Below are 55,608 nucleotides of genomic sequence, written 5' to 3' on the forward strand. Positions count from 1 at the left end.
CTGGCCATGTCGGCTTCGCTGGGGGGATCGATCTCGAAAGTGCCGGTACCGGTCAGGACGTGGTGGCGATAGATGGCGGTGATGGCCGGGATGTCTTCATCACGGCTGGGTCGGATCAGAGGCAAGGCAGGGCTCCCGTTGTATAATGGTTGGCTTTTCAGTGTGTCACTGGCCGGGTGGCCAGTTGCGTGTCTCAAACGCTGAAGGATACCGGGCATCTGGGCAATTGTTCCCAAGAAGTCCAACCACCCAAGGATAAATCATGGTTGTTATTCGTCTGAACCGCGGCGGCTCTAAAGCACGTCCTTTCTTCAACATCGTCGTCGCCGACAAGCGCGTGCGTCGCGATGGTCGCTTCCTCGAGCGCATCGGTTTCTACAACCCCACAGCCAAAGGCGGCGAAGAAGGTCTGCGCATTGCCCAAGACCGTCTGACTTACTGGAAGAGCGTGGGCGCCCAGGCTTCTCCCACCGTGGAACGCCTGATCCGTCAAGCCGGCAAAGCCGCCGCCTGATCGGTCCGCACGGGTCATGCGTCCACCTTTGGAAACAGCCGCACTGCCGGCTGACGCCATCGAAATCGGGCGCATCACCGATGCCTGGGGCATCAAAGGCTGGTTCAAGGTCTTGCCCCACAGCGCCTCGCCCGAGGCGCTTTTTTCTGCCAAAAGCTGGTTTCTGCTGCCACCCGATCGGCCCATGAAGCCCCAGCGTGGCCAAGAGGCCGCAGCCTCTTCTCAGCAGGTTTGGCGCGAACCTTTGCTGCTCAACATTCTCGAAGTCAAAGACCACTCCGACACCGTGGTGGCGCGTGCCCAAGGCATGGACGACCGCAATGCGGCTGAGTCCTTGCGCGGTGGCCGAATTTTTGTGCCACGCTCGAGCTTCCCAGCAGCTGCCGACGGCGAGTACTACTGGGTGGACCTGATTGGCCTGCAAGTGGTCAACCGCGAAGGTGTGGACCTGGGCCAGGTGCGCGACCTCATGTCCACCGGCCCGCAAACCGTGCTGGTCATCGAGGCCCCTGCCGAGGCAGAGGGCGGTAAACCTGTCGAGCGCATGATCCCGTTTGTTTCGGCATTCGTCGACGGTGTTGACTTGCCCGCCAAGCGCATCACGGTCGACTGGCAGCCCGACTACTGAGCCGCCCCGGCCGTGGAGGGCCATCCCCATGCGCTTTGACATCATCACCCTGTTTCCCGAGTTGTTTGCGCCGCTGTTGACCAGTGGCATCACACGCCGTGCCTACGAAAGCGGCTTGGTCGATGTGCATTTTTGGAACCCCCGCGACCACGCCGAAGGCAATTACCGTCGTGTGGACGACCGATCCTTTGGCGGCGGCCCAGGCATGGTGATGCTGGCTGAGCCCTTGTTCAAGTGCCTGAGCGCCATCCGTGCCGAGCGGCAAGAAGAAACGCCTGCACCCTTGGTGCTGTTTTCGCCGATTGGCCAGACTCTCAACCACAGCGCGGTGGCCCAATGGTCGGCCAGCGCGGGGGCTGTGTTGCTCTGCGGCCGCTACGAAGGCGTGGATCAGCGCTTCATTGACCACTACGTCGACCAGCAAATCAGTCTGGGCGACTTTGTGCTCTCGGGTGGCGAAATCGCGGCCATGGCTTTGCTGGACGCAGTCGCCCGTTTGCAGCCGGGTGTGCTGAACGACGAGGGCAGCCACCAGCTCGACAGCTTCAACCCGGCGCTCGATGGTTTGCTGGACAGTCCACACTACACCCGGCCTGAAGTCTGGCAAGGCCAGGCGGTGCCGCCCGAATTGATGTCGGGCCACCATGCGCACATCGCGCGTTGGCGGCGCGAACAAAGCCTGCGCCTGACGGCCTTGCACCGCCCCGAGTTGCTGGCACAAGCTCGACAGGCTGGGCAACTCAGCCGCCAGGACGAAGCCTTCTTGAGTCAGGCCTGCAGCAGCTTGACCGGTGCAGACCAGATCCCGGCTGCGAAAAAGCTATAATCAAGGGCTTTCGATCCTCTACCCGCCGCGATCTGGCTCAGTCATGCGCATGCATGGCCCTTACAGCACAGAACGCCCCTTGTGTAGCGAGGCATGATCGGACGGAGTTCAACAATGAATTTGATTCAAACTCTTGAGCAGGAAGAAATTGCCCGTTTGGGTAAAACCATTCCTGAATTTGCCCCCGGCGACACCGTGATCGTCAACGTCAACGTGGTGGAAGGTGCGCGCAAGCGTGTCCAGGCCTACGAAGGTGTTGTGATCGCCAAGCGTAACCGTGGTCTGAACAGCGGCTTCACTGTGCGCAAGATCTCCAGTGGCGAGGGTGTGGAGCGTACGTTCCAGACTTACAGCCCCGTGATCGCCAGCATCGAAGTCAAGCGCCGTGGTGATGTTCGCCGCGCCAAGCTGTACTACCTGCGTGACCGCAGCGGCAAGTCGGCACGTATCAAGGAAAAGTTGCCTCAGCGCAAAGCAGCGCCTGCTGCCAAAGCGTAAAGCCTTTCCGCACATACGAAAAAACCGCCCGGGTTTGCGCCCAGGGCGGTTTTTTTATGGCCGCCTCAATGGTTGATGCCATCCGTCAAGCTATGAAAAAAGGCCTTGCCGGTGAGGGCAAGGCCTTCCTGAGGCGCTTGAAGTCCTGGGTCGAGTCCAGGACAACAATCAGGCGCGCGTGATTTTCAGCACGCGTGTGCCGCCGCGCTTGCCTGCAGGGCCTTCGCCAGCGGCGTGGGGCTTGAAGTTGTTGGCACCAAACTGCTTGGGGCCGCGGGCGAACTTGTCACCGGCTGCGCCGCGAGGGGCAGGGCGGGCAGCGTTGCGGTTGTCACCGCCACGGTCTTCCCAGCGGCCGCCTTGACGTGGACCGTCCTGACGGGCGTCTTGGCGTGGGGCAGGGCGGCTGTCGCCACGGTCCCAAGGGTGTGCAGGTGCGCCGCGCTGCTCAAAGCGGTCACCGCCGCCACGGTGCTCACCGCGGGGACCGTCAAAACGGCCACCGTCTTTGCGTGCATCGAAGCGGGGTTCGCTGCGCTGCTCAAAGCGGGGCTGCTCGTCGCGAAAGTGGCCACGCGGGGCGCGGTTGTCGAACCCGCCGCCATCGCGATCGCGGTTGCCACCAAAGTCGCGTCCACCTGCCGGGCGGCCGCCACGGAAGCCACCACCTGCGTTGGCGTAGTTGCGTTCGCCACCAAAGCGGTCACCGCCACGGCCCATGGGCTTGCGGGCTTCGGGCATGCGCATTTTGGGCTCCAGGCCCGGAATCACTTCGGCCTTGAAGGGCTGGCGTGTGTAGGCTTCGATGTCACCGATCTTGCGGCGGTCACGCATTTCGGCAAAGGTCACGGCCAGGCCATCGCGGCCAGCGCGGCCTGTGCGGCCAATGCGGTGGGTGTAGTCCTCGGCCTTCATCGGCAAGCCGAAGTTGAAGACGTGGGTGATGGTGGGCACGTCAATGCCGCGGGCGGCCACGTCGGTGGCGACCAGAATCTGGACTTGGCCATTGCGCAGCGCCATCAGGCGGCGGTTGCGCATGCCCTGGCTCAAGGCACCGTGCAGGGCCACAGCCGAGAAGCCGTCTTGCTGCAGGTCCGCGGCCAGGCCGTCGCACTCGATCTGGGTGCTGGAGAACACAATGGCCTGATCGATCGTGGCGTCACGCAACCAGTGGTCGAGCATCTGGCGCTTGTGCTGGGCGTTGTCGGCCCAGAACAGCACTTGCTTGATGTTGTTGTGCTTTTCTTGCGGGTTGTCGATCTGGATTTTCTGGACCGAAGAGCCGCCATCGTGCATCACGCGCATGGCGAGCTGCTGAATGCGCGGCGCAAAGGTGGCGCTGAACATCATGGTCTGGCGGCGCTGGCTGGTCATGTCGTTGATGTCGGCCAGATCGTCCGAGAAGCCCAGGTCGAGCATGCGGTCGGCTTCGTCCACCACCAAAAACTGCACCTGGTCCAACTTGATTTGCATGGAGCGTTGCAGGTCGAGCAAACGGCCAGGGGTGGCCACGACCAGGTTGGCGTTTTGCAGCTTGGCAATTTGCAGCTGGTAAGGAATGCCGCCGACCACGTTGGCCACGCGCAAGCCACGTGTGTGCTTGACCAGCTCGATGGCGTCTTGCGCCACCTGTTGGGCCAGTTCACGCGTGGGGCACAGGATCAGGGCGCCGGGTGTTGGGGCCTTGAAGTTGCGTGGGTTGGTGGGGTCTTTGCGCTTGGCACGCTTGGGGGCTGGCTCGCCCTTGGCGGCCGCGTCGGCGCAGGCTTTTTCAAATTCGGCACGATCGGCGGCTTCCTGCTCAGCCATTTGCTGGATCAGGGTGTGCAGCACGGGCAGCAAGAAGGCGGCGGTTTTGCCGCTGCCGGTCTGGCTGGAGACCATCAGGTCGGTGTAGCCGTTGGACTTGCCGTCTTTGGAGCCGCCCGCCGTGGGCAGCGCCAAAGGAATGGCGCGCAATTGCACGGCGGTGGGCTGTGTGTAGCCCAGGTCGGCCACGGCCTGCACCAGCTCGGGGGCCAGGCCCAGTTCGATGAAGCCGTTGGGCACATCGGCAACGGCTTCTTCCGTGGCGGTTTCTGCAGTGGCTTCGGGTGTGATCTCGGCCGCAGCCGCGAGCATGATGTCAGTGGCCAGCTTGCTTGGGGCCATTTGTGCCGCGGTCTCGGTGGCGATGGATGTGTTTTCGGCAGACGACAAGTCGTTCTGCACTGTGTTCAAAGTGTCAGTCATGTGTATAAAAAACTCGCACGGAACAACGGCCGTCAACAGAAAAGCTGTTGCATGGGGGCCGCAGGCACCGCAAGGTTGAAAAGACATCAACCATCAAACGGTGCTCGCGAGGGGCGCTGGGCGTAGAGCCTGGCCGCTGTGAGTGACCCTATCGTTGGGTCAAGGCGTGAAGGGAGATGTATGAAACGCTGCACTCTTGTGCAGCGAGCCCACGATTATGGCACAGATCAGAAAAAATCGCTAGGGTTTTCCCTGAAAAATCACAAACGGATGAAATGCTCGCGGTAATGCGCCAGTTCATCGATGGATTCGTGCACATCGGCCAGCGCGGTGTGCTTTTGCTGCTTCTTGAAGTTGGCATACACCTCGGGCTTCCAGCGGCGAGACAGCTCCTTGAGGGTGCTCACATCCAGATTGCGGTAGTGGAAAAACGCTTCCAGCTGGGGCATGAACTTGACCAGAAAACGCCTGTCCTGGCTGATGGTGTTGCCGCACAGGGGTGAGCTGTTTTTGGGCACGTACTTTTTCAGAAAGGCCAGGATTTGCGCTTCGGCATCGGCTTCGCTGGTGGTGGAGGCCTTGACCTTGTCGATCAGCCCACTCTTGCCGTGGGTGCCCTTGTTCCACTTGTCCATCTGGTTCAGCAATTCGTCGCTTTGGTGAATCACCAGTACCGGCCCTTCGATGCGGGGTGTGAGGTGCGGGCCGGTCACGATCACGGCAATCTCCAGCAAGCGTTCTTTTTCCGGGTCCAGGCCCGTCATTTCACAATCGATCCAGACCAGGTTTTGGTCGGATTTGGGCAGCTCGTTCGATTCTGGGGCGGGGGAGGGGTTCACTTCAGACATTCGGCCATTGTCGCCGATGATGCCCCCTGCATCGGGCGCAACCTTACCGACCACAGGCGCTCAGGTGCATGCGAACCCGCTGGCATGCCCTTGCACAAGCCGTGCAGACCGGGCGGCTTCTACAATCGGTGCATGAATCCCTCTTTGACTTTGACCCTGACGCTGGTGGTGGCCCTGCTGGCGCATGTGGCGCTCAAGTTCTGGCTGAACGCCCGCCAGGTGCGGCATGTGGCCCACCACCGCGATGCGGTGCCGCCGGCTTATGCCGAAACCATGGCCTTGGCCGACCACCAAAAAGCCGCCGATTACACCCTGGCCAAAGCCCGCCTGTCGCAAATTGACATCGCACTCGATGCGGCGGTACTGCTGGGCTGGACACTGCTGGGTGGGCTGGATGCGCTCAACCAGTTGCTGCTGGGCTGGATGGGCCCGGGCATGGCGCAGCAAATCGCGCTGGTGCTGGGCTTCATGCTGGTCGGCGGTCTGATCGGATTGCCCTTGTCGCTCATGCAGACCTTTGGCGTGGAGCAGCGCTTTGGCTTCAACAAGATCACGCCTGCCTTGTGGTTGGCCGACATGGCCAAGGGGCTGGTGCTGGGTTTGGTGTTGGGCTTGCCGCTGCTTTGGGTGGTGCTGTGGCTCATGCAAGCCGGGGGCGCCTGGTGGTGGCTGTGGGCCTGGGGCGTGTTGGTGGGCTGGCAGTTGTTTTTGATGGCGATTGCGCCCAACGTGATCATGCCGCTGTTCAACAAATTCACGCCCCTGGAAGACGAATCGCTCAAGGCCCGCGTGCAGGACCTGATGCAGCGTGCAGGCTTCACGGCCAAAGGCTTTTTTGTGATGGACGGCAGCCGCCGCTCGGCACATTCCAATGCGTTTTTCACAGGCTTTGGGGCCAGCAAGCGCGTGGTGTTTTTTGACACCTTGCTCAAGCAGCTGAGCCCGGCCGAAATGGAAGCGGTGCTGGCCCATGAGCTGGGCCACTTCAAGCACAAGCACATCGTCAAGATGATGGTGATCAACTTTGTCATGACGCTGGCGGGCTTGGCGCTGCTCGGCTGGCTGGCGCAGCAGGTCTGGTTTTACACGGGCCTGGGCGTGATGCCCAATTTGTCGGGCAGCAACGATGCGTTGGCGCTGGTCTTGTTCATGCTGGTCACGCCCGTGTTTACCTTGTTCTTTGCGCCTGTGTCTTCATGGCGCTCGCGCCAGCAAGAGTTCGAGGCCGATGCTTATGCGGTGTCGCAAACACCGGGCAAGGACTTGTCTTCGGCCTTGCTCAAGCTCTACCAGGACAACGCTTCGACCTTGACGCCCGACCCTTGGTACGTGAAGTTTTATTACTCGCACCCCCCAGCCAGCGAGCGTTTGCTGAGGATGAAAACCGCATGAGCACGCAAGAAGTTCGCGCCCTCCAACCCACCGAGGTGATCATGGCGCTGGGCCAGATTTCGGGCTGGCGTTTGTCGGGCGATGGCGACCAGGTGGCCATCGAAAAGACCTTTGAATTTGCCCAGCACACGCATGCGCTGCTCTTCGTCAACAGCGTGGGCTGGTTGTCTGAAAAGCTCAATCACCACCCCGAACTGGTGCTGACCTACAAACGTTGTGTGGTGCGCTGGAACACGCACGATGTGCGCGGCCTGAGCCGAATCGACTTCGAGGCCGCCACCCAGACCGATGCCTTGTTACCGGCATGAGCCTGCATGCATAAAGCCAAAGCGCGCACCTCGCCCCCAGTCCATGATCTGGAGCCAGGGTTGGTCGTGGCCACCTATGGCCGCCACTGCCTGGTGGAGACACCCGAAGGCCGTCGCCTGATTTGTCACCCCCGGGGCAAGAAAAACCAGGTGGTGGTGGGCGACCACGTGCTCTGGCAAATCGCGGGCGACGAGGGCAGCATCGAAAAACTGCAAGAGCGCCGCAACCTGTTTTACCGGCAAGACGAAATTCGCACCAAATCCTTTGCCGCCAACCTGGACCGCGTGCTGATCCTGATCGCGGCCGATCCCGAGTATTCCGAAAGCCAGCTGTCTCGCGCCCTGGTGGCGGCCGAGGCCGAACGCATCACGCCCATCATCGCACTCAACAAAAGCGACCTGGCCCAGCCCTTCGCCCAAGCCTGGGAGCGCCTGGCCCCTTACCGTGCCATGGGCTACAGCGTCATGCCCATCAGCCTAAGCCCCCGCAGCCCGGTGGCCGACGATGGCGTGGCCGCCTTGTGCAAGCATTTGCAGGGCCTGACCACCTTGGTGCTGGGCCCATCGGGCAGTGGCAAAAGCACGCTGATCAACCGCCTGGTGCCCGATGCGCAGGTGGAAACGGGCGAAATTTCGCTGGCCCTGAACTCGGGCAAACACACCACGACCAGCACACGTTGGTATTGGGTGCCTGCGCTCGATTCGTCAACTGAAGTGGGCGCTGAAACGGGCGCTGTACGCACCGCCTTGATCGATTCACCCGGTTTTCAGGAGTTTGGCCTGCACCACATCGAGCCCACGCGCCTGGCCGACTGCATGCCCGATTTGCGCAAGCACCTCGGCGGCTGCAAGTTCTACAACTGCACGCACTTGCACGAGCCCGGTTGCGCCGTGTTGGCGCAGGTCGAAACCACCGAGCACCCCGGCACCATCAGCGCGCGGCGGCACCGCATCTACGCGCAGCTGTTTGAGGAATTGGGCCAGCAACGCTGGTGAGCGCATGGGCCCTCTCAGCCCACCAGATTGGCCATGGTCAGCAGGGCCACCAGCACCAACCACATGATCACCGTGCGCCAGACCAGGCCCACCACTTGGGCAAAGTGGACCACTTCGGGAATGCGTCCTGGCGTGCTGCTGCCGCCTGTCATCTCTTGGTTGTCGTCGTCCGCGTTGTCCTGCTGCAGGGCAGCACCGCCCAGGCGGATGTTGATGGCGCCCGCTGTGGCAGCGAGGATCACCCCATCGTTGTCTTCCGGGAAGTTCTGTGCATGGTTGCGCCAGCCATCCATGGCGTCTTCAAAACTGCCCACAATCGCAAAGCCCAAAGCGGTCATGCGCGAGGGCAGCCAATCCATGGCCTGCCAGGCTCTGGAAGCCACAGAGCGCAAGGCTTCGCTCACCACCGAGCCGTCGGTGGTGGGCTCCTGCCAAAGGCGTTGCGCCAGTTCGGTCAGGCGGTAAACCACCGCGCCCACAGGTCCCAAGCCAATGATGGACAGGGCCGCATACCAAAAGAACACGCCGAACACATGGCGGTGGGCTGCGATCATGGAAAACTCGATCACATGCCGAACGATCTCGCTGCGCGGTAACTGACCGACCTGCACCTGTTGCCACTCGGCCAGCAGTTCACGGGCTTGGTTTTCGTCGCCGTTTTCCAAGGCTTCGCGAATCGCCGTGAAGTGGTGGCTGAATTGGCGAAAGCCCAAGGTGACATAGAGCAGGGCCACGTTCCAGACCACGGCCAAGAGCCAGCCCAAACTCCATTCGAGGGCCCAGTGCACCAGCATGGCCAACAGCGCCGGTCCCATGACCGTGATGCCCCAAGTGATCCAGGCTTGATGCCGCACGCCCGCGTCAAACGTGCGGGCGACCCAGGCGACCCAACGCTTGACTGCGGTGTAGATCGCATTCACGGGGTTGAGTGGATGGGCCTGCTCCAGCACCAGCGCCAACAGGATTGCAAAAAAACTCATGGCGTCCTCATGGGGCGGGGTTGACGACCAAAAAACGGTAGAAGTTACGAAGCATAGCGGCTGTCGCCCCCCAGATAAACCGCTCGACCGGATCGCATTGACCGTCGGGCGTCATACGCGGTTCTTGGTAAGGCATGGAAAACCATTGCCGCCGGGCACCTTGCCACTCGAACGCATGACGACGGTGGTGCGCCGGGTTCATCAAAAATTCAAGTGGCACCTCGAACACATCCTGGACTTCGTCCGCGTTCGGGCTCAGCTTGAACTCGGGTGACACCAGGCCAACGACGGGCGTGACCCAAAAAGAAGTGCCCGTGACGTACACCGGCAATTCGCCAATCACCTGCACGTGATGGGGGGCCAGGCCCACCTCCTCCTGAGCTTCACGCAGTGCCGTCGCTTGTCGGCTGGCATCGCTGGGGTCGACCTTGCCACCTGGAAAGGCGATTTGCCCGGAATGTGTGGCCATGTGGTTGGCACGCTGGGTGAGCAACACGGTTGACTGAGACACATCGGGGCCGCGCATGACGATCGGCACCAACACCGCTGCCGGGGCCGGCTCCCGTGTGGAAAAAGAGGTTTCCCGCTCGACTTCGGGTTGCCAGATGGGAGGCTTTGCAAACCGGGCGCGAAGGGCATCGGGCAACAAATGGGCCGACGGCACCGCGGGCATATCGTGGTCGATGCGCCAAACCGGAACATTGCGGGGATCAAAAGACAAAGGACTGGACACAGAGGGTATTTATAACCGAGACAGAGGCCGTCGCCTTTAGAATGAGCGCCGCTGCACCTTTTAGCAGCGCTATTTTTATCCATATAGGTTGACACCATGAAGCGTGATTATTTTTCTCACAACACCCCGTCCGACCGCCGTTTTGGCGAACACCGATCCGGCACCTGCATGGCGCTGATCGATGGCCGTTTCCTGATCTGGATGGCCCAGCAAGGTGCGGTGGGGACCACGGGCGAGTCGGTCAATCGACAGGGCCTGCTCAATTTGTTGTCTCAAGCGCTGGCGCACGCCGGGCTGGATGTCGACCTGCGCCGCATTTACTGGTACAGCGACCGCTCGGACGGGCTGATTATTGACGACCAGATCGTGCGTCTGGTGCAAACGCACGATGCCGATGGCGGCGCGTCCTTGCTGCGCTCCTTGGGGCATGACCTCAAACAACTGGCCGAGCACCATGCCTGCGACCACGTGCTGGTGGCCAGTGACGACGAACGTTTTTTGGCCACCATCGACGAGGCCCAGTTGAGTGGCCTGAGCGTGCACCTGCTGGCCGACGAGTCGGCCCGCAACATGCCCCAAATGGTGCGCACCGATCCAGGCTGGGCCCGCCTGCTGGCCCAGGCCGATCGCCGCGTGGTGGTCAACTCCCAGGCCTTGGCCGACATGCTGCAAGGCAAACTGCCCACGGGCATGGGCCTGGCGGTGGAAGACGTGGAAGAGTTGCGCAAGTCGATGCACGAAGTCATCACCGCGTGGTGGGCCGATGAACCCGAAGACCTGCGCGAAGACCTGCGCGATGCCTTGCAGATCAGCCGGGGCATCCCCCAAGAGGTGGACCGTCAGCTGCTGCTGCGCATGCGCCAGCGCCTGGCCCGTGCTTTGAGCCTGCCAGAGAAGAAAATGTTGCGCGAAACCCTGCGTGCCGTGGTGGCGGAGCCTGCGGCTTTGCCCGCACCGGCACTGGAAGGCTTGCCCCCCGATACCGACGAATAAAACCCTGGCACGGCTTGTCCGTGCGGGATGAAGTAAAAAGCCCCGTTGCTCGCGCACCGGGGCTTTTGTTTGGGTGATCGGTTGGGCGCAGCCGGGCGCTGACCTGCCCATGCTTTGCGCGATGGGCTGCAGGGCTGCTGCCCATGACCGGGCATCAAGCTTGGGCGTGGTATTGGGTGATGCGTTCGACTTCGTTTCTGGAGCCCAGCACCACGCTCACGCGCTCGTGCAGCTGGCTCGGTTGCAAATCGAGGATGCGTGTCTTGCCGTTGGTGGCGGCACCCCCGGCCTGCTCGATCAGCCAGCTCATGGGGTTGGCCTCGTACAACAGGCGCAGCTTGCCGGGTTTGTGCGGCTCGCGCTTGTCCCAGGGGTACATGAAGACGCCGCCACGGGTCAGGATGCGGTGCACGTCGGCCACCATGGAGGCAATCCAGCGCATGTTGAAGTCCTTGCCGCGTGGGCCCTCCTGGCCTTGCAGGCATTCGTCGATGTAGCGGCGCACGGGCTCGTCCCAGTGGCGCATGTTGCTCATGTTGATGGCGAACTCCTTGGTGTCGGCAGGCACTTGCACGTTTTCTTGTGTCAGCACAAAAGAGCCTTGTTCGCGGTCCAGCGTGAACATGGCAACGCCATCGCCCACGGTGAGCACCAAGGTGGTTTGCGGGCCGTAGACGCAATAGCCGGCCGCGACCTGGTTTTTGCCGGGCTGCAGAAAGTCTTTTTCAGTCACGCCCTGGTTGTCATCGGCCTTTTTGAGCACGCTGAAAATGGTGCCGATGCTGACGTTGACATCGATGTTGGACGAGCCGTCCAGCGGGTCAAACATGAGCAGGTATTCGCCTTGCGGGTAGCGGTTGGGCACCAGGTAGATGCTGTCCATCTCTTCGGAGGCCATGGCCGCGAGGTGCCCGCCCCATTCATTGGCCTCGATCAGCACTTCGTTGGCGATGATGTCCAGTTTCTTTTGCACTTCGCCTTGCACGTTCTCGCTGTCGGCACTGCCCAACACACCGCCCAAAGCGCCTTTGTTGACGGCGTGGCTGATGCTTTTGCAGGCGCGGGCCACCACTTCGAGCAGCAGACGCAGCTCGGCCGGGATGTGGCCTTTGTCGCGTTGCTGCTCCACCAGGTAGCGGGAGAGGGAAATTTTGCTGCTCATGTTGATTCCTTGGATTTCAGCGGCGCGTTTCAGGCTGCACTCAGGGCGCGGCTGATGACCTCGCGCACGTCGTTCGACAGGTCTGTTTTGGCCGCCACGCGCTCGATGGCGACTTTGGCCGCGCTGCGGTAAGGCTCGGCCAGGCGGCTCCAGCGGTCCATGGCACGGGCCAGGCGTGCGGCCACTTGCGGGTTGATGGCGTCCAGCGCCAGCACCTGCTCGCTCCAATAGACATAGCCTGCGGCGTCCGGGCGGTGGAATCCGGCCGGGTTGGCGCTGCAGTAGCTGAAGATCAGGCTGCGGGCGCGGTTGGGGTTGCGCAGGCTGAAGTCGGGGTGTTGCATGAGCTGACGCACACGCGGCAGCACATCACCTGCGCGGTCGGGGGCCCCGGCCTGCAAGGCAAACCACTTGTCGATGACCAGCGCTTCGTGCTGGAACAGTTTGTGGAACAAGGCCAAGGCGTCTTGTGCGAGTGCATGGCCGCTGACCACCAGGGCCGACAAGGCGTTGAAGCGGTCGGTCATGTTGCCCGCGTCCTTGAACTGCTGGTACACCCGGCCGGGCGTGACGGCATCGCCGTTGCGCACAGCGGCCACGCACAGCATGGTCATGGCCAGACCGGACAGGGCACGTCGGCCAGCCGACTTGGCGTCGGGCGAGTAAGCGCCATTGTTTTTATGCGCGTCCCAGGCCCATTGCCAGTCGGCTTGCAGGGCGGAGGCCAGTTGCAGGCGCATGGTTTCGCGCAGGGCGTGCACGCGCTGCGGATCGACGACATCGAGCTGGTCGGCGATGTAGTTCTCGGATGGCAGCGTCAGCGCCAGGTCCTTGAAGGCCGCATCCAGTGTGGGGTGGCGCAGCACATTGCGCAGGGCTGCCACCAGGGCGTCGGACAGCACGGGCTGGCCCGTCAAGTCCTTGTTTTGCTGGATGGCATCCAGAGCGCTTTGCAGCATCAGGCGCTGGCCAGCTTCCCATTGGTTGAAGGGGTCGCTGTCGTGGGCCAGCAAAATCAGCAGGTCGTCGGCGTTCAGGCCGTCTTCGAGCACCACCGGGGCGCTGAAACCGCGCAAGAGTGAAGGCACGGGTTCGCTGTCGATGTTGACAAAGGAGTAGCTGGCGCTGGCCTCGGTCAGCACCAGGGTGTGCTGAGGCGCGGCTTCGCTGCTGCCAGCCAGCTGCAAGGGCAGGGCAGCGCCGTCGCGGCTGAGCAGACCCAAAGTCACCGGGATCACGAAGGGCGCTTTGCGGTCCTGATCGGGGGTGGCTGGGCAGCTTTGGCTGAGGGTGAGGGTGTAGGTGCGCTCGGCCGCGTTGTAGGCGCCCGTGGCTTGAAGGCGCGGTGTACCGGCCTGGCTGTACCAGTGTTTGAAGGTGTCCAGATGCAGAGCCAGCGCCGAGCCGGGGTTGGCGTCGGCAATCGCTTGCGCAAAGTCGTCGCAGGTCACGGCCTGGCCGTCATGCCGCTCAAAGTAGAGCTTCATGCCTTTGGCAAAACCATCGCGGCCCTGCAGGTCTGAAGGCGTAGCCACCAGCGTTTGCATCATGCGAACGACTTCGGCGCCTTTTTCGTAGATGGTGACGGTGTAGAAGTTGTTGATCTCCACATAGCTGTCCGGGCGCACCGGGTGGGCCATGGGGCCGGCGTCTTCGGCGAACTGCACGGTGCGCAGCACGCGCACGTCTTCGATGCGCTTGACGGCGCGGGCACTGGCCTCGCCGGCCATGTCCTGGCTGAACTCCTGGTCGCGGAAGACCGTGAGGCCTTCCTTGAGCGAGAGCTGGAACCAGTCGCGGCAGGTGATGCGGTTGCCGGTCCAGTTGTGGAAGTATTCATGGCCCACGACGGATTCGATGTTGCCGAAATCCATGTCGGTGGCGGTGTTCGGGTTGGCCAACACGTACTTGGTGTTGAAGATGTTCAGGCCCTTGTTTTCCATCGCGCCCATGTTGAAGTCGCTGGTGGCGACGATCATGAAGCGTTCCAGATCGAGCGGCAGGCCAAAGCGGGCCTCGTCCCAGGCCACGCTGGCCATGAGCGAGTTCATCGCGTGTTCGGTCTTGTCCAGGTCACCCGGGCGCACAAACACTTGCAGCAAGTGTTCAGTGCCACTGCGGCTCGTGATGCGCTGCTCGCGCGCGACCAGTTGGCCCGCGACGAGGGCGAACAGGTAGCAAGGCTTTTTGTGTGGATCGACCCACTTGGCAAAATGTCTCGGACCGTTGGGGCCGTCTTCCAGTGCACCTTGCTCGACCAGGTTGCCATTGCTCAGCAGCACCGGGTATTTGGCCTTGTCGGCACGCAGCGTGACGGTGTAGCTGGCCATCACGTCCGGGCGGTCCAGGAAGTAGGTGATGCGGCGGAAACCCTCGGCCTCGCACTGGGTGAAGAACGAGTCGTTGCTGACGTACAGGCCCATCAACTGGGTGTTCTTCTCGGGGTTGCAGGTGGTGAAGATTTCCAGATCGAAGGCGTCATGGCCTTCGGGCAGGTTTTCCAGCACCAGCTGGTTGCCGTCCATCTTGAACGAGGTGCCACCGCCGTTGACCAGCACGCGGGCCAAATTCAGCTCTTCGCCATCCAGACGCAGGGGCTGGGCCGCCACATCGGGGTTGCGGCGCAGACGCATTTTGTTGAGCACGCGAGTTTTGGCTGGATCCAGATCAAAGGTCAGATCGACCGTGTCGATCCAGAAAGCCGGGGCGGTATAAGCCGCCCGTTGAATCGCGGTGGGTTGTCCTTCACGCATCAGGAACTCCGTTTGGGTTGTGGTCTGAGCAACTCAGAGGCCTTGTTTCAGTGAGGCTTCGATGAACGCATCCAGGTCGCCATCGAGTACCTTTTGGGTGGCCGAAATTTCGACGTTGGTGCGCAAATCCTTGATGCGGCTGTTGTCCAGCACATAGCTGCGGATCTGGTGACCCCAGCCCACATCGGTCTTGGTGTCTTCCAGCTTTTGCTGCTCTTCCATGCGCTTGCGCATCTCGAAGTCGTACAGGCGCGAGCGCAGGCGCTGCCAGGCCACGTCGCGGTTGCTGTGCTGGCTGCGGCCGTCCTGGCACTGCACCACGATGCCCGTGGGGATGTGCGTCAGGCGCACGGCCGAGTCGGTCTTGTTGATGTGCTGACCGCCCGCGCCGCTGGCGCGGAAGGTGTCGGTGCGCACATCGGCCGGGTTGATGTTGATCTCGATCGAGTCGTCGATTTCGGGGTAGACAAACAGCGAGGCGAACGAGGTGTGGCGACCGCCCGACGAGTCAAACGGGCTTTTGCGCACCAGGCGGTGCACCCCCGTTTCGGTGCGCAACAGGCCAAAAGCGTATTCGCCTTCGATCTTGATGGTCGCGCCCTTGATGCCAGCGGTGTCACCAGGGGTTTCGTCTTCCACAGTGGCCTTGAAGCCCTTGCGTTCGGCGTATTTGAGGTATTGGCGCAGCAGCATGCTGGCCCAGTCACAGGCCTCGGTGCCACCGGCGCCCGCCTGGATGTCGATGAAGCAGTTGAGCGGATCGGCCTCGTGGCGGAACATGCGGCGGAACTCGAGGTCTTCCACGAGCTTGGCCAGCTTGGCGGTTTCGGCTTCGATGGTCAGCAGACCGTCGTCATCGCCTTCTGCCTTGCTCATCTCGAAGAGTTCAAGGTTGTCGGCCAGCTCGTTGGTCAAGGTGGTGATGGTGACCACCACGCTGTCGAGCGCTTTTTTCTCTTTGCCCAGTTCCTGGGCTTTTTTGGGGTCGTTCCAGACCGTGGGATCTTCGAGCGATGCGTTGACGGTTCTCAGCCGTTCAGATTTGGCATCGTAGTCAAAGATACCCCCGTAACTCGTGGGTACGAGCGGTCAGGTCTGTGAGGGATGCGCCGATTTGGTTGATGCGTTCTGCGTCCATGATGAAAGTGTCCGGTTCGGTAAACCGGGCATTTTCTCATGACTTGGCTGCGCGCCCGCCTGCCGGGTGGCTTAAAACTGGCGCCCGTAAGAGAACATCAGGGCCGCCGTGCCCAGAAACTTGATCTGCACCGAATCGTGCTGGGTCAGTTTGTAACCCACAGACGGAATGATGGCGGGATTGAAGCCTTTGTAGTTCAGGGGCACTTTGTTCTCATACGGCGCCACATAGCCGTACATGATGCCGCCCGTGACTTTGGCAAACAGCTGAGGCACGCCCCACAAATTGTTGAACTGCTGACCGGCGTAAACGTACACCGAAGGCTGTCCAAACGAGTTGCTGAAAAAACTCACACCGCACAAGCGGTCGCCCGGCAGTTGCTCGTCAATCGCCACCAGGACCACTTTTTTGTGTTCCGGGTTGTTGCTGAAGTGGTGGGTGTACGGCGAAAACGTGAATTCTCCCCGGTGTGCGGGCTCAGGTGCGCCTTGGACGGCCAGAAAGTCAGGGCAATAGCGGCTGTTGGCGTCTGCATGCGCCGAAGCGAACGACACAGACAAGGCCGCAGCCAGGCAGAAACGGGAGAGGGTGGTGAGGGACATGGCCAACAGTCATCAAAACTAAAACGACCTGATTTTAGGGCCTCTCAGGCCATGAACTTCTCGAGCAAGGCCGCCAGGGCATGTGGTTGGTCGTGGTGCAGCATGTGCCCGGCGTCCTGGATCACGGCTTGTTCCAGCTGGGGCACGGAGTTCAAGCGCTCGTGGAACTCGGCCAAGGTGTATTGCCCTTTCCACCACTGGCTGAGCGAGTCGTCCGAGGCTTCCACCACCAGCACCGGGGCGCTGATGCGGCGGTACATGGCCAGCGCTTCTTCGACGTGGAACAGATACGGGTTGATGACCTTGTGCGCCGAGTCGCCCAGGATGCGCCACTGGCCATCGGGGCCTGGCCGGGCCCAATGCTGGGACAGCCAATCGGCTTTGTCCTGGCCCAGGCGGCGGTTGGTTTTCATCAAACGCGCGGCCACGCCCGCAGCGTCGGGGTAGGCTTTGAGGGTGTTGTCGCCCGCGCGTTGGGCTTTGAGCTCATCGAGCCACTTTGCCATGCGGGTGGGCGCTTGGGCAGGCTGCGTGCTGGCCATGCCGAACCCTTCGAGGTTGACCAGGCGGCGGATGCGTTCGGGGCGGGTGCCCGCGTACATCATGACCACGTTGCCGCCCATGCTGTGGCCGACCAGATCGATCGCCTGACCTGGGTAGAGCGCATCAAGCAGGGCGTCCAGATCGGCCAAATAGTCGGGGAACCAGTAGCTGTCGGTGGGTGGTGTCTCGGTCAGGCCATAACCGCGCCAGTCCATCGCGATGATGGGGCGCTGGCTGACAAAAGCCTCGCTGAAGGCATCGACCATGAACTGGTAGGAGGCGGCCACGTCCATCCAGCCGTGGGCCAAAACGAGCGGGGTGGCTCCGGGTGTGGGTGTGCCCCACTGGCGGACGTGGTAGCGGCAGCCGCGCAGCGGCACCCAGTGGCTTTGTGATTCGCGTTGAACTTGGTACATACTTTCGATCATAAGGAGACACACGATGAGCGTCAGTCGCAACCAGGACCGCCAAGCCCGAAAAACAACCCAGGGCACCACTGACCGCTACCCCGCCATCCACCAGGCCTTTGGCTGGAAGGTGCCCAAGCGCTTCAACATGGCGCAGGCTTGTTGCGGACGATGGGCGGCCGATGCCGCCACGTCCCGGTGCGTCGCCATCCGCGAACATGTGGCGGGTCGGGGCCTGGGCCAGAGCTGGACCTTTGGCCAGCTGCAAACCGCAGCCAACAGTTTGAGCCGTGTGCTGCAGGCGCAGGGCGTGCAGCGCGGCGACCGGGTGGCGATTGTGTTGCCCCAGCGTTTTGAAACCGCCGTGGCCTACACGGCGGTGCTCCAAATGGGCGCGGTGGCCATGCCCCTGTCCATGCTGTTTGGGCCCGAGGCGCTGTCTTTTCGCATCAACGACAGCCAGGCATGTGTGGCCGTGTGCGACGAATCCACCGTGCAAGCCTTGCAGCAGGCGCGGTCCGACTGCCCTGGTTTGCAAACCCTGATTGGGGTCGGGCAGGCAGGGGCTTCGGCCGACCTCGACTACGCACAAGCCGTGAGCAGTCAGGCGGCATCGTTCAAAGCCGTGAGCACCCTGGCCGAAGACCCGGCGGTGCTGATTTACACCAGCGGCACCACCGGCAACCCCAAAGGCGCACTCATCCCGCACCGGGCGTTGATCGGTAACCTCACGGGTTTTGTGTGCAGCCAGAACTGGTTTGGCTTTGACCCGTTTGACGCCAGCCGCCCGTCCAAAGCGGTGTTTTGGTCGCCCGCCGACTGGGCCTGGACCGGGGGCTTGATGGATGCCTTGCTGCCAAGCCTCTATTTTGGGCGGCCCATCGTGGCGTTCAACGGGCGCTTTTCACCCGAAGCGGCGTTTGAGATTTTGCAAAGTCACGGCGTGACACACACCTTTTTGTTCCCCACGGCGCTCAAAGCCATGATGAAAGCCGTGCCCGATGTGAAGGCCCGTTACAAGCTCAAGCTGCAAGCCATGATGAGCGCGGGCGAGGCGGTGGGTGACGCGGTGTTTGCGTATGTCCAGCAGCAGATGGGCGTGACGGTGAACGAGATGTTTGGCCAGACCGAGATCAACTATGTGGTGGGCAACTGCACCCGGCTGTGGCCCGCCAAGCCCGGCAGCATGGGCAAGGGCTACCCCGGACACCAGGTTGCGGTGATCGACGAAGCCGGGCAGCTGTGCCCGCCCGGCACGCCGGGTGAGGTGGCTGTGAACCTCTTCGATGTGCACGGCCACCCGGACCCGGTGTTCTTTCTGGGTTACTGGAACAACGCCAAAGCCACGCAGGCCAAGTACACGGGCGACTGGTGCCGCACGGGCGACATGGCGGTGGCGGACGAGGACGGCTACCTCTGGTATCAGGGCCGCACCGACGACATGTTCAAGGCCGCCGGTTACCGCATCGGGCCGGGTGAGATCGAGAACTGCCTGGTCAAGCACCCCGCCGTGCAGAATGCCGCTGTGGTGCCCAAGCCCGACGCCGACCGGGGCGCTGTGGTCAAGGCCTATGTGGTGCTGTCGCCCGATTGGCTGGCCCGCAGGCCCACCGGGTCTGGGCAGGCCAGCTTTGACGACGAGGTACGCCGCGAACTGCAAGCCCATGTGAAGGGTCTGCTGGCCCCCTATGAATACCCTAAAGAAATCGAGTTCATCGACCAGCTGCCCATGACCACCACCGGCAAAGTGCAGCGGCGCGTCTTGCGGCTGCAAGAAGAGGCCAGGGCCACCGCGTTGGCCAAAAGGCCGTGACAAAATAGACTTCTTGCCCATGCTTCCAAGCCCGCAGGGCTTGCGGATTCTGGGGCCGTCCTGAGATGGCCCCCTCTTTTTTTCAAAAAACAACAGGACACACCATGAAACTCGTTCAACTCGGCCAGACCGATTTGCAAGTCACGCCCATCTGTCTGGGCACCATGACCTTTGGCCAGCAGGTCAACGAAGCCGATTCGCACGCCATCCTGGACCGCTCGCTGGAAGCGGGCATCAACTTCATCGACACGGCCGAGATGTACGCCGTGCCCGCTTCGGCCGAGACCTGCGGCGCGACGGAAACCTTCATCGGCAACTGGTTCGCCAAGCACCCCGGTGCCCGCCAAAAGCTGGTGCTGGCGACCAAAGTGGCAGGCCCCTCACGTGGCATGCCCTGGATTCGTGAAGGTTCGGGCATGACGGGGCAAGACATCCTGAACGCCTGCGACGGCAGCCTGCGCCGCCTGCAAACCGATGTGATCGACCTGTACCAGATCCACTGGCCCGAGCGCCATGTGCCCGTGTTTGGCATGACCTATTTCGACCCGTCCAAAGACAAGTCGGTCACCTCCATCCATGAACAGCTCGAAGCCCTGTCCAAACTGGTCAAGGCGGGCAAGGTGCGCCACATCGGTCTGTCCAACGAAACGCCTTACGGCGTGCACGAGTTTGTGCGCCTGGCCGAGCAGCATGGCCTGCCGCGTGTGGCCACGGTGCAAAACCCCTACTGCCTGGTCAGCCGCACCTATGACAACGGGCTGGACGAAACCTGCTACCGCCTGAATGTGTCGATGCTGGCGTATTCGCCGCTGGGCTTTGGCCTGCTGACTGGCAAATACGACAACGACGACCTGAAAGGTCCGCTGGTGCCGGATGGTGGACGCATCGCCCGCTACGACTCCATGCGCAAACAGCGCTGGGGCCGCCCAGAGGCCTTGGCTGCCGCCCGCCGTTACAACCAGCTGGCCCGCGACAACGGCATGACGCCCACCCAGATGGCGTTGGCGTTTTGCTACCACCGCTGGAGCGTGGCCAGCACCATCATCGGTGTGACCTCGCTGGCGCAGCTCAACGAAGACCTGGCCGCCTGGAACACCCAGTTGACGCCCGAAGTGCTCAAGGCGATCGACGACATCCGCTGGGAAATGCGCGACCCGGCTTTGTGACGTGGCTGGGTGATATCGGGCGATGGCCAAGAAAGACAAAGTCAGCGAAACCCCGGCCACGGCGCTTTTGCGTTCGCACGGGGTGAGCTTCACCGAGCACCCCTATGAATATCTGGAACACGGTGGGGCCCAGCACAGCGCTCAGGTGTTGGGCATGGACCCGTTTGCGGTGGTCAAAACCCTGATCATGCAAGACCAGGATGCCAAGCCGCTGGTGGTGCTGATGCACGGCAACCGCAAGGTGTCCACCAAAAATCTGGCGCGGCAGATCGGTTTGAAGTCGGTCGAGCCTTGCGCCCCCGAGGTGGCCAACCGGCACAGCGGTTACCTGGTGGGCGGCACCTCGCCGTTTGCCACGCGCCGTGCCATGCCGGTCTTCATCGAAGAAAGCATCCTGGCTTTGCCGCGCATTTGCATCAACGGTGGTAGGCGCGGTTATCTGGTGGGCATCGACCCGCAGGTGTGTGTGCAGCTGCTGGGCGCCCAGCCCGTGAACTGCGCACTGGCAGAATGACGCCCGTACAAGAACAAGGGAGCTTTTGATGGATGTGGTGATTCCAGTGGCCGTGGTGTTGGCCAGTTATTTGATGGGCTCGCTCAGCTTCGCGGTGATCGTGAGCCGCCTGATGGGGCTGAACGACCCGCGCAGCTATGGCAGCAAAAACCCCGGCGCTACCAATGTGCTGCGCTCGGGCAGCAAAAAAGCGGCCATCCTGACTTTGTTGCTGGACGCCTTCAAGGGCTGGTTACCAGTGGCGTTGGTGCTGACTTACGGGCCAGAACAGGGTTTGGGTGCCAGCACCGCTGCCTTGGCGGGCTTGGCTGCATTTCTGGGGCACCTTTACCCGGTATTTTTTGGTTTTGTCGGCGGCAAAGGCGTGGCCACTGCGGTAGGCGTGCTGGTGGGGGTCAACGGTTCATTGGCCCTGGCCACGGTGCTGAGTTTTGCCATTGTCTTGTACTTCAGCCGCTACGTGTCGCTGGCTTCGATGGTGGCTGCGGTGTTCGCGCCAGTTTTTTACCTGTTTGGCGACGGCGTGGCCTGGCAAGCCACTTCGCCCGAGGTCTTGAGCCTCGCCGTCATGGCCTTGCTGCTGCTCTGGCGTCACCGTGAAAATATCAACCGCCTGCTGGCGGGCACCGAATCCAAACTTGGGCAGAAAAAAGCATGAGCCAAGACATTCAGAGGCTGCACGTGGCAGCCCGTTACAGCGAAGCGGCTGTTTTCAATGGTGTGGTGTACCTGGCGGGCATGGTCCCCGAGTGCGAAGCCACCGACATCCGAAGCCAAACCGCCGATGTGTTGCGGCAGATCGATGTGCGCTTGGCCGAGGCGGGCAGCGACAAAACCCGCATCCTGCGCACCCAGATTTACCTCAAAGACATCGCTGACATCACCGCCATGAACGAGGTATGGGACGCCTGGGTGGTGGCCGGCAGTGCGCCACCGCGTGCCACGGTGCAGGCAGCGCTGGCCAATCCGGCCTATTTGATCGAAGTGGTGGTCACAGCGGCGGTGGCATAAGAGGGTCTTGGGCACAGAGGGTGGTCATACCCGCGAAGGCGGGTATCCATGACAGTCGAAGGCATGGACCCCGGATCAAGTCCGGGGTGACAGAGGGTCGTCATACCCGCGAATGCGGGTATCCATGTCTGCCGAAGGCATGGGCACCCGATCAAGTCGGGTGTGACAAATGGTTGTTCATGCCCACCTTGTACTGTCGTGCCCGTCTTGCTCAGTCATGCCCGCGAAGGCGGGTATCCATGACAGTCGAAGGCATGGACCCCGGATCAAGTCCGGTGTGACAGAGGGTCGTCATACCCGCGAATGCGGGTATCCATGTCTGCCGAAGGCATGGGCACCCGATCAAGTCGGGTGTGACAAAGGCCAGGGCTTCACATGCGCTCAAAAATCGCCGCGATGCCCTGACCGCCCCCGATGCACATGGTGACCAGCGCGTAGCGGCCTTGAATGCGCTGCAGCTCGTACAGGGCTTTCACGGTGATCAGTGCGCCCGTGGCGCCAATGGGGTGGCCCAGCGATATGCCCGAGCCGTTGGGGTTGACCTTGGCGGGGTCCAGGCCCAGCTCGCGCGTCACGGCGCAGGCTTGGGCGGCAAAGGCTTCGTTGGCCTCGATCACGTCCAGGTCGTTCACGCTCAGGCCGGTTTTCTTGAGCACGGCTTGCGTGGCGCTGATGGGGCCCACGCCCATGATCTTGGGGTCCAGGCCCGTGTGGGCGTAGCCCACCAGGCGGGCCAGGGGCTTGGCACCCCGGGCCTTGGCGGCACCGGCTTCCATCAGCACCACAGCGGCAGCGGCGTCGTTGATGCCCGAGGCGTTGCCTGCGGTCACGGTGCCGTTTTCTTTCACGAACACGGGCTTGAGCTTGGCCATGTCTTCGAGCTTGCAGCCGGGGCGGAAGTGCTCGTCGGTGGCCCAGGCCACATCACCTTTTTTGCTCTTTAGCGTGACGGGCACGATCTGGTCCTTGAAGTACCCGGCGGCTGTGGCGCGTTCGGCGCGGTTGTGGCTTTCCAGCGCCAGGGCGTCCTGCATTTCACGGGTGATGCCGTATTTGGCGGCCACGTTTTCGGCGGTCACGCCCATGTGGATGTTGTGGAAGGGGTCGTGCAGGGCGCCGACCATCATGTCGACCATCTTGGTGTCGCCCATGCGCACGCCCCAGCGTGAGCTCAGGCTGGCGTAGGGGGCGCGGCTCATGTTTTCCGCGCCGCCGCCAATGGCGATGTCGCAGTCGCCCAGCAGGATGGACTGGCTGGCACTGACGATGGCCTGCAGGCCCGAGCCGCACAGGCGGTTGACGTTGAAGGCGGGGGTGCTTTCGGCGCAGCCGCCGTTGATGGCCGCTACGCGCGACAAATACATGTCTTTGGGCTCGGTGTTGACCACGTGGCCGAACACCACATGGCCCACGTCCTTGCCCTCGGTGCCCGCGCGGGACAGGGCTTCGCGCACGACTTGCGCGGCTAGCTCGGTGGGCGGGATGTCTTTGAGGCTGCCGCCATAGGTACCAATGGCGGTGCGCACACCGCTGACAACAACAACTTCACGGCTCATGGGAGGTCTCCAGATTTAAAAAAATTGACAAATGGGTATGGGGTACAACGCCGACCAGTGTCCGGCGCAATGGCTACAGCGGCCTGACAAGGGGGTGTTTGGACTCGCTCAGGCTTTTCAGCCCCGCACATCGGCCACGGGTTCGCGCCCGAAGTCGGGCCGGGCCAAAAAGCGCAGCACCTGCTCGGCGGCCTGTGCGGGCGAGCTGAGCTGGCCTTGGGCTTTGAGCTGCAAAAACTTCGACTGGTCCGGAAAAGCCTCGCCCGCCGCACCGCGCAGCTGCACCTGCATGTCGGTGTCGATCACGCCGGGGGCGAGCGAGCAGACTTTGGCACCGTTGGGGTGCAAGGCTTCGTCCAGCGCCAGGCAGCGGGTGAAATGGTCCATGCCCGCTTTGGCGGCGCAGTAACCCGCTTGCGAAGCCATGGGGTAACGGCCCAGGCCCGATGAAATGTTGAGCACTTTGCGGGGAACGGGCCAATCCTGCGTCGCCCCTAAAAACGCTGCACTCAGCGCCATGGGGGCTTCCAGGCCAACGCGCAGGGCCAAGGCCAGGTCTGCGGGCTGGGACTGGCGCAGCGGTGCGATGGGCGGAATGACGCCCGCGTTGTTGATCAGGCTGGCACTGGCGAAATCCGCCGGGTTCTGGCTTTGCAGCCATTCGCGCAGGCGCTCGCTGGCGCCTTGGCCATCGGCCAGGTCGTGGGTCCATTGCGTGAGCGGCACATCCGCCTTTTGGGCGGCTGCGGCCAGATCGGGGTTGGTGTGGCGCGAGATGCACAGCAGGGCTTTGCCGCGCTGCAGCAGTTGCTCGGCCATGGCCAGGCCCATGCCGCGTGAAGCGCCCGTCAGGATGTAGAGGTGTTGTGGCATGGCCAACATGCTAGCGGCATGAACCCGTCCTGTGGGTGCCGCAGATGACAGGCGGGCTGGATGCCAAGCCATTCGGCCGCAGGGGCGGCCTCCCACAGGTACAGCTGGATTCAGGACCTTTGTGGGAGCGCGCCCCTGCGCGCGAATGCATGCAGGCCTGCGGCCTTTGTCATTGATCTGTGGCTGCCCGGATCCGGTTGACCTGCAGGGGCGTGACTTCGCTGGCCTGGTTGCCCCAGCGGGTGCGCAGATGGGTCAGCACGGCCGCGATGTCGCGGTCGTCGAGCTCCAGCACCGCAGGCGGCATGCCAAAGGGGCGGGGGTGGCCTTGGGTGGCAGGGCCGTAGCCACCGTACAGCACCAGCTGCACCAGGTTGGTGGGGTCGTTCAGCAGCACGGCTCGGTTGCCAGCCAGGGCGGGGTAGGCCACCTCGCCCGACGCGGTTTTGACGCCCTCACCGCGCTCACCGTGGCATTGCAGGCATTGGTTTTCGTAGACCTTGGCACCCTGGGTGGCCACTTGCAGGCTGATGCGGGCGGGTGGGGTCTTTGCAGTGGGCTGAGCCGTGCTTTGGGCACGGGACTGCAGGTACACGGCCATGGCCTGCAAGTCGGTCTCGTTCAGGTGCTGCAGGCTGTGCTGTACCACTTCGCCCATGGGGCCGCTGGTTTGGGCGGTGTTGGACGCGCCTGTGCGCAGCAGCCGCACGATCTCCGCCAGGGGTGTGCTGGCCATGCCGCTTTCGGTGTCGCGCGTCAGGTCAGGCGCGTACCAGTTCACCACGGGCATGAGGCCACCTGACAAATCGTTCACCGCGCCGCTGGCCCCCAGCGCATTGCGCGGGCTGTGGCAGGCGGCGCAGTGGCCCAGGCCTTGCACCAGGTAAGCGCCCCGGTTCCATTCGGCGGTTTGTGCTTTGTTGACCTGGAAGGGGCTGGGCTCAAAAAACAGGCTGCGCCACACGGCCAGCGCGGGCTGCGTGCCCACCGGCCAAACCAGGTTGTGCGCTGGCTGGGCCTGCACCACCGGGGGCAGGGTGCGCAGCCAGGCCAAGATCGCATCGCTGTCCTGGCGCGTGATGACGCTGGTGTGGTTGTACGGGAAAGCCGGGGTCAGCAAGCGCCCATCTTTGGAGCGACCCCGGTGCATGGCTTGCCAGAAGTCTTGCGCTGTCCATCGGCCCAGGCCCGTCTCGGGGTCGGGCGTGAGGTTGCTGCTGTACACACCGCCAAAGGGGGTGTCGATGCGGCGTCCACCCGCAAAAGGTGTGCCGCCCCGGGTCGTGTGGCAGGCCATGCAGTTGCCCGCCAGGGCCAGGTAGCGGCCTTGTTCGATCTCGGCTTCGGTGGCTGGGGCCGTGACGGCTGTGTTTGGGGCTTGTGGCCCCAGCAGGTCGCCCCAGTTGTCCCACACCACACCCAGAGCCAGCACCAGCAGGCTGGTCAGCGTGACCCAGCCCAGGCGTTTGACCGGGTGCATTTTGAGCAAAGCGTTGGTCATGGTCGGCCCCCTGACTGAGCAGGGGCTGAGCGTGTGGCCGAAAGTTCAGGCGCACTGCCGCAGCGCAGGGCTTCAGGCAAGGCGGGTCCGGCAGGTGGGCGTTCGGCCGGGCGCGTGTCTGCAGGCAGCGGCTGGCGGGCCAGCCAGCTGGAGACGGCGATCAGGTCCTCAGAGGGCATGCGTTGGACGATCTCGGCCATGCAGTCGGGCGCGTGGGCACGGCGCTGTTTGGTTTGCCAGGCGCCCAGCTGTGCGTTCAGGTAGTCCAGCGGCAAGCCCAAGAGCCCTGGCACGTTGGGTTGCACCCCGGTCAGGCGCACGCCGTGGCATTGGGTGCAAGCGGGCAGGCCGCGTGTGGCGTCACCTTGCGTGACCAGTTGCTGGCCTTTGGCCAGGCGCTCGGGCGTGATGGTGTTGTTGGCCGTGGGGGCGGGGTAGGGCAATTTCAGTTCCGAAAAATATTGCGCCATCTCGCCCAGGTAGGCATCGGTCAAAGGGTCGACCATGCGGGCCATCAGTTCGTAATGGCGGCGGCCTTGGGCAAAATTGCGCAGTTGGTTGTGCAGGTAACCGGCCGGTTTGCCCGCCAGACGGGGGTAATAACCATCGGGCCCTGCGCGGCCTTGCTCGCCGTGGCAGGCGGTGCAGGCGCGGGTGCGTTCGGCCATGTCGTCGGCAAAACGGGCAGGGGTTTGGGCGCTGGCCAGGCCGACCGCGATGAGTCCTGTGGCACACCACAAGCCTTTGAAAAACCAGGCTTTGGCGGTTTGTAAACGGGTGTGGCTGGGGCCTGGCAAATCGGCTGCGGCCCGGGGAGTGGCGAAATTCTGGCGGTTCAAATACGTCCTCATACACTGAAGATAACCGAAGCGGCGACAATGTCGGGTTTTGCGCCGAAAGCCCTGTGGCCCCAGTGCGTTGTTTTTTCTTTTTCTGACCAAGCCATGTCCGATATCCAAGTCCGATTCGCCACCCTCCAAGACGCCCCCGCCGTGGCCGCATTGCATGTGAGCGCCTGCCGCGCCGCCTACGCAGGCCAGGTGCCCGATGCCCATTGGGACGCCACGCCCATGCCCAAACGCGTGTCGTTCTGGAAAGAGGCGATCGAGTACGGCGAGCCGCAAGTCATGGTGGCCGTGGATGGCGGGGAGATCGTGGGTTTTGTGGGCTTTGACCGCTCGCGCGACCCCAAGAGCAAAAACACCACGGGCGAGATCTGGGCCATCTACGCCGCGCCCGACCGCATTGGCCAAGGCATTGGCCTGGCTTTGTGGGACGCGGCCCGTGAAGGCCTGCAAGACGAGGACTGCACCGATGTGACGGTCTGGTTGCCGCTGCTGCACGAGCGCACCTTGCGCTTTCATGACCTGGCGGGCTTCAAACGCGAGATGAACACCGCCCGCACCGTGCCGCTGGGCGGCGTGAAGGTCGAAGAAGTGCGCCTCAAGCGCAAGCTGGGCTGATGCCCCTGATACCTTCTGGGGCGCGCATCCTGCTGGCTCCCATGGAGGGGCTGCTGGACCACACCCTGCGCGACATGCTCACGCGGGTGGGCGGGGTGGATTTGTGCGTGTCCGAATTCATCCGTGTCACCAACACGGTGCTGCCGCGCCGCGCTTTCATTCGGGTCGCGCCAGAACTGCTCAATGGCAGCCGCACCGTGGCGGGCGTGCCTGTGCGGGTGCAGTTATTGGGGTCTGACCCCGATTATTTGGCGGCCAATGCCGAGGCTTTGGCCGAGCTGGCGCCCGCGGGCATTGATTTGAATTTTGGCTGCCCAGCCAAAACCGTGAATCAGCACCGCGGTGGTGCCGTGCTGCTGGACGAGCCCGAGCTGGTGGGCCAGATCGTGGCGGCGGTGCGCCGGGCGGTGCCTGCGCACATCCCGGTCTCGGCCAAGATGCGGCTGGGTTACAACGACGACAGCCGCGCAGAAGAGTGTGCTTTGGCCATCGAAGCCGCCGGGGCCAGCGATTTGGTGGTGCATGCCCGCACCAAGGCCCATGGTTACCGCCCACCCGCCTATTGGGAGCGCATTGCCGATTTGCGTCAGCACGTGCGCATGCCTTTGGTCGCCAATGGCGAAATCTGGACTTTGGCAGATGCCTTGCGTTGCCGCGAGGTGACCGGGTGTGACCGTCTGATGATCGGGCGCGGCATGGTGGCCGATCCGGGCCTGGCTTTGGCGATTGCACAGCACGACGCCATGGCCAGCGGCGCGGCATCAAGTGCCGTGACGTGGGTGCAAATTGTGGGTTTGATGCGGCTGTTCTGGCAGGGCATTGCCCTGCGGGTGGCGCCGCGCCACCGGGCCGGACGGCTCAAGCAATGGCTCAATTATTTGCGCCGGGTGTACCCGGAGGCCCAGGAAGCTTTTGATCAGCTGCGTTTGCTGCACGACCCGGCCAAGATCGACCAGTGGCTGGCCGCTCAGGCTTGAGCGTGCAGGCTCAGGTGAGTGGCCACTTCGCTGCGTAGCTGCTCCAGTTGAGGGGCCAGGCGGCTGTAAGCGGCGCGGATATCGTTTGAGTCGCCATGCTTGCTCAGGTTTTCAACGCTGACCACCAGCTCCACCAGGCTGTCCACGCAAAACACCGGGGTGAAGCCTTTGAGCTGGTGCAACAGGCGGTTGACGCCGTGCATATCGTCTTTGTCCAGCATGGCCTGAATTTTGGGCAGGTCTTCGCCCAGGGTTTGGTGCAAGGTGTTCAGAAGTGACAAAACCCCGTTGGCGTCGCCAATGAATTCCATGGCCCGTTCGACGGACAAATAAACAGGGGCAGCAGCTTGGCTCATACAGGCAGGGGCGTATCCATAAAGGTTACAAATTGTAATAGACCTGATTCTAATCAAGCAAACCCGCCAAACCCGTCTCTGGCTCAAAGCGTTTGTTTTTGAACATCAGGCGGGTCGGGCCAGGAAACGCCGACTGCTGCACCGAGTGCCGGGGGTCACCGGGGTAACAAATGGTCCGGATACCGTCTTGTTCAAAAGGTTCGGGCTCCACCACGGGCGGCTGGCGGCTCTGGGCTTCGGCCAGCGCACTGTGGGTGTCCGTGTGCCTGGCCAACTGCACCAGACCCATGATCTGCGGCGGGGCCAACTCGATTTGGCGGTCCCAATACCGGATCAGTGCCTCGCGCGGGGTGATCCACAGGGTTTCGGTCGCCTCAAAATTGTCGTGTTCGGCGGTTTGGCCTTCGGGCACGCGGGCCATGAAAAAACGGGTGTCAAAGCGTTTGTGGGTCACCGAGGCCTGCCGCGGCGTGATCCAGCGCGTCCAGGGCACCAGCGCGTCGGTGCGCAGGCGCAGCGACAGGCTTTGAAACGCCTCTGACCAGCTTTGGCCACTGGCCAAAGCGCTTTGCAGCGCGGACAGATCTTGCAAGTCCGTGCCGGTCTGTCCCAGCAGGATGCGGCACTCCTCAAAGGCCTCGCGAATGGCCGCTACAAACAGGCCCGCTGCACGCTCTGTGCTCAGTTCGGGCTCGGCCAGCCGCTGGTGCAAGGTGGACGGGTCTTGGCTGAGTTTGGTCAGCAAGGCCGGGCTTTGGTCGGCCAGGTCCAGTTTGCCACCTGGAAACACATGGGCACCGCCGAGCACGTTGGAGGCCTGGTGCCGCCTGAGCAGCAGCACTTGGAGGCCCTGCGCACTGTCGCGCAGCAAGACCACCGATGCGGAGTCCAGCGGCGGGGTGGTGATGATGTCGTGGTTCAGTTCCATGGCGCAGGTGTCAATCGTGCAACACAGCCTCGGGGCTGCTTGTTTTAAAGTCGGGCAAGTTTTCAGACAGCGGCCAGATTATCAGATGGTGTCGTCGTGCCCTGTCACCCATTCACACGCATTCAATCAAGGAAGACCACATGAGCATCGATTTCAAAGGCCGCGTCGCCATCGTCACGGGCGCAGGGGGCGGTTTGGGCAAGCAACACGCGCTGGCGCTGGCCGCACGCGGGGCCAAAGTGCTGGTCAATGACCTGGGCGGGGATGTGCATGGCGTGGGCGGCTCGGTGTCGGCCGCGCAGGCCGTGGTCGACGAAATCCGTGCGGCGGGTGGCGAGGCGATGGCCAACGGCGCATCGGTCACCGACTATGAGGCCGTCAAAGCCATGGTCCAGCAGGCGGTGGACGCCTGGGGCCGGGTGGACATTCTGGTCAACAATGCGGGCATCCTGCGCGACAAGAGTTTCGCCAAGATGGAGCTGGCCGACTTCAAACTGGTGATGGATGTGCACGTCATGGGTGCGGTGCACTGCACCAAGGCGGTGTGGCCCCTCATGCAGGCGCAAAACTACGGGCGCATCGTCATGACCACCTCATCGAGCGGCCTGTACGGCAACTTCGGCCAGGCCAACTACGGTGCTGCCAAGATGGCGCTGGCGGGCTTGATGCAAACCCTGTCGATCGAGGGCGAGAAACACCACATCCGGGTGAACTGCCTGGCCCCCACCGCCGCCACCCGCATGACCGAAGGCCTGATGCCCGAGGCCGTGCTGCAAGCTCTGGACCCCAGCGCCGTGGTGCCCGCCATGCTGGTCATGGCCAGCGAGGACGCGCCCAACCGCACCATCATCTGCGCAGGTGCCGGCAGCTTCGAGGTGGCCCACATCACCCTGACCCAGGGCGTGCACCTGGGCACAGGCCCGGACACCGCCGAGCGCCTGGCTGCAGCCATGGCGCAAGTCACTGACCGTCAAGGCGAGCTGGTGCCACGCTCGGGCTCAGAGCAGGGGGCGCTGGAAGTGGGCAAGGCGATGAAGGCGCATGGGGCTGGGTGAAATCAAACCCATCCCTGCCGCCACACGCTATCGTCTTGCAGTTCACGCCACCGGATCACCTGCGTGGCCTTAGAGAGCACCGCCTCGATTTCTACAGATTCAATCGGCTCAGTGGTCTGCTCGGGTTGGATCACCCGGCTGACCAAAAAGTGCTTTTGCTTGGCCACGGGTTTCACCGCTGTCCATTTGGTCAGCAGCAGTTTTTTGGGGTTCAAGGGGTTGATGGGTGAAGGCCCTCAGGGCTTGTTCATCTCACGCCCCACCGCTTCGGCCAACTCAATCACTGCCATGGCGTAATAGCTGCTCCAGTTGTAGCGTGTGATGACGTAGAAGTTTTCGGTGCCCGCCACGTAACTCGGGGCGTTGGGGCCGTTGCGCAGCTCGATCAGGGCCAGTGGCCCGGTGTGGTTGAGGGCTGCGCCTTCGAGGGCAGCGCCTTTGGCCATAAAACTCGCCACGCTGAAGGTGGGCAGGATGTCGGGGGCCATCAGGGTGTCCATGTCGGTCTGGCCCGGGGTCAAGGTGACGGGGTAATGCGAGGGCATGCCCGTGCGCCATTGGAAGGCCTTGAAGTAATTGGCCACCGAGCCGATGGCGTCTGCAGGGCTGCCGAACAGGTCGATGCGGCCATCGCCATCAAAATCCACCGCAAATTTGGCCCAGCTCGAGGGCATGAACTGCGGCAAACCCAAAGCCCCGGCGTAGCTGCCACGGATGGCCAGTGGGTCTGCGCCGCTGCGCGAAGTCAGCAACAAGAACTGCTCCAGCTCGCTGCGAAAGAAGGCTTGGCGGTCTGCGGCTCGGGGGTGGGCCAGCGGGAAATGAAAGGCCAGTGTGCCCAAGGCGTCCACCACGCGGAAGTTGCCTGTGTTTTGACCGTAAAGCGTTTCCACGCCAATGATGCCGACGATGATGGCCGCAGGCACGCCGTACTCCCGCTCGGCCCGCGCCAAGGTGGCCTGGTGTTGACGCCAGAAACGCTGCCCGGCCTGAATGCGCACGGGCTCGATGAAGCGGGCTCGGTAAGCGCCCCAGTCTTTGGCCACGGGGCTGGTCGGGGGCAAGACCAGTTTTTCCACCACAGGCAAGCGTTGGGCTTGGACCAGGGTTTGCTGAACCCAAGCCGGGTCGAGTTGCAGGCGCGTGGCGGCATCTTGTGCCCAGAGGGCGACCTCGGGGTTTTCAGTCAGGGGCACGCCGACCGTGGCCGCAGTTTTGCGGGCCAGGCGCTGGCGCTGGGTGGCGGATGGGGGCTTGGCCTGGGTGTTTTTCTTTTTGGCTTTGGTGCCCGCTTGACGAGCAGGCTTGTCGGGTGAATTTTTGGCGCTTTGTGCTTGCGCCTCGCCCAGCCATGCCAAAGGCAGCATAAGACAAAACAAGAAGGTCAAAACCGCGTGGAGGCGGTGCTGCGGGGGCGTTTGCGAGGGGTGAGGGAGAAAAATCATGCGGTGCCCAGTTTAATGGAGCCCGCGCAGCCGATTGAGGGATGCGTGGCGTGGGCGTGATAAGCTGAAACCTGCAAATTTGAAGTTCTCAAGAAAACCAACAGCACCAGCCCCTGGCTGGTATGCAGGAAGACAAGCCGTATGGGCGCGACAGGTTATTTCACACACCCCACCTGCTGGAAACACGAGATGGGCGCAGGGCACCCCGAATGCCCGGAGCGCCTCGGCGCCATCGAAGACCGCTTGCTGATCACCGGGCTGGACATGGCCTTGCAACGCCGAGAGCCCACCCCAGCGGCCCTGGCCGACATTGAACTGGCCCATGGTCGCATGCATGTCGCCGCCTTGCGCGGTTTGGGCGATGTGCTGCGCGAAGACATGGCCGCAGGCGGACCCACGCACACCGCCGTAGACCCGGACACCCTGATCAACACCCACACCTGGGACGCGGCTTTGTTGTCGGCAGGCGCAGCCATCGACGCCACCGACGCCGTTCTGGCGGGCGAACTGGAGAACGCGTTTTGCGCTGTGCGCCCCCCGGGGCACCATGCTTGTCGAGACAAGGCCATGGGTTTTTGTTTTTTCAACAACGTGGCCATTGCCGCCAAATACGCGCTGGAGCGCCATGGCCTGCAGCGTGTGGCGATTGTGGACTTCGATGTGCACCACGGCAACGGCACCGAGGACATCGTGGCGGGCGACGAGCGCATCTTGATGGTGAGCTTTTTCCAGCACCCGTTTTACCCGGAAGGCGGCTCGACATCGAATGCGGCCAATCTGGTCAACCTGCCTGTGCCCGCCTACACCAAGGGCATGGACATCCGCGAGTTGATCGACATGATGTGGCTGCCGCGCCTGGAGGCGCACAAGCCCCAGCTGATCTTCATCAGTGCGGGGTTTGATGCCCACCGCGAAGACGACATGGGCCAGATGGGCTTGGTGGAACAGGACTACGCCTGGATCACCCACCGCATCAAGGAAGTGGCGCAGCGCCATGCCAAAGGCCGCATCGTGAGCTGTCTGGAGGGCGGCTACAACCTCAGCGCTTTGGGCCGCAGTGTGGAAGCGCACTTGCGCGTCTTGGCCGACGTTTGACAAGGGCTGGGGGTGAGGGTTTGGCACAATCGAAGCCATGACCGATTCAAACACTCCCAATGCTCACGATTTGCTGCTGCACGAGCACGATGCGCGTGGTGTGCACCGCCTGACGCTGAACAACCCGGGCAGCTTCAACACCTTGAGCGAGGCGATGCTGACGGCTTTGCAAAAAGCCCTGGATGCCATCGCGCAGGACGAGCAGGCCCGTGTGGTGGTGCTGGGGGCTGCAGGCAAGGCTTTTTGTGCCGGGCATAACCTGAAAGAAATGCGGGCGCAGCCCGAGCTGAGCTATTACCAAAAGCTGTTTGCTCAGTGCACGCGCATGATGCTGGGCATTCAGAAGCTGCCTGTGCCAGTGGTCGCCCGCGTGCAAGGGCTGGCCACTGCAGCGGGTTGCCAGCTGGTGGCGCAGTGCGATCTGGCGGTGTCGGTGGACAGTGCCACCTTCGGCGTCAACGGTATCGATGTGGGCCTCTTTTGTGCCACGCCCAGCGTGCCGCTGGTGCGCAACATGCACGCCAAGCAGGCCATGGAAATGCTGCTCACGGGGGGCTTCATTTCGGCGGCCGAGGCGCAAAGCCGGGGCTTGGTGAACCGCGTGTGTGCAGCGGCCGAGCTGGACGCTCAGGTCGATGCGTTGGTGGAGGCCATTTTGGCCAAACCGCGTGAAGCGGTGCGTTTGGGCAAGGCCCTGTTTTACCAACAACGCGAAATGGGCATTGAAGCCGCTTACCAGCTGGCGGGCCAAACCATGGCCTGCAACATGATGAACGATGTGGCACAAGAGGGCGTGTTGGCCTTCATCGAGAAAAGGAATCCCTCATGGCGGGCATGAAATCCCTGCACATTGCCGATCCGCTGGCCTGGCTGGAGACACTGGCCCGAGCCGAGTCGCTTCAGGTGTTGGCCGCTTTCGCGGGCTCAGTGGCCTTGTCCTGGCTGGTGGTCTGGGGGGTACGCAAGGCTTTTGCCGGGCATGAACTGTCAATTTTGCTGGGCAAACGCTTGATTGACGGTGTGTTGTTCCCTGCGGTTTTGCTGGGGCTGATGTTTGCTGCCCGTACTTTGTTGACGACCGACCATCCGGTGGCCTTGTTTGGCATTTTGCTGCCCGTTTGCATCTCTTTGGCCTTGATTCGCTTTGGGGTCAAGGTCTTGCAGGTGGCGTTTGGGTCCGCCCCGTTTGTGCGGGTACTCGAGCGCACGATTTCCTGGATCGCCTGGCTGGCCGTGGTGCTGTGGGTCACGGGCATCCTGCCCTTGATGCTGGAGGAGCTGGACCAGATTCGCTGGAAAGTCGGCGGCTCCATGCTCTCGGTCCGCACCCTGATCGAGGGGGCGCTCACGGCGGGGGCGGTGTTGATCGTCACGCTGTGGATCTCTGCGGCGCTGGAGTCGCGTTTGCTCAAATCGGCCACGGGCAGCGACTTGTCCTTGCGCAAGGTCATCAGCAACACGGTGCGTGCCTTGCTGATGTTTGTCGGCTTGTTGCTGGCGCTGTCTTCGGTGGGCATTGACCTCACGGCGCTGTCGGTGCTGGGTGGCGCGGTGGGGGTGGGCATTGGTTTTGGCCTGCAAAAGCTGGCGGCTAATTACGTCAGCGGTTTTGTGATCCTGGCCGAGCGCAGCATGCGCATTGGCGACATGGTGAAGGTCGACAATTTTGAAGGTCGCATCACCGACATCAAGGCCCGCTACACCGTGATCCGCTCACCCACTGGCCGCGAGTCCATCGTGCCCAACGAAATGCTGATCACCCAGCGGGTGGAAAACCTTTCGCTGGCCGATGCCAAAGTCGCGCAAAGCACCACCGTGTCGGTGGCCTACGATGCCCCGGTCGATCAGGTCATTGAACTCTTGCAGCAAGCCTGCCAGGCCCAACCCCGGGTGTTGGCCGATCCAGCGCCCTTGGTGGCCTTGTCGGCTTTTGGTGCCGATGGGCTGGAATTCACAGTGAACTACTGGTTTGAAGACCCCACCAGTGGGCAACTGAACCTGAAGTCCGATGTCAACCGCGCGATTTTGAGCACCCTGCGCGAACACGGCATTGAAATCCCTTTTCCGCAGCGTGTGGTGCACATGCCAGTCAAGTCGTGAAGACCTGCGTCGATCGAGTGAAAAAAAGGCACACCGCAGGGTGTGCCTTTTTTTGCTCAGACCGAGGCGATCAATCCATCATGGACGGCAACCACAGGCTCAGACCTGGGAAGGCCAGCAAGATGCCCAAAGTGATGATGAGGACCAGCACCAGTGGCCACACCCCACGGAAGATGGTGGCCAACCCCACTTTGGGCAGCAGGGTGTTGAGGACAAACAGGTTCATGCCCACGGGCGGCGAGATCAGACCGATCTGGATGACCATCACGATCAAAACGCCAAACCACACCGGGTCAAAACCCAGCTGGATCACGATGGGGAAGAACAGCGGGATGGTCAACAGCACCATGGTGAGTTCTTCCATCACGGTGCCCAGCAGGATGTAGATCATCATCATGGCGGCCACGATCATGATGGGCGATAAGCCCAGATGCGTGATCCATTCTTTGAGCTCCATCGGCATGCTGGTGAAGTTCACGAAGTTGGCAAAAATCGTGGCGGCAATCAACAAGGTGAACAGCATCGCGGTGGTGCGGGCGGACTCGACCAGCACCTCGAACAAGGTCTTCCAGTTGAGTGCCCGGCGTGCCAATGCAAACAGGAAGGCGCCCATGGCCCCCATGCCAGCGCCTTCGGTGGCGGTGAAAAAGCCGCCATAGATACCGCCCAGAACAACGACCACCAGCAGCAAAACACCCCAGATGCCGCGAAGCGCGGCCCAGCGTTCTGGCCAGGTGAACTTTTCGCCCGCTGGCGCGTGCTCGGGGTCGCGAGAGGTCATGATCACCACGGCCCCCATCATCAGGATCGCTGTCAGAGCACCGGGAATCACACCTGCAGCAAACAGTTTGCCGATGTGGGTTTCGGTGATGATGCCGTAGATGACCATGATGGTGGACGGCGGAATCATGATGCCCAAGGTGCCGCCTGCTGCGATCACGCCAGTCGATAAGGCATCGCTGTAGCCGAGCTTTTTCATGGAGGGGTAAGCCACTTTGCTCATGGTGGCCGCAGTGGCAATCGATGAGCCACAGATGGCGCCAAAGCCTGCACAAGCGGCAATCGTCGCGTGGGCCAAGCCACCTCGGCGGTGGCCGATGAAGGTGTACGCGGCATGAAACAGCTCGTGCGCCAGACCTGCGCGGGCAACAAAGTTGCCCATCAAAATGAACAAGGGGATGACCGACAGCGTGTAGGCAAAACCAGTGTCATAAACCACTTGGGCGGTGCTGGCCATGGCAGGCATCCAGCCCCTCGTCAACCCAATGCCGATCAGGCCAACCAGGCCCATCGAGAAGGCCAAGGGCACCCGCAACAAGGCCAAACCGAAAATGGCGGCAAATCCAATCAGGGCTTCGATCACAGTGCGCCTCCTTCGGTTTCTTCTTGATCCAGGGGCTTGAACATCATGCTCAGGTGGATCAAACCCGTGAAGCCGCACAGCAAACCCATGCCGTAAATGAAGGGGGCTTTGAGGATTTTCAATTGCGCTGTGGTCTCACCGCTGGCCGAAAAGTCAGAGCCTGTTTGCCACATGAGCCAGGCCAGCCCTATCAAGGCGGCAGCGCAGAGCAAATGCACCAGAGCGCGTTGCAATTTTTTCAAGGCGTCGGGCAAGAGCCCGTCCAGCGAGTCAAACACCACATGTTCACCACGCTCGGAGACCAAGGGCAGGGCACCAAAAATCACCACCACCATCAAAAGTTCGGTCAGCTCCAGCGAACCGGTGATGGAGTGGTCCAGCATTTTGCGACCACTCACGTCCAGGAAGGTCAGGACCATGATGGCAAACAAGGCCAATCCGGCCAGGATGCCGCAGGCCGTTTCCAATAGTTTTTTCAAAATTTTTCCTTCATACGAAAAAGCGGTATCTGCCGGTCAGGGCGGATACCGCTGTGGGCTGAATGTTCTCAGCCTACCAGCTCAAGTTGAGGTGCAGCTTACTTTTCGAGTTTGGCGATTTCGGCGCGGAACTCGCTGAGCACCTTGGCGGCGTTCTTCAAGCCCTTGTCCTCTGCCGCCTTGATCCAGCCTTGCTCCAGCGGTGCGGTTTTGGCTTTGATGTCAGCGACGAACTTGGCGTCGGCCTTGGTCACCTGCACACCGTTGGCTTGCATCAACGCAAAAGCGCGGCGATCCACCTTGTCCCAGCCGCGGCCAAAGATGCGTGCGGCGGTTTCACCGGAAATGGCGTCCACGGCTTTTTTGTCTTCGGGCGAGAGCTTCTCGTATTTGGCCTGGTTCATCATGAACACAAAGCTGGTGTTGTACAGGCCGCCCGGGAAGGTGGTGGCGTGCTTGATGATCTTGTCAATGCGGAAGGACTCGGTGGACTCGGCAGGGAAGAGAGTGCCGTCCATCACGCCGCTGGACAGCAGCTCATAGGAGTCCGGTGCAGGCTTGAGGGTCGCGTTCATGCCCAGCGCTTTGGACATGTCGTTGACCATGCCGCCGCCGACGCGGAACTTCAGGCCGCTGAGGTCGTCGGTTTTGGTGATGGCACGCTTGGTGTTGAACACAATGCCGGGGCCATGCGAGAACAGGGTGATGACTTTGACGCCTTGGTGTTCAGCCGCAAACTCAGGGCGCTTGCCGGTCACGCGGCTCAGCGCCACGGAGATGGATTCTGCGCTGTTGCCCAAAAAGGGCAATTCGGTCATCTGTGTCATCACAAAGCGGCCAGGTGTGTAGCCGTGCACGGTGAAAGACAAATCAGCCAAGCCGTTCTTGACCGCATCGTAAGTGCCCGGCGCGGGTGTGACGCCTCGGGGCAGGATGTTGCACTTGATGCGGCCTTTGGTGTTTTCTGTCAGCAGATCGCACCATTCTTTTTGGGCCATGCTGGCCGTGTGTGTCGGTGGCAGCCAACTGGACACGGTCAACACGGTTTGTGCTTGCGTCACGCCCGCAAAGCTTGTCAGGGCCACTGCCGCCATGGAAATCAGGGTTTTCTTCATCGGGATGCTCCATCAAATTGGTTACAAAACATAATCTAATCGGGATTCGCTCAGAACGTACCCCATGCTAACCCTGATTCCCCAACCGGTTGGTCGGTGAATTCCCGGGGGTAGGATGTGCGAATTCCCGAAAAAGTACACGCTAGAATGCGAACGACCGTGCTTTTTTGCTGTCGCATGTGGCTTTTTAAAAGTGTTTTGATGCACAATTGACGTTTACGTCAACGTCAATCGGGCGCCCCCTTCAACGACGTTTGAAACGTCACTGGTTTTCATATCAATGGAGATGCTGTCATGAAAATTCTCGTTCCCGTCAAGCGGGTGGTGGACTACAACGTCAAGGTCCGCGTGAAGTCCGATGGTTCGGGCGTGGACATTGCCAACGTCAAGATGAGCATGAACCCCTTTGACGAGATTGCCGTTGAAGAAGCCGTGCGCCTGAAAGAAAAAGGCCTGGCCACCGAAGTGATCGCCGTCTCTTGCGGCGTGACCCAGTGCCAGGAAACCCTGCGCACCGCCATGGCCATTGGCGCCGACCGTGGCATCCTGGTCGAGACCCCCGCTGACCTGGACCTGCAGCCCCTGGCCGTGGCCAAGCTGCTCAAGGCCCTGGTGGACAAAGAGCAACCCGGACTGATCATTCTGGGCAAGCAAGCCATTGACGACGACTGCAACCAGACTGGCCAGATGTTGGCCGCATTGGCCGACCTGCCCCAAGCCACCTTCGCCTCCAAGGTCGAAATCGTGGATGGCAAAGCCCAAGTGACCCGCGAGATCGACGGCGGCCTGGAAGTGCTGAGCATCAGCCTGCCTGCGGTGATCACCACCGACCTGCGCCTGAACGAGCCGCGTTACGTGACCTTGCCCAACATCATGAAGGCCAAGAAAAAGCAGCTCGACACCTTCAAGCCGGAAGACCTGGGCGTCGATGTGGCCCCCCGCATCAAGACCCTGAAGGTGGCCGAGCCCGCCAAGCGCAGCGCCGGCATCAAGGTGCCTGACGTCGCCACGCTGGTGGACAAGCTGAAAAACGTGGCCAAAGTGATCTGAGGCTCTTTGTGGGAGGCCGCCCCCGCGGCCGAATGGCGATGAACAGCCATTCGCGAGCAGGGGCTCGCTCCCACAGAACAACGAATCAAGGAAAAAACATGACTTCTCTGGTTATTGCAGAACACGACAACGCTTCCATCAAAGGCGCGACCCTGAACACCATCACAGCCGCTGCCGCTTGCGGCGGTGACGTACACGTGCTCGTCGCCGGCCACAACGCCGCTGGTGCCGCACAAGCCGCCGCCCGAATCTTGGGTGTGGCCAAAGTCATCCATGCCGACAGCGAAGCCCTGGCCCATGGCCTGGCCGAAAACGTCGCCGCCCAAGTGCTGGCCATCGCGGGCAACTACAGCCACATCCTCTTCCCCGCGACGGCCGCAGGCAAGAACGTGGCCCCCCGCGTGGCGGCCAAGCTCGATGTGGGCCAAATCAGCGATGTGACACAAGTCATCTCGGCCGACACCTTCGAGCGTCCCATCTACGCGGGCAACGCCATGGCCACGGTGCAGTCCACCGACGCAACCAAGGTGATCACTGTGCGCACCACAGGCTTTGACGCCGCAGCCGCCACAGGTGGCAGCGCTGCCGTCGAATCCGCAGCCGCCCAGGCCGACAGCGGCAAGAGCAGCTTCAAGGGCAGCGAGATCGCCAAGAACGACCGCCCTGAACTCACCGCCGCCAAGATCATCGTCTCGGGTGGCCGGGCATTGGGCAGTGCCGAGAAGTTCAACGAAGTGATGACGCCGCTGGCCGACAAGCTGGGCGCGGCCATTGGCGCGAGCCGCGCAGCGGTCGATGCCGGTTACGCCGCCAACGATCTGCAGGTTGGCCAGACAGGCAAGATCGTGGCGCCGCAGCTGTACATCGCAGCGGGCATCTCGGGTGCGATACAGCACCTGGCGGGCATGAAGGATTCGAAGGTGATCGTGGCGATCAACAAGGACCCCGAAGCGCCGATCTTCTCCGTGGCCGACTTTGGCCTCGAAGCCGATCTGTTTGCTGCAGTGCCTGAACTGACCCAAGCACTGTGATCATTTGATGACTGCAAAAAAGGCCTCCCTGAGAGGTCTTTTTTGTACCCGACCCCAGACTGACAGGAGACTTTCATGAGCTACATCGCACCCCTCAAGGACATGCTTTTCAACATCGAGCACCTGGCCCGCATCGACCAGATCGCACAGATTCCCGGCTTTGAAGATGCCGGTCTGGAAACCGCGCAAGCGGTTTTGGAGGAGTGCGCCAAGCTCAACCAGGACGTGATCTCGCCGCTGAACTGGGAAGGCGACAAGAACCCGTCCTTCCACAACGGCAGCGGCGTCACCACCACGCCCGGCTTCAAGGAGGCTTACCAGCAGTACGCCGAAGGCGGCTGGCAAGGGCTGCAGCACCCGGCCGACTTTGGTGGCCAAGGCCTGCCCAAAACCATTGGCGCGGCTTGCGGCGAAATGCTCAACTCGGCCAACATGGCTTTTGCGCTGTGCCCCTTGCTCACCGATGGCGCGATCGAAGCGCTGCTGACCGCAGGCTCGGACGAGCTCAAAGCCACTTACCTGGAAAAGCTGATCTCAGGCCAGTGGACCGGCACCATGAACCTGACCGAGCCGCAAGCGGGCTCGGACCTGGCCGCCGTGCGCACCCGCGCCGAGCCGCAGCCCGATGGCACTTACAAAATTTTCGGCACCAAGATCTACATCACCTACGGTGAGCACGACATGGCCGAAAACATCGTGCACCTGGTGTTGGCCCGCGTGGTGGGCGCACCCGAAGGCGTCAAGGGCATCAGCCTGTTCGTGGTGCCCAAGTTCCTGGTCAAGGCCGACGGCTCTTTGGGCGATCGCAACGACGTGCATTGCGTGAGCATCGAGCACAAGATGGGCATCAAGGCCAGCCCCACAGCGGTGCTGCAGTTTGGTGACCATGGCGGCGGCGTGGGTTATCTGGTGGGCCAGGAAAACCGTGGCCTCGAATACATGTTCATCATGATGAACGCCGCCCGCTATGCCGTGGGTGTGCAGGGTATCGCGATTGCCGAGCGGGCCTACCAAAAGGCCGTGCAATATGCCCGCGACCGCGTGCAAAGTCGCCCGGTGGATGGCAGCTTGCCTGCAGCGGGTCCCATCATTCACCACCCCGATGTGCGCCGCATGCTGATGACCATGCGGGCTTACACCGAAGGCTGCCGCGCCATGGCCGCCACGGCTGCTGCGGCCTACGACGCCTCGCACCACCACCCCGACGCCGAAGTGCGCAAGCAAAACCAGGCTTTCTATGAATTCATGGTGCCCCTGGTCAAGGGCTACAGCACCGAGATGAGCCTGGAAGTCACCAGCCTGGGCGTGCAGGTGCACGGCGGCATGGGTTTCATCGAGGAAACCGGCGCAGCGCAGTACTACCGCGATGCCAAGATCCTGACGATTTACGAAGGCACGACCGCCATCCAGGCCAATGACCTGGTCGGCCGCAAGACCGCACGCGACGGCGGCCAGACCGCCAAGGCGCTGGCCGCGCAAGTGGCGCAAACCGAAATCGAATTGGCCGCATCTGGCCACGCCGACGCGCAGGCCGTGGCCCGTCGCCTCAAAGCCGCCCGTGAAGCCTTTGTGGACGTGGTCGACTTCGTGGCGGGCAACACCAAGGCTCACCCCAACGACGTGTTTGCAGGCAGCGTGCCTTACCTCATGCTGGCGGGCAACCTGATGGCCGGTTGGCAAATGGGCCGCGCCTTGCTGGTGGCCATCACACCCGAGGCGCAAGCGCAAGACGCCGCCTTCATGGCCGCTAAAGTGACGACAGCGCGTTTTTACGCCGACCACATCCTGTCCAAGGCCCCCGGCATTCGCGACAGCATCGTCGAAGGTGCGGGCAGCGTGACCGCGATGGCGCTGGACGCTTTCTGAAACCGATCACAAAAAATTCCAAGGAGACCCCATGTCCAAGCTGCCCCCTGTGCTCGCGAACCTGCCATTTCCCGTCATCGCATCGCCCCTGTTCATCATCAGCAACCCCAAGCTGGTGATTGAGCAGTGCAAGGCGGGTGTGGTCGGCTCTATGCCGGCGCTCAATGCCCGCCCAGCTGCGCAACTCGAAGACTGGCTGGCCGAGATCACCGAGACGCTGGCAGCCTACAACGCGGCCCACCCCGACAAGCCTGCGGCCCCCTTTGCCATCAACCAGATCGTGCACAAGAGCAATGACCGCCTGGAGCACGACATGGCCATGTGCGTGAAGTACAAGGTGCCAATCATCATCACCTCGCTGGGTGCCCGTGAAGAGATCAACCAGGCTGCGCACAGCTATGGCGGTGTCGTGATGCACGACATCATCAACAACAAGTTCGCGCACAAAGCGATCGAGAAGGGCGCGGACGGCCTGATCGCTGTCGCGGCCGGCGCTGGCGGCCATGCGGGTGTGAAAAGCCCGTTTGCCCTGATTCAGGAAATTCGCCAGTGGTTCGATGGTCCAGTGGCCTTGTCGGGTTCGATTGCATCGGGCGACGCCATTTTGGCCGCGCAAGCCATGGGGGCAGACTTTGCCTACATCGGTTCGGCGTTCATTGCCACGCACGAAGCGCGTGCGGCCGAAGACTACAAACAAGCCATCGTTGATTGCAATTCGGACGACATCGTCTACAGCAACCTGTTCACGGGCGTGCACGGCAATTACCTGGCCCCGTCCATCCGTGCGGCAGGCCTCGATCCCGAGAACCTGCCCGAGTCCGACCCGAGCAAGATGAACTTTGGTGGTGACGCCAAGAAAGCCTGGAAAGACATCTGGGGTTGCGGCCAAGGCATTGGTGCGATCCAGTCGGTGCAAAGCACCGCCGATCTGGTGGCCCAGCTCAAGGCCCAATACCAGGCGGCACGTGCCCGATTGGCACTGTGAGCCACCGCACGCTTTGTTGAGTCCCGTTTTGCAGAGCATCCAGCAGCGCCCTTCGGGGCGCTCTTTTTTGATCGATGCGATCAAGGCCGCGGGGTGCTTGCTGATCGTGTTGCACCACATGGCGTTCTATGGGCCCATGTCGGATGTGGTCGCCATCGCTTGGCCTGCAACGGTCAGCTGGCTCTATGACCATGGTCGTCTGGCGGTCCAGTTTTTCCTGGTGTGCGCGGGTTTTCTCACGGCGGGCAGCCTCGCGCGTTACGCATCCCTCTCGCCGTCCGAGGCCCTGAAGCTGGCGTGGCAGCGTTATTTGCGCCTGGCCATTCCCTTGCTGGCCGCGCTCAGTTTCACGGTGCTGGTCACTGAATGGCTTCGCCCCGATTTTGACCATGCCAGCCTGTCTGCACCGCCTGAGTGGGGTCAGGCGCTGGCGCACATGGTGCTGCTGCAGCACGTGCTGGACCTGGAGGCCTTGTCGGCGGGCATCTGGTACGTGGCCATCGACTTTCAGTTGTATGCGATGGCCCTGCTCAGCCTGATGGTGGTGAAGCTCTGTGGTCATGCGCAGTCGCCGCACTTGGCGCAGGCTTGGCGGTGGGGCCTGTGGCTGGGTTTGACCTGTGCCTCCTTGTGGTGGTGGAACCTGCACCCCGATCTGGACGACCATGGGCTTTATTTCTTTGGTGCTTATGGTCTGGGTTTGCTGGCTTGGGAAGCGCGGCGGCGTGCCAGCTTGCCCCATGGGCCGAGCCAGCGTTGGGGCGTGTGGGCGCTGCTGCTGGTGTTGGGCGGGGTGGCCTGGTGGCTGGAGCCGCGTTGGCGCGTGGCGGTGGCCTGGGGCATCGCCTGTTTGCTGATCGCTGTCCCAGCCCGCTGGTCCTCTGGCGAGGCGCTGCGGTTTTCAGCAGCGCAGGAGATGGTGCAGTGCTTGTCCAAGGTGTCTTACTCGGTCTTCCTGATCCATTTCGGTGTCAGCCTGCTGGTGAATGCAGCGGTCACAGCACTGTGGCCCGAGGCCTTGTGGGCCAACGTGCTGGGCATGCTGATCGCCTTGCTGCTGTCCGTGCTGTGTGGTGCGCTGCTCTACCGCTTGGTCGAGCGCCACGCACCGACTTGGTGGCGGTGGTGGCTGTGGGCCGGGGTGTTCAAGGCCAGCGTGGCGCTGGCCCTGCTCATCAACCCGGCCTGAAGTCAGGCTTCCGAGGCTTTGACTTTTTCGGTGATGTAGGCCAGGGCTTCTTCCACCTGGTCGATCAGGATCAGGCACAAATCACCCGCTGACAGGCGAGAGAGTGCGATGTCGATGGCGTTGAACTCACCCTGGATGTCCTGGACGTGCGTGGTGCGCACAGCGCCTTGCAGGCCTTCGCGCAGCAGAGCAATCACCTCGCCGTCTTCCCGGCCGCGTTGACAGGCATCCTGGTAGAGCAAGACTTCATCAAAGGCTTGGCCCAGAATCTTGGTCTGGTCGCGGATGTCCTGGTCGCGCCGATCCCCAGCGCCGCTGATGACCACCATGCGCTTTTCGGCGGGCATGTTGTCGATGGCCTGCACCAGCGCCTGGATGGCGTCCGGGTTGTGACCGTAGTCGGCAATCAGGGTCGCACCCCGGTAGTCAAACACATTGAAGCGGCCGGGCACGCCCTGGATGTCGCTGATGAAGGTGGCCACACCCTGAGCGATGGCTTCCCAAGGCACACCGACCGCCCAGGCCGCACCGATGGCGGCCATGACGTTTTCCGTCTGGAAGCCAATTTGGCCTTGTCGGGTCAGGGGCACCTGGGACAGGGGGATGCGGAACACCTGCTTGCCCTTTTGGGCCACGATGTGACCGTCTTCGGTGAACACCACGCGTTTGCCTTGTGCGCGGTGTGTCGCCAGCACGGGCTGGTTGCCATCGAGGGCGAAAAAGGTCACATCGCCCGGGCAATGGGGGGCCATGGAGGCGACGGCCGGATCGGCGGCATTGAGCACCGCCATGCCGTTTTGCGCCACGTTGAGCACGATCACGCGCTTGAGGACCGACAGGTCTTCCAGCGTGGTGATGTAGTTCAAGCCCAGGTGATCGCCACCGCCCAGGTTGGTCACGATGGCCACGTTACAGCGGTCAAAGGCCAAACCTTCGCGCAGCAGGCCGCCACGGGCGGTCTCGAACACGGCAGCGTCCACATCGGGGTGCATCAGCACATTGCGGGCACTGCGCGGGCCGCTGCAGTCGCCCGAGTCGGTCTGGCGACCATTGACGTAAACACCATCGGTGTTGGTCATGCCCACGCGCAGACCTTGCGCCTTGAGCAGGTGGGCCGTCAGGCGCACGGTGGTGGTTTTGCCGTTGGTGCCCGTCACCGCGATCACGGGAATGCGGCCTGTGACACCGTTCGGGAACATCTGGTCAATGACCGCGTTGCCCACATCGCGGCCCTTGCCATAAGACGGGCTGATGTGCATGCGCAAACCCGGGGCGGCATTGACTTCGACGATGCCACCGTTTTGCTCTTCCAAGGGGCGCAGCACGGATTCGCAGACCACGTCCACACCGCAAATATCGAGGCCCACCATTTGCGCAGCTTCCACCACCCGGGCGGCCACTTCGGGGTGCACGTCGTCGGTCACATCCGTGGCGCTGCCGCCCGTCGAGAGGTTGGCGTTGTTGCGCAAGATCACACGGCGGCCTTTTTCAGGCACCGATTCGGGCTCCAGGTCCTGGGCGTGCAGACGGCCAATGGCAATGTCGTCAAACCGGATCTTGGTCAGCGAGGTGGAGTGGCCTGTGCCGCGACGGGGGTCGGCATTCACCAGATCCACCAGCTGGCGCACCGTATGCTTGCCATCGCCCACCACCAAGGGGGGCTCGCGGCGGGCCGCAGCGATCAGCTTGTTGCCCACCACCAGCAGGCGGTAATCGTGGCCGGGCAGGAACTTTTCAACCATCACGGTGCCATAGCGCTCGGCTGTGGCGTAGGCGTTGTCGAAAGCCGAGCGTTCGGTGATGTTGACCGTCACGCCTTTGCCTTGGTTGCCGTCTTGTGGTTTGACCACCACGGGCAGGCCCACTTCCAGGGCAATGGCCCAGGCTTCGTCGGGCGTTTGCGCAGGGCGACCCAAGGGCACAGGCACACCCGCTGCGTGCAGCAGCTTTTTGGTCAGGTCCTTGTCCTGGGCAATCGATTCGGCGATGGCGCTGGTGGAGTCGACTTCAGCGGCCTGGATGCGCCGCTGCTGCGAGCCCCAGCCAAATTGCACCAGGCTGCCATCGGTCAGGCGTCTGAATGGAATCCCGCGGGCCACGGCCGCGTCCACGATCGAGCCGGTGGAAGGCCCCAGGCGCACGTCTTCGTCCAGCTCGTGCAGCTGGGCCAAGGCGTTTTCCAGGTCAAAGCCCTGAGAGCCCATGGCCGCTTTGCACAGCTGCTCCGCCAGCTCCAGCGCCAAACGGCCCACCGCCTCTTCGGAGTACTGCACCACCACCTGGTAAACGCCCGATTCTTCGGTGGCCGTGGTCCGGCTGAAGGTCACGGGGCAGCCAGCTTGCGCTTGCAGGGCCAGCGTGACTTTTTCGAGGGCGTGCGCCATGGAGGGGGCTTGGCCCGGGCGGCTGCCCTCGATGGGGCCGACTTCGGGGAAGATGCGGCGCAAGCGCTGTTCGATCGGGTGATTGGGCGCCAGGCTGCGTTCGGCCTCGGGGCAGGTCACGATGGCTTCAATGGCCGTGTGACGGCTCCACAGATTGGGGCCGCGCAGTGCGCGAATTCTTGACACTTCCATGAACCAGGATTCCTGTGATGCGGTAAGGCCGAAGGGCTCGTCGGGTGTTAGTGAGAGGTGTTCTGGCCGAAGCTTTTGACGCCAGCACGGATGAGGTCCGTGCTGATGTCCAGCGCCCAGGCCACGCTGGCGGCGATCAGCATGTCGTCGGTGTTCAGCTTGTCGTCTTGCAGCAGACGCGCCACGGCGGGTCGTTTGGCCGACAGCACGAGCGACTCGCGCTGGCCTTCACCCAAGACCAGTTGCCCATCGCGCCAGAAAGCCACGCGGCCGCCTTCGGTGCGGTGCGCCGCAAGTCGCGGGTTGTTTTCATCGTCGGCATAAAAGATCACGCTGCCATCGCAGTAGCTGGCCAGCTCTGCGACTTGCACATCGGCCGCATTGAGCACGGCAGTGCCATGGGGCAAGACCACGTCGACCTGGGTGCGCACATAAGTGGGCATTTTTTCGTCGCTGCCCGGATACAGATCGTCCAGACCTTGCGCCTTGGGCATGCGTGTGACCACACCGACCTGACAGCGGTCGTAGGGCAAGCCTTCGGCCAGCAGATGGCGGACATCGCTTTCGAACACAGCCGTTTGGACCGAGCGGTTGATCAAAAGTCGCTGGGCGTTGTCCCAATCCATGCCGCCCTGGCTTTGCAGCTGACGCTGGTTCATGTAGAGCCCATCGGCACAGGCCAGGCCCGTGTACAGGCCTTTGAGGTGCAGCAGCCAAGCCACCAGTTTGGCGGGCCGGGTGGTGTCGCCATCGCCCATGAGGCCCACCACCGGAATGCGGCCGGTTTCTGTGGGCTGGAACAAATGGTTGGCGATCGCCTGGCCTACCGGGCGGGGTTGACCCACAGCGGGTTTGAGGTGCATCAGCAAACCGGGCCCGGCATTGACTTCAACAATCGCGCCACCTTGCGCGGCCAGGGGCAGGGAGATGTCTTGCGCCACCAGATCGACGCCCGCGATGTCCAGGCCCACCACGCGAGCGGCCAGCACGGCTTGCGCAGCCACTTCGGGGTGGACTTCGTCGGTCACGTCCAGCGCCATGTTGCCTGTGCGCATGATCAACACGGTCCGGTCCTTGTCGGGCACGCTGTCGGCTGTCAGGCCTTGGCGTTTGAGCTCCAGCACTGAGGTGGTGTGCTCGTCGAGCCGAATGGTGTCGAGCGGAAAGTCTTCCTCTTCGCCGCGGCGAGGGTCGGAGTTGATCTGCAGCTCGATCAGCTCGGCCACCGTGTGCACGCCATCGCCCACCACGCTGGCGGTTTCGCCTTTGTTGGCGGCGGCCACTTGGTCGCCGACCACCAGCAGGCGGTGTTCTTCTCCGCGGATGAAACTTTCGACAATGACTTCGCTGCCCTCGGCCAGGGCAATGTCGTAAGCGGCTTCGATGTCTTCCTGTTTGGACAGTTCCAGGGAGACGCCTCGGGCGTGGTTGCCGTCGGTGGGTTTGACGCACACGGGCAGGCCAATGTCCTGCGCGGCGGCCCAAGCGGCAGCGGGGCTGTCCACGATCTGGCCGGAGGGCACAGGCACGCCACACATGCTGAGCAGTTGTTTGGTGAGGTCCTTGTCCTTGGAGATGCCCTCGGCGATCGCGCTGGTGCGGTCGGTTTCGGCGGTCCAGATGCGGCGCTGCTGAGCGCCATGGCCCAATTGCACCAGGTTGCCGTCATTGAGGCGGATGGCGGGAATGCCGCGTTCGCTGGCCGCGTCCACGATGCTGGCCGTGCTGGGGCCGATGCACAGGCTGTCGACCATTTGCTTGAGGCGGTTGATTTGGCCCGGCACGTCAAAGGGGCGGTCTTCAATGGCCGCCAAAATCAGGTCGCGTGCGGTTTCGAGGGCGCTGCGGCTGACCGCTTCATGGCGGGTGCGGATGACGACTTTGTAGACGCCCCGGGGACCGGCTTCGCGGGCTTTGCCAAAGCCGGTTTGCATGCCGGCCTGGGTTTGCAGCTCCAGTGCCACGTGTTCGAGCACGTGACCGGCCCAGGTGCCTTGCGCCAGCCGTTGCAAGAAGCCGCCGCGTTCACCCACGCTGCAGCGGTGCTCGATCAAGCCGGGCAACCAGGCCGTCAAACGTTCGTTGAAGCCTGGCAAGGTGTTGGAGGGTGCGTCTTCCAGATCGCCGATGTCGATCAGTGCTTCCAAGACAGGACGGTAAGTCCAGATGTTGGGGCCGCGCAAATGGGTCATGCGCAGAAATTGAATGTTTTTGGCGTTCATGCGTGAAAAGGGCGGCTATACAATGACCGGCCCGTCATGGCGCTGGTGGATTGCTCTGAATTTTTGAAAATACATGGGCATTACAGGTGCAGTCGTGGGCGGCATCCATGGTTGTTTTTTGTCTCGTCGGCCGCCGGGGTCGTTCGAGTCGTTTCCGGTTCATCCTTCAATGACATCAACTTCTTCTTTGGCCGCTGCATCCCGTCAGGTTCTGCCCGACGCTTGGCAGGTTGAAGTCCATTCTTGTCTGCAACCTGATGAAAACGCAACAGCCTGGTTGGAGGTTGACCTTGACAGCAGCTTGCGATTTGCCAAAAGTGCCATCATTTTGACCGATCGGCGGGTCCTATCCCGGCCCGAAGGTGAAAAAAACTGGTCCAGCTGGGCTTTGCAGCCGGGTTTGGCCTTGAAACTCACGGACCATGCGGGTGTGGGCTGCCTCACCATGAGCAATGCCGAGGGACAGCTGGCCGTGTGGCGTTTCACCTTGGGCTTGCAGGCTGCCGTGGCCCGCTGGGTCGCGCAGTTCGAGAGCCAATTGGCCCAATGGGGCAGCGCTGAACAGGGGCGGCCTTTGCAGTCCGTGCTGTCGGGCTCGGTCTGCCCGGTTTGCCAGACGGTCATGAGCGACGAAGACGAGGATTGTCCCAGCTGCGGCCGTGAAGACTTGGCGCCGCCTTCGACCTGGACGCTGTTCAAATTGTGGCGATTTGCCCGGCCCTACCAGCGCTCCTTGTTGGCCGGATTTTTGCTCACCCTGGCCGCCACCGCCGCCACCTTGGTGCCGCCCTACCTGACCATGCCCTTGATGGATGACATCCTCATCCCTTACCAAAACGGTCAGGCCATTGACCCCGGTCTGGTCTCTCTGTATTTGCTGGGCTTGTTCGGTTCAGCCCTGCTGGCTTGGGGTCTGGGCTGGGCCAAAACCTACATCCTGGCCTTGGTGTCCGAGCGCATCGGGGCCGACCTGCGCACCACCACGTACGACCATTTGCTCAAGCTGTCGCTGGAGTATTTTGGCGGACGGCGCACAGGCGATCTGATTGCCCGCATCGGCAGCGAGACCGACCGCATCAACGTCTTTTTGTCGCTGCACCTGCTGGACTTTGCCACCGACGTCTTGATGATCCTGATGACGGCCATCATCTTGTTCACCATCAACCCGACCTTGGCTTTGGTGACCTTGCTGCCCTTGCCCTTCATCGCCTGGCTGATCCATGTGGTGCGCGAAAAGCTGCGCACCGGTTTCGAGAAAATTGACCGCGTGTGGGCCGAAGTGACCAACGTCCTGACCGACACCATCCCCGGCATCCGGGTGGTCAAAGCCTTCGCACAGGAAGATCGCGAAGCCCAACGTTTCAAGGACGCCAACGCGCACAACCTGCAGGTCAACGACCGGCTCAACCGCGTCTGGTCGCTGTTCTCGCCCACGGTGACGCTGATGACCGAAATCGGCCTGCTGGTGGTGTGGGGTTTTGGCATCTGGCTGGTGTCGGACGACCAGATCACGGTCGGTGTCCTGACCGCGTTTTTGGCCTACATCGGGCGCTTTTACAGCCGCCTCGATTCGATGAGCCGGATCGTCTCCAACACCCAAAAGGCCGCATCCGGTGCCAAGCGCATTTTTGACATCCTCGACCATGTCTCCAGCGTGCCCGAGCCGCTCAGCCCAGTGGCCTTGCCGCCCCGTGTGCAAGGTCGCATCACGGTGCGCGATGCGGGCTTTCGCTATGGCAACCGCGCGGTGATCCGCCAGCTCAACCTCGACATCCAACCCGGCCAGATGATCGGCCTGGTGGGCCACAGCGGCTCGGGCAAGAGCACGCTGGTCAACCTGATCTGCCGCTTTTATGACCTGAGCGATGGTGCCATCGAGCTCGATGGCACCGACATCCGCCAGCTCAAGGTGGCCGACTACCGCCGCCAGATTGGTCTGGTGCTGCAAGAGCCATTCTTGTTCTTCGGCACCATCGCCGACAACATCGCCTACGGCAAGCCCGAAGCCACCCGCGAAGAGATCGTGGCCGCTGCCCGTGCAGCCCATGCCCACGAGTTCATCTTGCGCATGCCGCAGGGTTACGACTCCCTGGTGGGCGAGCGCGGTCAGGGTTTGTCGGGCGGTGAGCGCCAGCGCATCTCGATTGCCCGCGCTTTGCTCATCAACCCCCGCATCCTCATCCTGGACGAGGCCACCTCGGCCGTGGACACCGAGACCGAAAAAGAGATTCAAAAAGCGCTGGACAACCTGGTGCGCGGGCGCACAACGATTGCCATCGCGCACCGACTGTCCACTTTGCGCAAGGCCGACCGTCTGGTGGTCATGGACAAAGGGCTGGTGGTCGAAGAGGGGACGCACGACACGCTCATCGAGGCCCAAGGCGCTTACTGGCGTTTGTACGAAGCGCAGCAGCGCCAGGCCGAAGCCGAGGCGGTGTTGGGTGGCAGCGACGAAGACAAGAAGGTGATCGCATGAACCCCTTTGATTTGCAACGCGACGCCTTTGGCCGTTGGGTCTTGCAGCTGCCCGATGGCACGCGACACGTTCCTGTGACCGCCTTGCGCGCCTACCCGGTGTCCGCGCCGGACGAAGGGGTGGCGCTGATGGATGCCGACGGGCACGAGATTTTCTGGATCGATGCCTTGGACCAGCTGGCACCCGCTCTGCGCTCCCAGGTCATCCAGGCCCTGAACGAGCGGGAGTTCTTGCCAGAAATCCTTCAGCTGACCGATGTCAGCAGCTTCGCCACGCCCAGCACCTGGTCGGTGCTCACCGACCGGGGCAGCACACAGTTCTTGCTCAAGGGGGAAGAAGACATCCGGCGCTTGACGGGCACGGTGCTGCTGATCAACGACGCCAATGGGGTGCAGTTCATGATCCGCGACCTGGCGGCCATGGACAAGCATTCGCGCAAACTGCTGGACCGGTTCCTCTGAGCGGCCTCAAAGAGGCCAGACCGAGCCCTGTTCGGGCACCAGCGCACGCCATTTGATCTCGTGCTCGATGCGCTGGCGCAGCATGTCGGACGCCTCGCGCTCGCCATGCACCACATACACCTGCCCGGGTGCGCTGGGCATTTTGTGCAACCAGCTCAACAGCTGGTTCGCGTCGGCATGGGCCGAGGCCGATTCGATTTGCGCCACCTCGGCCCGCACCGCCACATCCTGCGCGTGGATTCGGAGGGTGCTGTGGCCATTGGCCAGTGATGCGCCGCGCGTGCCCGGCGCCTGGTAGCCCGTCAGGATCACCATGTTGCGGTGGTCGCCTGCGTATTGCGCCAGGTGGTGCAGCACCCGCCCACCCGTGGCCATGCCGCTGGCCGCCAGAATCACCATCGGACCGTGCCGCCGCGCTAGGGATTTGGACTGCTCGGGGGTCTCCAGCATGGTGGCCACATGGTCCATGTTGCGCACTTCCTGCACGCTCAGGCGGTGCTCACCCGGGTGGCGCTCAAACAAGGCCGTGGTGTGGATCGCCATTGGGCTGTCCAGAAAAATCGGCAAGCCTTTGGGAATCTCCCCGGCAGCTTTGAGCTGGGCAATGGTGTGCAACACGGCCTGCGCCCGACCCACGGCAAACACCGGCACCACCGCCACACCGCCGCGTGCAGCCAGTTTTTTCAACAGCGGTCCCAGCTCCTCGAACAGCTTTTCCTTGGGGTGCTGGCGGTCACCGTAAGTCGACTCGATCAGCACCGTGTCGGCCTGCGGTGGTGGCTCCGGCGGGTTCATCAGCGGGTCGTCGGGGCGGCCCAGATCGCCCGAAAACAAAATCCGCCGACCTGCCACATCGAGCAGCAAACTGGCTGCACCCAGGATGTGCCCGGCGGGCTGAAAGCGCGCCTTCCAGCCGCGAATGGGCTCGAACCACGCGCCCTGGTGCTCGGCGTGCAATTGCTTGAGGCAGTGGATGGCCTCTTGTTTGGTGTACAGCGGTAGAGCCGGAGCGTGTTTGGAAAAGCCATGGCGATTGGCGAAAAAAGCGTCTTCTTCCTGGATGTGCCCGCTGTCGGGCAGCAAGATGCTGGCCAGATCGCAAGTGGCCGACGTGGCATGCACCCGGCCTCTAAAACCGTTTTTGACCAACAAGGGCAAGTAGCCGCTGTGGTCCAGGTGGGCGTGGGTCAGCACCACCGCGTCAATGAGAGCCGGGTTCGCGGGCAGGGGGTTCCAGTTGCGCAGGCGCAGCTGTTTGTAACCCTGGAACAGCCCGCAATCGACCAGCAGCCGCTTCTGGTTGTGCTCGATCAGGTATTTGGAGCCGGTGACGGTATCGGCTCCGCCGAGGAAGGTGATGGTGGCGCTCATGCTTCGCATGCTGCCTTCAAAAGCAAAAGCCTGCTTGACGCAAGTCAAACCCCGGTGGGGTACAACAAAGCCATCTTGTCATACCCGCGAACGCGGGTATCCATGGCAGTCGAAGACATGGACCCCCGATCGGGTCGGGGGTGACCATTCAATTGTCATGTCCGCATCCAGTGCGGCCGAAGGCATGGATCCCCGATCAGGTCGAGGGGACCATCCAAGTGTCATGCCCGCGAATGCGGGTATCCATGGTGGTCGAAGGCATGACCCCCGACAGGTCGGGAGAGACGAACGCAGTTCAGCCGCCGAAGAAGCCCTTCAACTTGTCGGTCCAGCTTTCGCCACTGGGTTGGTGTTTGCCGCCGCCTTTTTTCAGGGACTCTTCAAACTCCTTGAGCAGCTTTTTCTGGTGCTCGGTGAGCTTGACCGGCGTTTCCACCGTGATGTGGCAATACAAGTCGCCCGGGTAGCTGCCGCGCACGCCCTTGATGCCCTTGCCGCGCAAGCGGAACTGCTTGCCCGTCTGGGTGCCTTCGGGGATGTCGATCGCCGCTTTGCCGCCCAGGGTCGGCACCTCGATTTCGCCGCCCAAAGCCGCTTTGGAAAAGCTGATCGGCACCGCGCAGTGCAGGTCGTCGCCATCGCGCTCGAAGATGTCGTGTTTCTTCAGCCGGATCTCGATGAACAAATCGCCCGGTGGCCCGCCATTGGTGCCAGGCTCGCCATTGCCCGCGCTGCGGATGCGCATGCCGTCGTCGATACCCGCCGGGATTTTGACTTCCAGTGTTTTCTGTTTCTTGACCTTGCCTTGCCCGTGGCAAGTGCCGCAGGGGTCGGGGATGATCTTGCCCGTGCCCCGGCAGTGCGGGCAGGTTTGCTGCACGCTGAAAAAGCCCTGGCGCATCTGCACCTGGCCCTGACCGTGGCAGGTCGAGCAGGTCTTGGCGCTGGTGCCGGGCTTGGCGCCCGTGCCGTGGCAGGTGTCGCACTCGTCCCAGCTCGGGATGCGCAGCTGCGAGTCCTTGCCGTTGGCCGCTTCTTCAAGCGTGATTTCCATCGCGTAGCTGAGGTCCGCACCCCGGAACACTTGACGCCCGCCGCCGCGCCCACCGCGGCCCTGGCCTCCAAAGATGTCGCCGAAGATGTCGCCAAACGCATCACCGAAACCGCCAAAGCCTTCGGCACCGCCACGCATATTGGGATCGACCCCGGCATGGCCATGCTGGTCGTAAGCCGCGCGTTTTTGCGGGTCTGACAGCATCTCGTAGGCCTCTTTGACCTCTTTGAATTTGGTTTCGGCGTCTTTGGCCTTGGCGTCATCCCCCTGGTTGCGGTCGGGGTGGTACTTCATCGCCAGCTTGCGATAAGCCTTTTTGATGTCTTCGTCCGAGGCGTTTTTGGCAACGCCCAGCACTTCGTAAAAATCTCGTTTTGTCGCCATGACTTTCAGGCCTTTACATGCAAAAAACGTCCCGAGACTTGCCCGGGACGTTGGGGGTGTTTGTGGGAGGCCACCCCTGTGGCCGATTGCAATCGCGAGCAGGTGCTCGCTCCCACGGGATGGCCCACAGCATCCATGCGGGCATCAGCCCTTTTTGACTTCCTTGACTTCCGCGTCCACCACGTTGTCGTCTTGGGGCTTGGCTTCGGCTGCGCCTGCACCCGCAGCGGCTTGCTGCGCTTGCATGTCGGCGTAGACCTTTTCGCCCAGCTTCTGGCTGGCGGTCATTAGCGCTTCGGTTTTGGCTTCGATGGCGTCTTTGTCTTCGCCCTTCAAAGCTTCTTCGAGCGCCTTGCTGGCTGTTTCGATGGCTTCCTTTTCGGCCGCCTCGATCTTGTCGCCGTGCTCGGTCAGGCTCTTCTTGACGCTGTGCACGGCGGCTTCACCAGCGTTGCGGGCCTGCACCAGTTCGAGTTTCTTCTTGTCTTCGGCAGCGTTCAGCTCGGCGTCTTTCACCATTTGCTGAATTTCTTCTTCCGACAAGCCCGAGTTGGCCTTGATCGTGATCTTGTTTTCCTTG

General features: G+C 62.3%; 52 protein-coding genes (2 of these 52 running past the window's edge). 26 read left to right on the top strand and 26 right to left on the bottom strand.

Translation table 11 applies throughout. The annotated features are described in order from the left end of the window. Positions 1 to 125, bottom strand: partial view of a GNAT family N-acetyltransferase gene (locus ACZ5RT_RS03350; protein WP_291924263.1) — the 5' portion only. 397 nt of this gene lie to the left of the window's left edge; the window shows 125 of its 522 coding nt (coding positions 1-125); its start codon is at positions 123 to 125; its stop codon lies off the left edge, out of view. A 137-nt stretch (positions 126 to 262) separates the two neighbouring features. On the opposite strand from ACZ5RT_RS03350, the gene rpsP reads away from it, so the two are divergent. The 4 genes from rpsP (at position 263) to rplS (ending at position 2,466) form a co-directional block, all read left to right on the top strand. Continuing rightward, positions 263 to 514 (top strand): 30S ribosomal protein S16, encoded by a 252-nt coding sequence (gene rpsP / locus ACZ5RT_RS03355; protein ID WP_019430383.1) that lies wholly within the window; start codon positions 263 to 265, stop codon positions 512 to 514. A 16-nt stretch (positions 515 to 530) separates the two neighbouring features. Further along, a complete protein-coding gene (rimM, locus tag ACZ5RT_RS03360) occupies positions 531 to 1,142 on the top strand; it encodes a ribosome maturation factor RimM (RefSeq protein ID WP_422171924.1) in 612 nt (203 codons plus the stop codon). 28 nt (positions 1,143 to 1,170) lie between these two features. Continuing rightward, a complete protein-coding gene (gene trmD / locus ACZ5RT_RS03365; RefSeq protein ID WP_464453496.1) occupies positions 1,171 to 1,968 on the top strand; it encodes a tRNA (guanosine(37)-N1)-methyltransferase TrmD in 798 nt (265 codons plus the stop codon). 114 nt (positions 1,969 to 2,082) lie between these two features. Then, positions 2,083 to 2,466, top strand: coding sequence for a 50S ribosomal protein L19 (gene rplS / locus ACZ5RT_RS03370; RefSeq protein ID WP_108427406.1), 384 nt, complete (start codon positions 2,083 to 2,085; stop codon positions 2,464 to 2,466). Between the two features lie 168 nt (positions 2,467 to 2,634). Here rplS and ACZ5RT_RS03375 read toward each other — a convergent pair whose 3' ends face one another. Together ACZ5RT_RS03375 and orn are read right to left on the bottom strand one after the other, a co-directional pair. Further along, positions 2,635 to 4,698: a DEAD/DEAH box helicase gene (locus ACZ5RT_RS03375; RefSeq protein WP_464453497.1), complete on the bottom strand. Its 2,064-nt coding sequence runs from the start codon at positions 4,696 to 4,698 to the stop codon at positions 2,635 to 2,637. Between the two features lie 260 nt (positions 4,699 to 4,958). Continuing rightward, entirely contained in the window at positions 4,959 to 5,546 is a 588-nt protein-coding gene (gene orn / locus ACZ5RT_RS03380; RefSeq protein ID WP_422171932.1) for an oligoribonuclease, read from the bottom strand. Between the two features lie 132 nt (positions 5,547 to 5,678). Between orn and ACZ5RT_RS03385 the strand changes: the two genes are divergently transcribed. From ACZ5RT_RS03385 to rsgA, 3 genes are read left to right on the top strand one after another with little or no spacing between them, the layout of a single operon-like run. Beyond that, entirely contained in the window at positions 5,679 to 6,938 is a 1,260-nt protein-coding gene (locus ACZ5RT_RS03385) for a M48 family metallopeptidase (RefSeq protein WP_464453498.1), read from the top strand. Then, positions 6,935 to 7,246: a 4a-hydroxytetrahydrobiopterin dehydratase gene (locus tag ACZ5RT_RS03390; RefSeq protein ID WP_464453499.1), complete on the top strand. Its 312-nt coding sequence runs from the start codon at positions 6,935 to 6,937 to the stop codon at positions 7,244 to 7,246. Before ACZ5RT_RS03385 ends, ACZ5RT_RS03390 begins: the two co-directional genes overlap by 4 nt. A gap of 6 nt (positions 7,247 to 7,252) precedes the next feature. Next, positions 7,253 to 8,242: a ribosome small subunit-dependent GTPase A gene (rsgA, locus tag ACZ5RT_RS03395; protein ID WP_464453500.1), complete on the top strand. Its 990-nt coding sequence runs from the start codon at positions 7,253 to 7,255 to the stop codon at positions 8,240 to 8,242. 14 nt (positions 8,243 to 8,256) lie between these two features. On the opposite strand, the gene ACZ5RT_RS03400 is transcribed toward rsgA, so the two are convergent. Further along, entirely contained in the window at positions 8,257 to 9,222 is a 966-nt protein-coding gene (locus ACZ5RT_RS03400; protein WP_464453501.1) for a CobD/CbiB family protein, read from the bottom strand. Positions 9,223 to 9,229: 7 nt separating this feature from the next. Continuing rightward, the gene (locus ACZ5RT_RS03405; RefSeq protein ID WP_464453502.1) at positions 9,230 to 9,955 is read right to left on the bottom strand and encodes a CoA pyrophosphatase; all 726 of its coding nucleotides are present in this window, start codon (positions 9,953 to 9,955) and stop codon (positions 9,230 to 9,232) included. A 96-nt stretch (positions 9,956 to 10,051) separates the two neighbouring features. On the opposite strand from ACZ5RT_RS03405, the gene ACZ5RT_RS03410 reads away from it, so the two are divergent. Beyond that, the gene (locus tag ACZ5RT_RS03410) at positions 10,052 to 10,948 is read left to right on the top strand and encodes a hypothetical protein (protein WP_291924287.1); all 897 of its coding nucleotides are present in this window, start codon (positions 10,052 to 10,054) and stop codon (positions 10,946 to 10,948) included. A 154-nt stretch (positions 10,949 to 11,102) separates the two neighbouring features. Here ACZ5RT_RS03410 and ACZ5RT_RS03415 read toward each other — a convergent pair whose 3' ends face one another. The 5 genes from ACZ5RT_RS03415 to ACZ5RT_RS03435 form a co-directional block, all read right to left on the bottom strand. Next, positions 11,103 to 12,110 (bottom strand): class 1 fructose-bisphosphatase, encoded by a 1,008-nt coding sequence (locus ACZ5RT_RS03415; protein WP_291924289.1) that lies wholly within the window; start codon positions 12,108 to 12,110, stop codon positions 11,103 to 11,105. 29 nt (positions 12,111 to 12,139) lie between these two features. Then, the gene (gene pepN / locus ACZ5RT_RS03420; protein WP_464453503.1) at positions 12,140 to 14,863 is read right to left on the bottom strand and encodes an aminopeptidase N; all 2,724 of its coding nucleotides are present in this window, start codon (positions 14,861 to 14,863) and stop codon (positions 12,140 to 12,142) included. Positions 14,864 to 14,896: 33 nt separating this feature from the next. Continuing rightward, positions 14,897 to 16,001, bottom strand: a protein-coding gene (gene prfB / locus ACZ5RT_RS03425; protein WP_108427395.1) for a peptide chain release factor 2 whose coding sequence is annotated in 2 segments (ribosomal slippage) — positions 14,897 to 15,919 and positions 15,921 to 16,001 — 1,104 coding nt in all. Because the reading frame shifts where the segments join, the coding sequence is not laid out codon by codon here. 71 nt (positions 16,002 to 16,072) lie between these two features. Next, on the bottom strand, positions 16,073 to 16,603 hold the full coding sequence (locus ACZ5RT_RS03430) for a hypothetical protein (RefSeq protein WP_464453504.1): 531 nt from the start codon (positions 16,601 to 16,603) through the stop codon (positions 16,073 to 16,075). A gap of 44 nt (positions 16,604 to 16,647) precedes the next feature. Further along, positions 16,648 to 17,562: an alpha/beta fold hydrolase gene (locus ACZ5RT_RS03435; RefSeq protein ID WP_464453505.1), complete on the bottom strand. Its 915-nt coding sequence runs from the start codon at positions 17,560 to 17,562 to the stop codon at positions 16,648 to 16,650. A 25-nt stretch (positions 17,563 to 17,587) separates the two neighbouring features. Here ACZ5RT_RS03435 and ACZ5RT_RS03440 point away from each other — a divergent pair, with 25 nt between their 5' ends. From ACZ5RT_RS03440 to ACZ5RT_RS03460, 5 genes are all read left to right on the top strand, one after another. Then, a complete protein-coding gene (locus ACZ5RT_RS03440; protein ID WP_464453506.1) occupies positions 17,588 to 19,366 on the top strand; it encodes an acyl-CoA synthetase in 1,779 nt (592 codons plus the stop codon). A gap of 104 nt (positions 19,367 to 19,470) precedes the next feature. Further along, positions 19,471 to 20,532, top strand: a complete 1,062-nt coding sequence (locus tag ACZ5RT_RS03445) for an aldo/keto reductase (protein WP_464453507.1) — start codon at positions 19,471 to 19,473, stop codon at positions 20,530 to 20,532. Between the two features lie 22 nt (positions 20,533 to 20,554). Then, a complete protein-coding gene (locus tag ACZ5RT_RS03450; RefSeq protein ID WP_464453508.1) occupies positions 20,555 to 21,046 on the top strand; it encodes an aminoacyl-tRNA deacylase in 492 nt (163 codons plus the stop codon). Between the two features lie 28 nt (positions 21,047 to 21,074). Further along, complete coding sequence (gene plsY / locus ACZ5RT_RS03455) at positions 21,075 to 21,704, top strand: glycerol-3-phosphate 1-O-acyltransferase PlsY (RefSeq protein ID WP_464453509.1); 630 nt, start codon at positions 21,075 to 21,077, stop codon at positions 21,702 to 21,704. After that, complete coding sequence (locus ACZ5RT_RS03460) at positions 21,701 to 22,057, top strand: RidA family protein (RefSeq protein ID WP_422171953.1); 357 nt, start codon at positions 21,701 to 21,703, stop codon at positions 22,055 to 22,057. Before plsY ends, ACZ5RT_RS03460 begins: the two co-directional genes overlap by 4 nt. 371 nt (positions 22,058 to 22,428) lie before the next feature. On the opposite strand, the gene bktB is transcribed toward ACZ5RT_RS03460, so the two are convergent. From bktB to ACZ5RT_RS03480, 4 genes are all read right to left on the bottom strand, one after another. Next, complete coding sequence (gene bktB, locus ACZ5RT_RS03465) at positions 22,429 to 23,613, bottom strand: beta-ketothiolase BktB (protein ID WP_464453510.1); 1,185 nt, start codon at positions 23,611 to 23,613, stop codon at positions 22,429 to 22,431. A gap of 117 nt (positions 23,614 to 23,730) precedes the next feature. Continuing rightward, positions 23,731 to 24,486 (bottom strand): SDR family NAD(P)-dependent oxidoreductase, encoded by a 756-nt coding sequence (locus ACZ5RT_RS03470; RefSeq protein WP_464453511.1) that lies wholly within the window; start codon positions 24,484 to 24,486, stop codon positions 23,731 to 23,733. A gap of 169 nt (positions 24,487 to 24,655) precedes the next feature. Continuing rightward, positions 24,656 to 25,987: a c-type cytochrome gene (locus ACZ5RT_RS03475; RefSeq protein WP_464453512.1), complete on the bottom strand. Its 1,332-nt coding sequence runs from the start codon at positions 25,985 to 25,987 to the stop codon at positions 24,656 to 24,658. Further along, the gene (locus tag ACZ5RT_RS03480; RefSeq protein ID WP_464453513.1) at positions 25,984 to 26,838 is read right to left on the bottom strand and encodes a c-type cytochrome; all 855 of its coding nucleotides are present in this window, start codon (positions 26,836 to 26,838) and stop codon (positions 25,984 to 25,986) included. The genes ACZ5RT_RS03475 and ACZ5RT_RS03480 overlap by 4 nt, the downstream gene beginning before the upstream one ends. Positions 26,839 to 26,931: 93 nt before the next feature. Between ACZ5RT_RS03480 and ACZ5RT_RS03485 the strand changes: the two genes are divergently transcribed. Both ACZ5RT_RS03485 and ACZ5RT_RS03490 read left to right on the top strand, forming a co-directional pair. After that, the gene (locus ACZ5RT_RS03485; protein ID WP_464453514.1) at positions 26,932 to 27,450 is read left to right on the top strand and encodes an N-acetyltransferase family protein; all 519 of its coding nucleotides are present in this window, start codon (positions 26,932 to 26,934) and stop codon (positions 27,448 to 27,450) included. Next, a complete protein-coding gene (locus ACZ5RT_RS03490) occupies positions 27,450 to 28,427 on the top strand; it encodes a tRNA dihydrouridine synthase (RefSeq protein ID WP_464453515.1) in 978 nt (325 codons plus the stop codon). The genes ACZ5RT_RS03485 and ACZ5RT_RS03490 overlap by 1 nt, the downstream gene beginning before the upstream one ends. Here ACZ5RT_RS03490 and ACZ5RT_RS03495 read toward each other — a convergent pair. Together ACZ5RT_RS03495 and ACZ5RT_RS03500 are read right to left on the bottom strand one after the other, a co-directional pair. Next, the gene (locus ACZ5RT_RS03495; protein WP_291924316.1) at positions 28,418 to 28,783 is read right to left on the bottom strand and encodes an Hpt domain-containing protein; all 366 of its coding nucleotides are present in this window, start codon (positions 28,781 to 28,783) and stop codon (positions 28,418 to 28,420) included. The genes ACZ5RT_RS03490 and ACZ5RT_RS03495 overlap by 10 nt on opposite strands. Positions 28,784 to 28,832: 49 nt before the next feature. Then, entirely contained in the window at positions 28,833 to 29,711 is an 879-nt protein-coding gene (locus tag ACZ5RT_RS03500) for an NUDIX hydrolase (protein WP_108427383.1), read from the bottom strand. A 140-nt stretch (positions 29,712 to 29,851) separates the two neighbouring features. On the opposite strand from ACZ5RT_RS03500, the gene ACZ5RT_RS03505 reads away from it, so the two are divergent. Continuing rightward, positions 29,852 to 30,766: an SDR family NAD(P)-dependent oxidoreductase gene (locus tag ACZ5RT_RS03505; protein WP_464453516.1), complete on the top strand. Its 915-nt coding sequence runs from the start codon at positions 29,852 to 29,854 to the stop codon at positions 30,764 to 30,766. A 2-nt stretch (positions 30,767 to 30,768) separates the two neighbouring features. Here the strand turns inward: ACZ5RT_RS03505 and ACZ5RT_RS03510 are convergent, their stop codons facing one another. Continuing rightward, positions 30,769 to 30,990, bottom strand: a complete 222-nt coding sequence (locus ACZ5RT_RS03510) for a TIGR02450 family Trp-rich protein (protein ID WP_464454186.1) — start codon at positions 30,988 to 30,990, stop codon at positions 30,769 to 30,771. Between the two features lie 12 nt (positions 30,991 to 31,002). After that, positions 31,003 to 32,211, bottom strand: a complete 1,209-nt coding sequence (mltB, locus tag ACZ5RT_RS03515; protein ID WP_464453517.1) for a lytic murein transglycosylase B — start codon at positions 32,209 to 32,211, stop codon at positions 31,003 to 31,005. A 141-nt stretch (positions 32,212 to 32,352) separates the two neighbouring features. Between mltB and ACZ5RT_RS03520 the strand changes: the two genes are divergently transcribed. From ACZ5RT_RS03520 to ACZ5RT_RS03530, 3 genes are read left to right on the top strand one after another with little or no spacing between them, the layout of a single operon-like run. Next, positions 32,353 to 33,306: a histone deacetylase family protein gene (locus ACZ5RT_RS03520; protein WP_291924323.1), complete on the top strand. Its 954-nt coding sequence runs from the start codon at positions 32,353 to 32,355 to the stop codon at positions 33,304 to 33,306. Positions 33,307 to 33,343: 37 nt separating this feature from the next. Then, a complete protein-coding gene (locus ACZ5RT_RS03525; RefSeq protein WP_464453518.1) occupies positions 33,344 to 34,144 on the top strand; it encodes an enoyl-CoA hydratase in 801 nt (266 codons plus the stop codon). Next, positions 34,132 to 35,406 carry a mechanosensitive ion channel family protein gene (locus tag ACZ5RT_RS03530; protein ID WP_422171532.1) on the top strand — a complete coding sequence of 425 codons (1,275 nt, stop codon included), beginning with the start codon at positions 34,132 to 34,134 and terminating at the stop codon, positions 35,404 to 35,406. Before ACZ5RT_RS03525 ends, ACZ5RT_RS03530 begins: the two co-directional genes overlap by 13 nt. A 70-nt stretch (positions 35,407 to 35,476) precedes the next feature. Here the strand turns inward: ACZ5RT_RS03530 and ACZ5RT_RS03535 are convergent, their stop codons facing one another. From ACZ5RT_RS03535 to ACZ5RT_RS03545, 3 genes are all read right to left on the bottom strand, one after another. After that, entirely contained in the window at positions 35,477 to 36,769 is a 1,293-nt protein-coding gene (locus tag ACZ5RT_RS03535; protein ID WP_464453519.1) for a TRAP transporter large permease, read from the bottom strand. Beyond that, a complete protein-coding gene (locus ACZ5RT_RS03540) occupies positions 36,766 to 37,248 on the bottom strand; it encodes a TRAP transporter small permease (RefSeq protein WP_464453520.1) in 483 nt (160 codons plus the stop codon). Before ACZ5RT_RS03540 ends, ACZ5RT_RS03535 begins: the two co-directional genes overlap by 4 nt. Positions 37,249 to 37,346: 98 nt before the next feature. Then, positions 37,347 to 38,363 (bottom strand): TRAP transporter substrate-binding protein, encoded by a 1,017-nt coding sequence (locus tag ACZ5RT_RS03545; RefSeq protein WP_464453521.1) that lies wholly within the window; start codon positions 38,361 to 38,363, stop codon positions 37,347 to 37,349. Between the two features lie 294 nt (positions 38,364 to 38,657). Here ACZ5RT_RS03545 and ACZ5RT_RS03550 point away from each other — a divergent pair, with 294 nt between their 5' ends. The 5 genes from ACZ5RT_RS03550 to ACZ5RT_RS03570 all read left to right on the top strand — a co-directional run bounded on the left by ACZ5RT_RS03550 (position 38,658) and on the right by ACZ5RT_RS03570 (position 44,484). Then, on the top strand, positions 38,658 to 39,413 hold the full coding sequence (locus ACZ5RT_RS03550; RefSeq protein ID WP_464453522.1) for an electron transfer flavoprotein subunit beta/FixA family protein: 756 nt from the start codon (positions 38,658 to 38,660) through the stop codon (positions 39,411 to 39,413). A 98-nt stretch (positions 39,414 to 39,511) separates the two neighbouring features. Continuing rightward, positions 39,512 to 40,444 carry an electron transfer flavoprotein subunit alpha/FixB family protein gene (locus ACZ5RT_RS03555; protein WP_464453523.1) on the top strand — a complete coding sequence of 311 codons (933 nt, stop codon included), beginning with the start codon at positions 39,512 to 39,514 and terminating at the stop codon, positions 40,442 to 40,444. Between the two features lie 75 nt (positions 40,445 to 40,519). Continuing rightward, positions 40,520 to 42,310: an acyl-CoA dehydrogenase gene (locus ACZ5RT_RS03560; RefSeq protein WP_464453524.1), complete on the top strand. Its 1,791-nt coding sequence runs from the start codon at positions 40,520 to 40,522 to the stop codon at positions 42,308 to 42,310. 31 nt (positions 42,311 to 42,341) lie between these two features. After that, the gene (locus ACZ5RT_RS03565; RefSeq protein WP_464453525.1) at positions 42,342 to 43,295 is read left to right on the top strand and encodes an NAD(P)H-dependent flavin oxidoreductase; all 954 of its coding nucleotides are present in this window, start codon (positions 42,342 to 42,344) and stop codon (positions 43,293 to 43,295) included. A gap of 16 nt (positions 43,296 to 43,311) precedes the next feature. Then, on the top strand, positions 43,312 to 44,484 hold the full coding sequence (locus ACZ5RT_RS03570) for an acyltransferase family protein (RefSeq protein WP_464453526.1): 1,173 nt from the start codon (positions 43,312 to 43,314) through the stop codon (positions 44,482 to 44,484). A 2-nt stretch (positions 44,485 to 44,486) separates the two neighbouring features. Here ACZ5RT_RS03570 and cphA read toward each other — a convergent pair whose 3' ends face one another. Together cphA and ACZ5RT_RS03580 are read right to left on the bottom strand one after the other, a co-directional pair. After that, a complete protein-coding gene (cphA, locus tag ACZ5RT_RS03575) occupies positions 44,487 to 47,060 on the bottom strand; it encodes a cyanophycin synthetase (protein WP_464453527.1) in 2,574 nt (857 codons plus the stop codon). A 47-nt stretch (positions 47,061 to 47,107) separates the two neighbouring features. Next, the gene (locus ACZ5RT_RS03580; RefSeq protein WP_464453528.1) at positions 47,108 to 49,282 is read right to left on the bottom strand and encodes a cyanophycin synthetase; all 2,175 of its coding nucleotides are present in this window, start codon (positions 49,280 to 49,282) and stop codon (positions 47,108 to 47,110) included. 169 nt (positions 49,283 to 49,451) lie between these two features. On the opposite strand from ACZ5RT_RS03580, the gene ACZ5RT_RS03585 reads away from it, so the two are divergent. Continuing rightward, the gene (locus ACZ5RT_RS03585) at positions 49,452 to 51,758 is read left to right on the top strand and encodes a cyanophycin metabolism-associated ABC transporter (protein WP_291929419.1); all 2,307 of its coding nucleotides are present in this window, start codon (positions 49,452 to 49,454) and stop codon (positions 51,756 to 51,758) included. Next, entirely contained in the window at positions 51,755 to 52,219 is a 465-nt protein-coding gene (locus tag ACZ5RT_RS03590; protein WP_291929420.1) for a cyanophycin metabolism-associated DUF1854 family protein, read from the top strand. The genes ACZ5RT_RS03585 and ACZ5RT_RS03590 overlap by 4 nt, the downstream gene beginning before the upstream one ends. Before the next feature lie 6 nt (positions 52,220 to 52,225). Here ACZ5RT_RS03590 and ACZ5RT_RS03595 read toward each other — a convergent pair whose 3' ends face one another. The 3 genes from ACZ5RT_RS03595 to dnaK all read right to left on the bottom strand — a co-directional run. After that, positions 52,226 to 53,590 (bottom strand): MBL fold metallo-hydrolase RNA specificity domain-containing protein, encoded by a 1,365-nt coding sequence (locus ACZ5RT_RS03595; RefSeq protein ID WP_464453529.1) that lies wholly within the window; start codon positions 53,588 to 53,590, stop codon positions 52,226 to 52,228. 295 nt (positions 53,591 to 53,885) lie between these two features. After that, the gene (gene dnaJ / locus ACZ5RT_RS03600) at positions 53,886 to 55,028 is read right to left on the bottom strand and encodes a molecular chaperone DnaJ (protein ID WP_291929422.1); all 1,143 of its coding nucleotides are present in this window, start codon (positions 55,026 to 55,028) and stop codon (positions 53,886 to 53,888) included. Between the two features lie 144 nt (positions 55,029 to 55,172). Beyond that, a protein-coding gene (gene dnaK, locus ACZ5RT_RS03605; RefSeq protein ID WP_291929423.1) for a molecular chaperone DnaK crosses the window boundary here: on the bottom strand, positions 55,173 to 55,608 show its 3' portion. Its footprint extends 1,484 nt past the window's final position; 436 of the gene's 1,920 nt are visible here — the last part of the coding sequence; its start codon lies beyond the right edge, outside the window — the gene reads right to left on this strand; its stop codon occupies positions 55,173 to 55,175.

Source organism: Limnohabitans sp. TEGF003 (genome assembly GCF_055395455.1).

Bases quoted from the DNA above. Each gene is read 5' to 3' on its own strand.
- rpsP (WP_019430383.1), top strand. From the start codon at position 263: ATGGTTGTTATTCGTCTGAACCGCGGCGGCTCTAAAGCACGTCCTTTC.
- rimM (WP_422171924.1), top strand. From the start codon at position 531: ATGCGTCCACCTTTGGAAACAGCCGCACTGCCGGCTGACGCCATCGAA.
- trmD (WP_464453496.1), top strand. From the start codon at position 1,171: ATGCGCTTTGACATCATCACCCTGTTTCCCGAGTTGTTTGCGCCGCTG.
- rplS (WP_108427406.1), top strand. From the start codon at position 2,083: ATGAATTTGATTCAAACTCTTGAGCAGGAAGAAATTGCCCGTTTGGGT.
- ACZ5RT_RS03375 (WP_464453497.1), bottom strand. From the start codon at position 4,698: ATGACTGACACTTTGAACACAGTGCAGAACGACTTGTCGTCTGCCGAA.
- orn (WP_422171932.1), bottom strand. From the start codon at position 5,546: ATGTCTGAAGTGAACCCCTCCCCCGCCCCAGAATCGAACGAGCTGCCC.
- ACZ5RT_RS03385 (WP_464453498.1), top strand. From the start codon at position 5,679: ATGAATCCCTCTTTGACTTTGACCCTGACGCTGGTGGTGGCCCTGCTG.
- ACZ5RT_RS03390 (WP_464453499.1), top strand. From the start codon at position 6,935: ATGAGCACGCAAGAAGTTCGCGCCCTCCAACCCACCGAGGTGATCATG.
- rsgA (WP_464453500.1), top strand. From the start codon at position 7,253: ATGCATAAAGCCAAAGCGCGCACCTCGCCCCCAGTCCATGATCTGGAG.
- ACZ5RT_RS03400 (WP_464453501.1), bottom strand. From the start codon at position 9,222: ATGAGTTTTTTTGCAATCCTGTTGGCGCTGGTGCTGGAGCAGGCCCAT.
- ACZ5RT_RS03410 (WP_291924287.1), top strand. From the start codon at position 10,052: ATGAAGCGTGATTATTTTTCTCACAACACCCCGTCCGACCGCCGTTTT.
- ACZ5RT_RS03415 (WP_291924289.1), bottom strand. From the start codon at position 12,110: ATGAGCAGCAAAATTTCCCTCTCCCGCTACCTGGTGGAGCAGCAACGC.
- pepN (WP_464453503.1), bottom strand. From the start codon at position 14,863: ATGCGTGAAGGACAACCCACCGCGATTCAACGGGCGGCTTATACCGCC.
- ACZ5RT_RS03430 (WP_464453504.1), bottom strand. From the start codon at position 16,603: ATGTCCCTCACCACCCTCTCCCGTTTCTGCCTGGCTGCGGCCTTGTCT.
- ACZ5RT_RS03435 (WP_464453505.1), bottom strand. From the start codon at position 17,562: ATGTACCAAGTTCAACGCGAATCACAAAGCCACTGGGTGCCGCTGCGC.
- ACZ5RT_RS03440 (WP_464453506.1), top strand. From the start codon at position 17,588: ATGAGCGTCAGTCGCAACCAGGACCGCCAAGCCCGAAAAACAACCCAG.
- ACZ5RT_RS03445 (WP_464453507.1), top strand. From the start codon at position 19,471: ATGAAACTCGTTCAACTCGGCCAGACCGATTTGCAAGTCACGCCCATC.
- ACZ5RT_RS03450 (WP_464453508.1), top strand. From the start codon at position 20,555: ATGGCCAAGAAAGACAAAGTCAGCGAAACCCCGGCCACGGCGCTTTTG.
- plsY (WP_464453509.1), top strand. From the start codon at position 21,075: ATGGATGTGGTGATTCCAGTGGCCGTGGTGTTGGCCAGTTATTTGATG.
- ACZ5RT_RS03460 (WP_422171953.1), top strand. From the start codon at position 21,701: ATGAGCCAAGACATTCAGAGGCTGCACGTGGCAGCCCGTTACAGCGAA.
- bktB (WP_464453510.1), bottom strand. From the start codon at position 23,613: ATGAGCCGTGAAGTTGTTGTTGTCAGCGGTGTGCGCACCGCCATTGGT.
- ACZ5RT_RS03470 (WP_464453511.1), bottom strand. From the start codon at position 24,486: ATGCCACAACACCTCTACATCCTGACGGGCGCTTCACGCGGCATGGGC.
- ACZ5RT_RS03475 (WP_464453512.1), bottom strand. From the start codon at position 25,987: ATGACCAACGCTTTGCTCAAAATGCACCCGGTCAAACGCCTGGGCTGG.
- ACZ5RT_RS03480 (WP_464453513.1), bottom strand. From the start codon at position 26,838: ATGAGGACGTATTTGAACCGCCAGAATTTCGCCACTCCCCGGGCCGCA.
- ACZ5RT_RS03485 (WP_464453514.1), top strand. From the start codon at position 26,932: ATGTCCGATATCCAAGTCCGATTCGCCACCCTCCAAGACGCCCCCGCC.
- ACZ5RT_RS03490 (WP_464453515.1), top strand. From the start codon at position 27,450: ATGCCCCTGATACCTTCTGGGGCGCGCATCCTGCTGGCTCCCATGGAG.
- ACZ5RT_RS03495 (WP_291924316.1), bottom strand. From the start codon at position 28,783: ATGAGCCAAGCTGCTGCCCCTGTTTATTTGTCCGTCGAACGGGCCATG.
- ACZ5RT_RS03500 (WP_108427383.1), bottom strand. From the start codon at position 29,711: ATGGAACTGAACCACGACATCATCACCACCCCGCCGCTGGACTCCGCA.
- ACZ5RT_RS03505 (WP_464453516.1), top strand. From the start codon at position 29,852: ATGAGCATCGATTTCAAAGGCCGCGTCGCCATCGTCACGGGCGCAGGG.
- mltB (WP_464453517.1), bottom strand. From the start codon at position 32,211: ATGATTTTTCTCCCTCACCCCTCGCAAACGCCCCCGCAGCACCGCCTC.
- ACZ5RT_RS03520 (WP_291924323.1), top strand. From the start codon at position 32,353: ATGGGCGCGACAGGTTATTTCACACACCCCACCTGCTGGAAACACGAG.
- ACZ5RT_RS03525 (WP_464453518.1), top strand. From the start codon at position 33,344: ATGACCGATTCAAACACTCCCAATGCTCACGATTTGCTGCTGCACGAG.
- ACZ5RT_RS03530 (WP_422171532.1), top strand. From the start codon at position 34,132: ATGGCGGGCATGAAATCCCTGCACATTGCCGATCCGCTGGCCTGGCTG.
- ACZ5RT_RS03545 (WP_464453521.1), bottom strand. From the start codon at position 38,363: ATGAAGAAAACCCTGATTTCCATGGCGGCAGTGGCCCTGACAAGCTTT.
- ACZ5RT_RS03550 (WP_464453522.1), top strand. From the start codon at position 38,658: ATGAAAATTCTCGTTCCCGTCAAGCGGGTGGTGGACTACAACGTCAAG.
- ACZ5RT_RS03555 (WP_464453523.1), top strand. From the start codon at position 39,512: ATGACTTCTCTGGTTATTGCAGAACACGACAACGCTTCCATCAAAGGC.
- ACZ5RT_RS03560 (WP_464453524.1), top strand. From the start codon at position 40,520: ATGAGCTACATCGCACCCCTCAAGGACATGCTTTTCAACATCGAGCAC.
- ACZ5RT_RS03565 (WP_464453525.1), top strand. From the start codon at position 42,342: ATGTCCAAGCTGCCCCCTGTGCTCGCGAACCTGCCATTTCCCGTCATC.
- cphA (WP_464453527.1), bottom strand. From the start codon at position 47,060: ATGGAAGTGTCAAGAATTCGCGCACTGCGCGGCCCCAATCTGTGGAGC.
- ACZ5RT_RS03580 (WP_464453528.1), bottom strand. From the start codon at position 49,282: ATGAACGCCAAAAACATTCAATTTCTGCGCATGACCCATTTGCGCGGC.
- ACZ5RT_RS03585 (WP_291929419.1), top strand. From the start codon at position 49,452: ATGACATCAACTTCTTCTTTGGCCGCTGCATCCCGTCAGGTTCTGCCC.
- ACZ5RT_RS03590 (WP_291929420.1), top strand. From the start codon at position 51,755: ATGAACCCCTTTGATTTGCAACGCGACGCCTTTGGCCGTTGGGTCTTG.
- ACZ5RT_RS03595 (WP_464453529.1), bottom strand. From the start codon at position 53,590: ATGAGCGCCACCATCACCTTCCTCGGCGGAGCCGATACCGTCACCGGC.
- dnaJ (WP_291929422.1), bottom strand. From the start codon at position 55,028: ATGGCGACAAAACGAGATTTTTACGAAGTGCTGGGCGTTGCCAAAAAC.